The 57671-nt window shown below is 31.0% G+C and carries 65 protein-coding genes and 4 tRNA genes (1 of these 69 running past the window's edge); 26 read left to right on the top strand and 43 right to left on the bottom strand.

Annotated elements, in window-relative coordinates; all coding sequences use genetic code 11:
- Together radA and AABI72_RS03345 are read left to right on the top strand one after the other, a co-directional pair.
- A protein-coding gene (radA, locus tag AABI72_RS03350; RefSeq protein ID WP_338364400.1) for a DNA repair protein RadA crosses the window boundary here: on the top strand, window positions 1–886 show its 3' portion. 437 nt of this gene lie to the left of the window's left edge; 886 of the gene's 1323 nt are visible here — the last part of the coding sequence; the start codon falls outside the window, past its left edge; the stop codon is at window positions 884–886.
- Window positions 887–1472: 586 nt separating this feature from the next.
- Complete coding sequence (locus AABI72_RS03345; RefSeq protein WP_338364396.1) at window positions 1473–2342, top strand: hypothetical protein; 870 nt, start codon at window positions 1473–1475, stop codon at window positions 2340–2342.
- Between the two features lie 285 nt (window positions 2343–2627).
- Here the strand turns inward: AABI72_RS03345 and fabD are convergent, their stop codons facing one another.
- Window positions 2628–3575: an ACP S-malonyltransferase gene (fabD, locus tag AABI72_RS03340; protein ID WP_338364394.1), complete on the bottom strand. Its 948-nt coding sequence runs from the start codon at window positions 3573–3575 to the stop codon at window positions 2628–2630.
- 271 nt (window positions 3576–3846) lie between these two features.
- Between fabD and AABI72_RS03335 the strand changes: the two genes are divergently transcribed.
- Window positions 3847–4452, top strand: a complete 606-nt coding sequence (locus AABI72_RS03335) for a nucleotide exchange factor GrpE (protein ID WP_338364392.1) — start codon at window positions 3847–3849, stop codon at window positions 4450–4452.
- Here the strand turns inward: AABI72_RS03335 and trpS are convergent.
- Window positions 4449–5435: a tryptophan--tRNA ligase gene (gene trpS, locus AABI72_RS03330; protein WP_338364389.1), complete on the bottom strand. Its 987-nt coding sequence runs from the start codon at window positions 5433–5435 to the stop codon at window positions 4449–4451. The genes AABI72_RS03335 and trpS overlap by 4 nt on opposite strands.
- Window positions 5436–5804: 369 nt before the next feature.
- On the opposite strand from trpS, the gene AABI72_RS03325 reads away from it, so the two are divergent.
- Both AABI72_RS03325 and AABI72_RS03320 read left to right on the top strand, forming a co-directional pair.
- Window positions 5805–5881: transfer RNA gene (locus tag AABI72_RS03325), tRNA-His, on the top strand.
- Between the two features lie 6 nt (window positions 5882–5887).
- A tRNA-Arg gene (locus AABI72_RS03320) sits at window positions 5888–5961 on the top strand.
- A 173-nt stretch (window positions 5962–6134) separates the two neighbouring features.
- Here the strand turns inward: AABI72_RS03320 and ubiG are convergent.
- On the bottom strand, window positions 6135–6842 hold the full coding sequence (ubiG, locus tag AABI72_RS03315; RefSeq protein WP_338364387.1) for a bifunctional 2-polyprenyl-6-hydroxyphenol methylase/3-demethylubiquinol 3-O-methyltransferase UbiG: 708 nt from the start codon (window positions 6840–6842) through the stop codon (window positions 6135–6137).
- 71 nt (window positions 6843–6913) lie between these two features.
- On the opposite strand from ubiG, the gene AABI72_RS03310 reads away from it, so the two are divergent.
- Both AABI72_RS03310 and proS read left to right on the top strand, forming a co-directional pair.
- Window positions 6914–8896, top strand: a complete 1983-nt coding sequence (locus AABI72_RS03310; RefSeq protein ID WP_338364385.1) for a HAMP domain-containing sensor histidine kinase — start codon at window positions 6914–6916, stop codon at window positions 8894–8896.
- Window positions 8897–8960: 64 nt separating this feature from the next.
- A complete protein-coding gene (proS, locus tag AABI72_RS03305; RefSeq protein ID WP_338364383.1) occupies window positions 8961–10232 on the top strand; it encodes a proline--tRNA ligase in 1272 nt (423 codons plus the stop codon).
- Window positions 10233–10274: 42 nt separating this feature from the next.
- Here proS and AABI72_RS03300 read toward each other — a convergent pair whose 3' ends face one another.
- Together AABI72_RS03300 and AABI72_RS03295 are read right to left on the bottom strand one after the other, a co-directional pair.
- On the bottom strand, window positions 10275–10880 hold the full coding sequence (locus tag AABI72_RS03300) for a superoxide dismutase (RefSeq protein ID WP_338364381.1): 606 nt from the start codon (window positions 10878–10880) through the stop codon (window positions 10275–10277).
- A gap of 68 nt (window positions 10881–10948) precedes the next feature.
- A complete protein-coding gene (locus AABI72_RS03295) occupies window positions 10949–11686 on the bottom strand; it encodes a hypothetical protein (protein ID WP_338364379.1) in 738 nt (245 codons plus the stop codon).
- Between the two features lie 83 nt (window positions 11687–11769).
- On the opposite strand from AABI72_RS03295, the gene AABI72_RS03290 reads away from it, so the two are divergent.
- Complete coding sequence (locus AABI72_RS03290) at window positions 11770–12561, top strand: MBL fold metallo-hydrolase (protein ID WP_338364377.1); 792 nt, start codon at window positions 11770–11772, stop codon at window positions 12559–12561.
- A 69-nt stretch (window positions 12562–12630) separates the two neighbouring features.
- On the opposite strand, the gene AABI72_RS03285 is transcribed toward AABI72_RS03290, so the two are convergent.
- Window positions 12631–13437 (bottom strand): NAD kinase, encoded by an 807-nt coding sequence (locus AABI72_RS03285; protein WP_338364375.1) that lies wholly within the window; start codon window positions 13435–13437, stop codon window positions 12631–12633.
- 50 nt (window positions 13438–13487) lie between these two features.
- On the opposite strand from AABI72_RS03285, the gene AABI72_RS03280 reads away from it, so the two are divergent.
- Complete coding sequence (locus AABI72_RS03280; RefSeq protein ID WP_338364372.1) at window positions 13488–13697, top strand: hypothetical protein; 210 nt, start codon at window positions 13488–13490, stop codon at window positions 13695–13697.
- Window positions 13698–13750: 53 nt separating this feature from the next.
- The gene (gene lepB / locus AABI72_RS03275) at window positions 13751–14485 is read left to right on the top strand and encodes a signal peptidase I (protein ID WP_338364370.1); all 735 of its coding nucleotides are present in this window, start codon (window positions 13751–13753) and stop codon (window positions 14483–14485) included.
- Window positions 14486–14487: 2 nt separating this feature from the next.
- On the opposite strand, the gene rplS is transcribed toward lepB, so the two are convergent.
- From rplS to rpsP, 4 genes are read right to left on the bottom strand one after another with little or no spacing between them, the layout of a single operon-like run.
- Window positions 14488–14865, bottom strand: a complete 378-nt coding sequence (gene rplS / locus AABI72_RS03270) for a 50S ribosomal protein L19 (RefSeq protein WP_338364368.1) — start codon at window positions 14863–14865, stop codon at window positions 14488–14490.
- Window positions 14858–15577, bottom strand: a complete 720-nt coding sequence (gene trmD / locus AABI72_RS03265) for a tRNA (guanosine(37)-N1)-methyltransferase TrmD (RefSeq protein WP_338364366.1) — start codon at window positions 15575–15577, stop codon at window positions 14858–14860. The genes rplS and trmD overlap by 8 nt, the downstream gene beginning before the upstream one ends.
- Window positions 15577–16077 (bottom strand): ribosome maturation factor RimM, encoded by a 501-nt coding sequence (gene rimM / locus AABI72_RS03260; protein WP_338364364.1) that lies wholly within the window; start codon window positions 16075–16077, stop codon window positions 15577–15579. The genes trmD and rimM overlap by 1 nt, the downstream gene beginning before the upstream one ends.
- A 9-nt stretch (window positions 16078–16086) precedes the next feature.
- On the bottom strand, window positions 16087–16344 hold the full coding sequence (rpsP, locus tag AABI72_RS03255; protein ID WP_338364363.1) for a 30S ribosomal protein S16: 258 nt from the start codon (window positions 16342–16344) through the stop codon (window positions 16087–16089).
- Window positions 16345–16560: 216 nt separating this feature from the next.
- On the opposite strand from rpsP, the gene AABI72_RS03250 reads away from it, so the two are divergent.
- Window positions 16561–17427, top strand: coding sequence for a CvpA family protein (locus tag AABI72_RS03250; RefSeq protein WP_338364361.1), 867 nt, complete (start codon window positions 16561–16563; stop codon window positions 17425–17427).
- Window positions 17428–17489: 62 nt separating this feature from the next.
- On the opposite strand, the gene lepA is transcribed toward AABI72_RS03250, so the two are convergent.
- From lepA to AABI72_RS03235, 3 genes are read right to left on the bottom strand one after another with little or no spacing between them, the layout of a single operon-like run.
- Window positions 17490–19277: a translation elongation factor 4 gene (gene lepA / locus AABI72_RS03245; RefSeq protein WP_338364358.1), complete on the bottom strand. Its 1788-nt coding sequence runs from the start codon at window positions 19275–19277 to the stop codon at window positions 17490–17492.
- Entirely contained in the window at window positions 19278–23996 is a 4719-nt protein-coding gene (locus AABI72_RS03240; protein WP_338364356.1) for an NAD-glutamate dehydrogenase domain-containing protein, read from the bottom strand. It lies immediately after the preceding gene.
- A 21-nt stretch (window positions 23997–24017) separates the two neighbouring features.
- On the bottom strand, window positions 24018–25505 hold the full coding sequence (locus AABI72_RS03235; RefSeq protein WP_338364354.1) for a leucyl aminopeptidase: 1488 nt from the start codon (window positions 25503–25505) through the stop codon (window positions 24018–24020).
- Between the two features lie 190 nt (window positions 25506–25695).
- Here AABI72_RS03235 and AABI72_RS03230 point away from each other — a divergent pair, with 190 nt between their 5' ends.
- The 5 genes from AABI72_RS03230 (at window position 25696) to AABI72_RS03210 (ending at window position 31877) form a co-directional block, all read left to right on the top strand.
- On the top strand, window positions 25696–26532 hold the full coding sequence (locus tag AABI72_RS03230; RefSeq protein ID WP_338364352.1) for an inositol monophosphatase: 837 nt from the start codon (window positions 25696–25698) through the stop codon (window positions 26530–26532).
- 96 nt (window positions 26533–26628) lie between these two features.
- Entirely contained in the window at window positions 26629–28443 is a 1815-nt protein-coding gene (locus tag AABI72_RS03225) for an extracellular solute-binding protein (RefSeq protein WP_338364350.1), read from the top strand.
- Window positions 28444–28493: 50 nt separating this feature from the next.
- A tRNA-Glu gene (locus tag AABI72_RS03220) sits at window positions 28494–28565 on the top strand.
- A 186-nt stretch (window positions 28566–28751) separates the two neighbouring features.
- Window positions 28752–30338, top strand: coding sequence for a nitrilase-related carbon-nitrogen hydrolase (locus AABI72_RS03215; RefSeq protein WP_338364348.1), 1587 nt, complete (start codon window positions 28752–28754; stop codon window positions 30336–30338).
- 69 nt (window positions 30339–30407) lie between these two features.
- On the top strand, window positions 30408–31877 hold the full coding sequence (locus AABI72_RS03210) for a TrkH family potassium uptake protein (RefSeq protein WP_338364346.1): 1470 nt from the start codon (window positions 30408–30410) through the stop codon (window positions 31875–31877).
- Between the two features lie 21 nt (window positions 31878–31898).
- Here AABI72_RS03210 and AABI72_RS03205 read toward each other — a convergent pair whose 3' ends face one another.
- Together AABI72_RS03205 and AABI72_RS03200 are read right to left on the bottom strand one after the other, a co-directional pair.
- A complete protein-coding gene (locus tag AABI72_RS03205) occupies window positions 31899–32600 on the bottom strand; it encodes a hypothetical protein (protein WP_338364344.1) in 702 nt (233 codons plus the stop codon).
- Window positions 32601–32745: 145 nt separating this feature from the next.
- Window positions 32746–33333 (bottom strand): riboflavin synthase, encoded by a 588-nt coding sequence (locus AABI72_RS03200; protein WP_338364342.1) that lies wholly within the window; start codon window positions 33331–33333, stop codon window positions 32746–32748.
- Between the two features lie 355 nt (window positions 33334–33688).
- Here AABI72_RS03200 and AABI72_RS03195 point away from each other — a divergent pair.
- From AABI72_RS03195 to AABI72_RS03185, 3 genes are all read left to right on the top strand, one after another.
- Window positions 33689–33773: transfer RNA gene (locus tag AABI72_RS03195), tRNA-Leu, on the top strand.
- Window positions 33741–34451, top strand: coding sequence for a tRNA (adenosine(37)-N6)-threonylcarbamoyltransferase complex dimerization subunit type 1 TsaB (gene tsaB / locus AABI72_RS03190; RefSeq protein WP_338364340.1), 711 nt, complete (start codon window positions 33741–33743; stop codon window positions 34449–34451). Before AABI72_RS03195 ends, tsaB begins: the two co-directional genes overlap by 33 nt.
- Before the next feature lie 116 nt (window positions 34452–34567).
- Complete coding sequence (locus AABI72_RS03185) at window positions 34568–35269, top strand: hypothetical protein (RefSeq protein WP_338364338.1); 702 nt, start codon at window positions 34568–34570, stop codon at window positions 35267–35269.
- 43 nt (window positions 35270–35312) lie between these two features.
- Here the strand turns inward: AABI72_RS03185 and rsfS are convergent, their stop codons facing one another.
- Entirely contained in the window at window positions 35313–35678 is a 366-nt protein-coding gene (gene rsfS / locus AABI72_RS03180; protein WP_338364336.1) for a ribosome silencing factor, read from the bottom strand.
- 55 nt (window positions 35679–35733) lie between these two features.
- Window positions 35734–36504 (bottom strand): ABC transporter permease, encoded by a 771-nt coding sequence (locus AABI72_RS03175; protein WP_338364334.1) that lies wholly within the window; start codon window positions 36502–36504, stop codon window positions 35734–35736.
- A gap of 137 nt (window positions 36505–36641) precedes the next feature.
- On the opposite strand from AABI72_RS03175, the gene AABI72_RS03170 reads away from it, so the two are divergent.
- The 7 genes from AABI72_RS03170 (at window position 36642) to AABI72_RS03140 (ending at window position 44586) form a co-directional block, all read left to right on the top strand.
- Window positions 36642–37241 carry an ATP-binding cassette domain-containing protein gene (locus AABI72_RS03170; protein WP_338364332.1) on the top strand — a complete coding sequence of 200 codons (600 nt, stop codon included), beginning with the start codon at window positions 36642–36644 and terminating at the stop codon, window positions 37239–37241.
- 87 nt (window positions 37242–37328) lie between these two features.
- Complete coding sequence (locus AABI72_RS03165) at window positions 37329–38675, top strand: DapH/DapD/GlmU-related protein (RefSeq protein WP_338364330.1); 1347 nt, start codon at window positions 37329–37331, stop codon at window positions 38673–38675.
- Complete coding sequence (rpiB, locus tag AABI72_RS03160) at window positions 38672–39112, top strand: ribose 5-phosphate isomerase B (RefSeq protein ID WP_338364329.1); 441 nt, start codon at window positions 38672–38674, stop codon at window positions 39110–39112. The genes AABI72_RS03165 and rpiB overlap by 4 nt, the downstream gene beginning before the upstream one ends.
- Before the next feature lie 96 nt (window positions 39113–39208).
- Window positions 39209–40387, top strand: coding sequence for a DNA polymerase III subunit beta (gene dnaN / locus AABI72_RS03155; RefSeq protein WP_338364327.1), 1179 nt, complete (start codon window positions 39209–39211; stop codon window positions 40385–40387).
- Between the two features lie 4 nt (window positions 40388–40391).
- The gene (gene recF / locus AABI72_RS03150; RefSeq protein WP_338364324.1) at window positions 40392–41459 is read left to right on the top strand and encodes a DNA replication/repair protein RecF; all 1068 of its coding nucleotides are present in this window, start codon (window positions 40392–40394) and stop codon (window positions 41457–41459) included.
- 74 nt (window positions 41460–41533) lie between these two features.
- Entirely contained in the window at window positions 41534–43918 is a 2385-nt protein-coding gene (pheT, locus tag AABI72_RS03145; RefSeq protein WP_338364322.1) for a phenylalanine--tRNA ligase subunit beta, read from the top strand.
- On the top strand, window positions 43915–44586 hold the full coding sequence (locus AABI72_RS03140; RefSeq protein WP_338364320.1) for an ABC transporter ATP-binding protein: 672 nt from the start codon (window positions 43915–43917) through the stop codon (window positions 44584–44586). Before pheT ends, AABI72_RS03140 begins: the two co-directional genes overlap by 4 nt.
- On the opposite strand, the gene rplQ is transcribed toward AABI72_RS03140, so the two are convergent.
- The 26 genes from rplQ to rpsJ form a co-directional block, all read right to left on the bottom strand.
- Window positions 44579–44935 carry a 50S ribosomal protein L17 gene (gene rplQ / locus AABI72_RS03135; protein WP_338364318.1) on the bottom strand — a complete coding sequence of 119 codons (357 nt, stop codon included), beginning with the start codon at window positions 44933–44935 and terminating at the stop codon, window positions 44579–44581. The genes AABI72_RS03140 and rplQ overlap by 8 nt on opposite strands.
- 21 nt (window positions 44936–44956) lie before the next feature.
- Window positions 44957–46003 (bottom strand): DNA-directed RNA polymerase subunit alpha, encoded by a 1047-nt coding sequence (locus tag AABI72_RS03130; protein WP_338364316.1) that lies wholly within the window; start codon window positions 46001–46003, stop codon window positions 44957–44959.
- Window positions 46004–46026: 23 nt separating this feature from the next.
- Window positions 46027–46422: a 30S ribosomal protein S11 gene (rpsK, locus tag AABI72_RS03125; protein WP_410520603.1), complete on the bottom strand. Its 396-nt coding sequence runs from the start codon at window positions 46420–46422 to the stop codon at window positions 46027–46029.
- A 16-nt stretch (window positions 46423–46438) separates the two neighbouring features.
- Window positions 46439–46792, bottom strand: coding sequence for a 30S ribosomal protein S13 (rpsM, locus tag AABI72_RS03120; protein WP_338364314.1), 354 nt, complete (start codon window positions 46790–46792; stop codon window positions 46439–46441).
- A gap of 71 nt (window positions 46793–46863) precedes the next feature.
- Window positions 46864–47526, bottom strand: a complete 663-nt coding sequence (locus tag AABI72_RS03115; RefSeq protein WP_338364312.1) for an adenylate kinase family protein — start codon at window positions 47524–47526, stop codon at window positions 46864–46866.
- Window positions 47523–48764 carry a preprotein translocase subunit SecY gene (gene secY, locus AABI72_RS03110; RefSeq protein WP_338364310.1) on the bottom strand — a complete coding sequence of 414 codons (1242 nt, stop codon included), beginning with the start codon at window positions 48762–48764 and terminating at the stop codon, window positions 47523–47525. The genes AABI72_RS03115 and secY overlap by 4 nt, the downstream gene beginning before the upstream one ends.
- A gap of 6 nt (window positions 48765–48770) precedes the next feature.
- Entirely contained in the window at window positions 48771–49241 is a 471-nt protein-coding gene (rplO, locus tag AABI72_RS03105; protein WP_338364308.1) for a 50S ribosomal protein L15, read from the bottom strand.
- A gap of 11 nt (window positions 49242–49252) precedes the next feature.
- The gene (gene rpsE / locus AABI72_RS03100; RefSeq protein ID WP_338364306.1) at window positions 49253–49774 is read right to left on the bottom strand and encodes a 30S ribosomal protein S5; all 522 of its coding nucleotides are present in this window, start codon (window positions 49772–49774) and stop codon (window positions 49253–49255) included.
- A 20-nt stretch (window positions 49775–49794) separates the two neighbouring features.
- Complete coding sequence (locus tag AABI72_RS03095; RefSeq protein ID WP_338364304.1) at window positions 49795–50166, bottom strand: 50S ribosomal protein L18; 372 nt, start codon at window positions 50164–50166, stop codon at window positions 49795–49797.
- 17 nt (window positions 50167–50183) lie between these two features.
- Window positions 50184–50720 carry a 50S ribosomal protein L6 gene (rplF, locus tag AABI72_RS03090; RefSeq protein ID WP_338364302.1) on the bottom strand — a complete coding sequence of 179 codons (537 nt, stop codon included), beginning with the start codon at window positions 50718–50720 and terminating at the stop codon, window positions 50184–50186.
- A 9-nt stretch (window positions 50721–50729) separates the two neighbouring features.
- Entirely contained in the window at window positions 50730–51134 is a 405-nt protein-coding gene (rpsH, locus tag AABI72_RS03085; RefSeq protein WP_338364300.1) for a 30S ribosomal protein S8, read from the bottom strand.
- A 19-nt stretch (window positions 51135–51153) separates the two neighbouring features.
- Complete coding sequence (gene rpsN, locus AABI72_RS03080) at window positions 51154–51459, bottom strand: 30S ribosomal protein S14 (protein WP_338364298.1); 306 nt, start codon at window positions 51457–51459, stop codon at window positions 51154–51156.
- Between the two features lie 17 nt (window positions 51460–51476).
- The gene (rplE, locus tag AABI72_RS03075) at window positions 51477–52001 is read right to left on the bottom strand and encodes a 50S ribosomal protein L5 (RefSeq protein WP_338364296.1); all 525 of its coding nucleotides are present in this window, start codon (window positions 51999–52001) and stop codon (window positions 51477–51479) included.
- Window positions 52002–52012: 11 nt separating this feature from the next.
- The gene (gene rplX / locus AABI72_RS03070) at window positions 52013–52378 is read right to left on the bottom strand and encodes a 50S ribosomal protein L24 (protein WP_338364294.1); all 366 of its coding nucleotides are present in this window, start codon (window positions 52376–52378) and stop codon (window positions 52013–52015) included.
- Window positions 52378–52755 (bottom strand): 50S ribosomal protein L14, encoded by a 378-nt coding sequence (rplN, locus tag AABI72_RS03065; protein WP_338364292.1) that lies wholly within the window; start codon window positions 52753–52755, stop codon window positions 52378–52380. Before rplN ends, rplX begins: the two co-directional genes overlap by 1 nt.
- Window positions 52756–52774: 19 nt before the next feature.
- Window positions 52775–53002 carry a 30S ribosomal protein S17 gene (rpsQ, locus tag AABI72_RS03060; protein WP_338364290.1) on the bottom strand — a complete coding sequence of 76 codons (228 nt, stop codon included), beginning with the start codon at window positions 53000–53002 and terminating at the stop codon, window positions 52775–52777.
- Between the two features lie 8 nt (window positions 53003–53010).
- Entirely contained in the window at window positions 53011–53160 is a 150-nt protein-coding gene (locus tag AABI72_RS03055; protein ID WP_338364288.1) for a hypothetical protein, read from the bottom strand.
- Window positions 53160–53585 carry a 50S ribosomal protein L16 gene (gene rplP / locus AABI72_RS03050; protein ID WP_338364286.1) on the bottom strand — a complete coding sequence of 142 codons (426 nt, stop codon included), beginning with the start codon at window positions 53583–53585 and terminating at the stop codon, window positions 53160–53162. Before rplP ends, AABI72_RS03055 begins: the two co-directional genes overlap by 1 nt.
- A 24-nt stretch (window positions 53586–53609) precedes the next feature.
- Window positions 53610–54224: a 30S ribosomal protein S3 gene (gene rpsC / locus AABI72_RS03045; RefSeq protein WP_338364284.1), complete on the bottom strand. Its 615-nt coding sequence runs from the start codon at window positions 54222–54224 to the stop codon at window positions 53610–53612.
- On the bottom strand, window positions 54208–54585 hold the full coding sequence (rplV, locus tag AABI72_RS03040) for a 50S ribosomal protein L22 (RefSeq protein WP_338364282.1): 378 nt from the start codon (window positions 54583–54585) through the stop codon (window positions 54208–54210). Before rplV ends, rpsC begins: the two co-directional genes overlap by 17 nt.
- Window positions 54586–54587: 2 nt before the next feature.
- Window positions 54588–54869, bottom strand: a complete 282-nt coding sequence (rpsS, locus tag AABI72_RS03035) for a 30S ribosomal protein S19 (protein ID WP_338364279.1) — start codon at window positions 54867–54869, stop codon at window positions 54588–54590.
- A gap of 2 nt (window positions 54870–54871) precedes the next feature.
- Window positions 54872–55675: a 50S ribosomal protein L2 gene (gene rplB, locus AABI72_RS03030; RefSeq protein WP_338364276.1), complete on the bottom strand. Its 804-nt coding sequence runs from the start codon at window positions 55673–55675 to the stop codon at window positions 54872–54874.
- Window positions 55676–55684: 9 nt separating this feature from the next.
- Window positions 55685–55993 (bottom strand): 50S ribosomal protein L23, encoded by a 309-nt coding sequence (gene rplW / locus AABI72_RS03025; RefSeq protein WP_338364273.1) that lies wholly within the window; start codon window positions 55991–55993, stop codon window positions 55685–55687.
- The gene (gene rplD, locus AABI72_RS03020; RefSeq protein WP_338364271.1) at window positions 55990–56613 is read right to left on the bottom strand and encodes a 50S ribosomal protein L4; all 624 of its coding nucleotides are present in this window, start codon (window positions 56611–56613) and stop codon (window positions 55990–55992) included. Before rplD ends, rplW begins: the two co-directional genes overlap by 4 nt.
- Before the next feature lie 19 nt (window positions 56614–56632).
- Window positions 56633–57289, bottom strand: a complete 657-nt coding sequence (gene rplC, locus AABI72_RS03015) for a 50S ribosomal protein L3 (RefSeq protein ID WP_338364270.1) — start codon at window positions 57287–57289, stop codon at window positions 56633–56635.
- A gap of 7 nt (window positions 57290–57296) precedes the next feature.
- Window positions 57297–57605: a 30S ribosomal protein S10 gene (rpsJ, locus tag AABI72_RS03010; protein ID WP_338364514.1), complete on the bottom strand. Its 309-nt coding sequence runs from the start codon at window positions 57603–57605 to the stop codon at window positions 57297–57299.
- Window positions 57606–57671: the final 66 nt, after the last annotated feature.

Raw genomic sequence — 57671 nt, 5'->3', positions numbered from 1 at the left:
CTCTATAATCACCAAAGAAAAAAATCTTAAATTTATATTTATAGATTCAATACAAACCATATACAGCAATGAATCTAGCTCATCACCAGGATCTATAATGCAAGTCAGACATTGTGCACATAAAATAATAGAACTTGTCAAAAACTATGGTATTACACTAATAATTATTAGTCATGTTAATAAAGATGGGCAAATTGCTGGACCTAAGGTGCTGGAACACATGGTTGATACAGTTCTATATTTTGAAGGTGATACCTATAATCATTATAGAATACTTAGAACAATAAAAAATAGATTTGGCCCAGCCAATGAAATTGCAGTATTCACCATGAGTGATCAAGGCCTTAATTCAGTTAACAATCCATCTGCAATATTTATACCAGAACATTCAGCAAATACAACTGGTAGCGTTATATTTGCTGGCATAGAAGGAACTAGACCAATATTACTAGAAATACAAGCATTGCTAGCACCAACATATATGGTTACGCCACGTAGAGCAGTAGTTGGATGGGATATAAACCGTCTTGCAATGATAGTAGCTATACTAAGTGCTAGATGTGGAATATTGCTGTCTGATAAAGAAATATATCTTAATGTTGCAGGTGGTTTTAAGATTAGTGAAACTGCTGCTGATATGGCAATAGCAGCAGCATTACTCTCAGCTTTTTATAATAAAACAATGCCCTATAAAACAGTATTGTTTGGAGAAATAAGCTTATCTGGTGCATTCAGGAAAACTGCACATGGACAAAAAAGAATTCAAGAATCAAAACGTCTGGGATTTCATAATGCAATAACAGCTAGAGACAAAGATTTACACAGTGCTGAAATTATAGCAATCAATCATATAACAAAACTAAAAAGCTATATAGAGCAAATTTAATATCAATATACTATAAAAATAATACAGTGCTGGAATTATAGCAATCAATCATATAACAAAACTAAAAAGCTGTATAGAGCAAATTTAATATCAATATACTATAAAAATAATACAGTGCTGGAATTATAAATAAATACTAAATAAAGCATAAAGATAGAAACAACCCATGCTATTTTCTTTACAGTGCTGTTAATGCTATGTTTTAGTAAAACATGTAACCAATTTTGCTGTTTAATTTATTGCTAATCAGGATATTTCTAAGTTTAGCCCTGAGATTAAACGTGATAATTTTGTGAAAATTAGCAAAATTAATTAATAGTATTATTAGATCCAATATTCTCTCCAGTGAACATTGAAGCTGATAGCAACAACCTAAAAATTAAAATCATATTTTCAAATCAAATTACATTAAGCAATATATAAATAACCAGTTACCCTAAATATAGGAAAAACAATAGCCTAGAAACAACACAAGTCACAGTGCTTGAGAAGATAGCAAAAAAAATTAAATAATATAGAATTATTAACTATTATTTAATTAAATAAAAATAAATTATCTCAATCTATAATTAAAGTTACTAATATAATGAACAAAAGTAAACTGACAAAAATTGCCATGGTGCAAACTCTAGCAATCATAAGCTGTATCTGTCTAACAATTGCATTCATATTGCTAACTACACAATTAATACCACGCTCTCAATCTAGCAAAATAATTATTAAACTCTCAACTGTAGCAACAGCAATAGATAGATTCTACAATCAGTATCACAGTATGCCAGCTGATATTACAAATGCTACTAGTTATTGGACAATTAATGACTTTAATTCAAAATGTTCATATGTTACTTTTATTGATAAAAAAACAATACGTGAAACATTTTCAATTGGTGTGAATGGAAATGGTACTGGTTTTGTAGATATGGAAAATATAGCTCAAACTAATGATACTGATGCATTTTTCAAACCATCCAGCTATCTATGTCATTTACGTCTTGCTAGACTTATTCCAAATTCATTTAAAACCAAAACAATAGTACAAAATATAAAAGCTGCAAATTACAATGTCAGTAATGAATTTAATTCTGGTATGCTTGTTGTTGGACAAGCATATATAACGCTCTATGGCAGTAAATCAGGCAACAAAGAAATAAACAGTGGGAACAATCTATATATAATAAGTCCAGAAAAATCTGGAAAAACAACTCCTTCTTCTATTGGAAATGCCAAAATCAATACTAAAATATTTAAAGCCATAAATGAAAAAATAGATAATGGATTACCGGGAAGTGGTAAAATAAGAGCACTTAGCAATCCATACAGTAAAAATGGCTACAAGTATAAAGTATGTTGCAATAAGTTAAACGGCAGAAAATGTGCTCCAGACTCAAAATTTATAAACAAGAATTCAAAGAATTCATGTTATCTTTTTTATGCACTGCCAGAATATAAATAATATAATTACATTATGATAAACATATAAATCATTATATGCTAAGTTACAAACTTTTCATTTATAATGATAATCCTATGTGCTAGTATTATCAACATATAATCCACAAGAATAATATATGCTTGTGGAAAAAACTGTGTATAAAAATAGAGATTATACACAGTAGTCTATTTAACTAAATTATTATAATAATGAATGCCTTATTATAGTGAGTCCACATTGTAAAAAATAACAAACTATGCATACACACAACAGTAATAAAAACTGTGGATAAAATGTTGATAAATGTTAAAAATCCATATTCTCTTTAAAAAAATCAAGTATACTATCTATATCTTTAGGTGAAGAGATATTGTAAACATTTACATTTGGAACAATTTTTTTTACCATCTTTGTCAAAACAGATCCAGGGCCAATTTCTATAAAACTACCAGAGCTATTTTCTGCTGCATATAAAACAGATTCGCGCCAGCGAACTTTTGATGTAATTTGTGAAACTAGCAACCTTGCAATTTCACTTGAATTGCTAACAGGCTGAGCAGTAACATTTGATATAATGGGTAATACTGGATTATAGATAGCAATATGCTCCAGGCCAGCACTCAAAGCATTAGCAGCATCTGACATTAAATGAGAATGAAATGGCCCACCAACATTTAGTCTTATAACTTTCTTTATTCCAAAATCTTTATAATTATTAATTATAAAATCAATTGCAGACACATAACCACTAATAACCACCTGATCTTCCGTGTTATCATTTGCAAATTGACAAAATGCCACTTTATTTGCTTCAGCTAACAGCTGATTTAGAGAAGTAATGTCAAAACCCAATATTGCTACCATTGCACCATTGCAACAGGCATTAGACATTGCAACACCTCTAATTTTAAGAATTTTGGCAGCATCCCAAACAGATAAAGAACCTGCAGCGCATAATGCAGAATATTCACCAAGTGAATGTCCTAAAGCACATGTAGATATTCTAGAAAATGGCAATGCCATCTCTAAAAGAAGAGATTGCAATATCGCCATTGATGTAGCCATAATAGCTGGTTGGGCATGCTCAGTCATTGTTAATTCTTCAATTGGACCATTTTTAATTAATTTTGATAAACTATATCCCAATGCATCATCAACCTCTTCAAAAACAATACGAGCAACACTAAACATATTAACAAATTGCTGACCCATCCCTACAAATTGAACACCCTGACCTGGAAAAATAAAAATCATACCCTATAGCTCATAGCTTTATAATTTTGCAAAAAATATTAATCTTTTTATCTGCTGCTGTCTAGCAATTTTATTAGGACATAAGGTAAATCAGTATAATAAAAATAACTAAATAAACATACCAAATGCAAATGACCTAAATTTTTAATGCTAACAACATGCTAGTAATAAGATTATTAATTAACACTACATAGTGATTATACAATACTTATTGTGCAATTATATTTATTCTACTATAATTACAGCTTAATTTAAACAATATGATTCTAATATGATGACCATTGAAGATAATAAAAACAATAATCCTATAGCTGGTAAAGCTAAAGAAAGCAATAGCACTGAAAAAGACCAAGAGGAAAATGGACGGAAATCAATTGAAGATGATAAAGAAAAAATAACAAAACTTATGCAAACAATAGATGATTATAAAAACAGATGGTTAAGAGCTGCAGCAGAAAATGAGAATATACGCAAACGCTTCACTAAAGAATTAAAAGATTCTAGGGAGTATGCTGTATCTGAAATAGCAAAAGATGTAGCTGAGCTGAAGGAAAACTTCCATTTAGCAAAAACCAGCATCAGCCAAGAATTGCTTCAAGATAAACACATAGAGGCAATATATAGAGGGATAGAAATGATTGATAAGCTATTTAATGAAATGTTAAAGAAACATGGAGTTAAGCCAATCAATCCAATTGGTAAGGCTTTTGATCATAATTATCATCAGGCAATACATCATAAACCATCAACAGAACATGCTCCAGGAACAGTTATAGAAGTCATAAAATCAGGCTATATGATAAAAGACCGTCTACTTATTCCAGCACTTGTTTCAGTTGCCAAAGAACCAGAAGAAAAACCTACAGCTACAAATTAACGTATACCCATAATATACTTAATTTCCTTAATATTGGCTGCAGCTATTGACTTGGCTTTTTCTGCATTATTGTGTAAAATTTTACTCAAGTAACTATAATCAGCTAGTAATTCTTTAAGTTTAATTGATATTGGTGAAATAGCATCAACAATAATATCAGCCAAGTCAGATTTAAACTTAGCATATCCATATCCAGAATATCTATTAACAACATCATCTATAGAACAGTCAGAAAAGCATGTATATACATTAATTAAATTTGCAACTTCTGCTCTATTTCTCTGATCATAAATAATAGAACCTGTTGAGTCAGTTGTTGCTTTTGCAATTTTCTTTCTTATTATATCAGCATTATCGCTAAGATTTATTCTAGAATGCTCTGAAAAATCTGACTTGCTCATTTTATTGCTAGCATTTTTTAGACTCATTATTCTTGCTGCATTTGCATTAAACAAAACTTTTGGTTCAGGAAAAAATTGTGTATTATAACGATGATTAAAAGTTCCAGCTATCTCACGCGTCAGCTCAACATGCTGACTCTGATCATTGCCAACTGGCACCCAATCTGCTTTGTAGAGCAAAATGTCAGATGCCATTAATACAGGGTACGTATACAAACCAATAGAAGTTTTTTCTTTATTTTTTGCCAATTTTTCTTTAAATTGTATCATGCTATTTAACTTACCATGTTGCACAATGCAACTAAGTAACCAGCATAGCTCAGCATGCTCTGGAACATCAGATTGTCTAAAAACAATATTCTTAGACACATCTATATCACAAGCTAAGTAGCTAGCTAAAGTATTGTAAACATTTTTTGTCAATTCATCACTATTATATGGCATGGTTATTGCATGCAAATCAACAACACAAAAAATACAATGATATTTGCTTTGTAATTCTATCCAATTTTTAATAGCACCAAGATAATTACCTATATGCAAACTACCTGTTGGCTGAATGCCTGAAAAAACAATATCCATTTTAATTCCTTATAAAAATCAGAGGTAGATAAAACAATATGAACTTTACAATGTTCCATTATACACTAACTACATATCCCAGCAACTTAACACAGCAAACAATCAGAAAAAATATTAATAAAGAGTTGGCGACTAAGATGATCTTTCATGACTTGCTCTCATCATTAAATTCCTTGCATTATTTAAAATTTTTAGCAAAAACTTATATTTCATTTTATTTGTTGATAATTTCTTAAAAAAATCTTCTTGTGTGATAATTCCAAAAAAACAAATTATAACTTTCCTTTAATTGTAAAAAGAATTTAAACATAACTTGGTAATATACTTGTCTTTCATGCTGATTTTGCTATACTGCATATACTCCTTATGGTGGGTGTAGCTCAGTTGGTTAGAGCACCAGTTTGTGGTACTGGGGGTCGCCAGTTCAAATCTGGTCATCCACCCCAATTTTTGTGTCCGTAGCTCAATTGGATAGAGCATCTGCCTTCTAAGCAGCAGGTTGTAGGTTCGATTCCTACCGGATGCGCCCCTACAAACAAAGTTTACTAAAACTTCAAAGCATATTTTCACTATTTTTATTAACAATCAAGTTCAGCTCAATTTACAAGCTTATAAAGCACTACGTAATCCATTCAGATAAAAATATTCTTAGAAATATGCATCTATGGTTTTTATAAACATTTCTCATGTAAGAAGCCTCTAATTCTTCATAGCAGTCAATATATAATTAACGTCCATTTTGCTTGAAAGATTCCATCTGCAACTTAATGGATTAAACTGCAAACCAGTAGAGCTAACTATATTAGCTCCATGTGCATTCAACATATTGCGTAATTCTTGAGGTTTTAGAAACAAGTCCCAAGAATGCATACCAATTGGAACCATTTTAGCTATATATTCAGCAAACACAACAGTTAACAACATAGATTTTAAGCTTTTGCTAATAGTTGAAAAAAAAATTATACCATCTGTTTTTAACAAACTGCTGCAATCTTTTACAAAGCTCATCTGATCTTCAACATGCTCAATAGCTTCCATAACAGTCACAATATCAAACAAACCACTTCTATTACGCGCAAAATCTGCAACCTTATCAACTTGATAATTAATAAACAGGCCTTTTTTCTTAGCTCTATTTTTTGCAACATCAATACACATTGAACTAGCATCAATGCCAAATACAAATTTACTATATCTTGCTAAAGATTCTGCCAATAAACCACCACCACACCCAATATCTGCTATCATGGCATTCTTTATATAATTCTTTGAACAAAACTTATCTACACATGATCTTATATAGTTAAATCGCACATAATTCATTTTATGCAACATAGAAGCCTTACCATTAGGACTCCAATCATCTGCATTCCAAAGAAAATTATTATATTTGTTACCATGAAACATTTTGTATAACTAATTTTATATTGTTTCAACTTTGAAAATCATTATATATCATTAATTAACAATATTGTCATATGTCTAGTGAATCTAATAATAACAAATCAATGAATAAAAGCACCTTAACATTAAAAATAAATTTATGCTATATGTTGGCCATATTGCTAACAACTATCATCATAATAACTGGTATGTGCAAAGTAGCAATAAACATTATAGACAGCAACTTTAACAATACAGCAAAAAACATAGATTGTCTTTTTAAAAACACTCACGATGAAATATCATTTATGTTGAATAATGCAATTAACAAACTAAATACAAACTACAGTGATAAAACTCTATTGTCTAAAGCGTTAAGTGAAACAATATCACAACAACATATTAACATCTTTCACTCTATTTTTTGGACCAACTATAAAAATAAAATTAAAGCAATTGCCACATACAATCAATCCACAACAAACATGATCAACAAAAAAACTAATGATATTTTTATGTTTAATTTAAAAGCAGAAAAAAATGACTTCAAAATTGGTGGTATTGTTAACAATTTTCTTGTAGATGGAGCTAGAATTATACCAGTGCATACAGCAATCTCTAGCAATCAAAACAAATATCTTGGCTCACTTTTTCTTATACTTGATGCAAACAAAATGTGCACATTGCTGAGAAATACAATATCTACAAATTATCCATACTTCATACAAGAAAAGTCCCACAACTATCCATGCATTTTGCCATTAAACAAGTCTAGAATATCAATAAATAAAGAGTATAGAAAATGGTCAAAAAACATTAAGCAACTAAATTATATCAGTATACTAAAAACATTAATAATTGGCACTAAATATAACTATCAATACAATACTACCAGCTATCCAGCAAACCTTAATCTGGTTATAGATAGAACACTTATAGTTAATGTTCTGCATATGGAAATACAAATAGCAGGAATATTAATCTTAATGCTGGTGATGGCAAGCATAGTGCCACTTTTATTGCAACAAAAAATATTTCTGTATTTCATTGCTACATGTGTAGAATTTATACAAACATTTTGTGATAGCAATAAAAATACAACAGTACATAAAAGTATATTAAAAAACCTTATATACTCAATAACTTTACTAAAAAAACAAACAAACAAATTCAAAAAACGCTTAAATACTGCTCAAAAAGAATATGAAAGAGCCATTACACAAAGAGATTCAGCCTACTTAGCTGCTGAAATGGCTTTAGTTGCACAAGAAGAGATAAGTGCAAAAATACAAAAAATAGAACTTACTAATAAAATTACAAATGCAAAATATGAATATATAAATGAAAAGCTTGCAACTTATCAACAAAGAGCAGATAATATACTTAATTTACTGGCAGATGTAAATCATGAGCTACGAACTCCTCTTAATAGTGTCATAGGATTTACTGATTTCATATTAATAAGCACACCACTGCAACAAAAAACCATAGAATATCTAGAATATATAAAAAATTGTGGACACTATCTATTATACCTAGTCAATGATATAATTGATATTATTAGAATTGAAGAAGGTGCAATAACTCTTGAGGAATCAAATGTTGCAGTAAATGAAGTAATAATCTCATGCATATCCTATCTAAATAGTGATATCAATAAAAAAGGCATAATAATCAATAATTATAGCGTAAAAAAACTACCACTACTATATGTAGATAAATATAGAACTAGACAAATAATACTTAACATACTTGCTAATGCCATAAAATACATAGGTAATGGCAAAATAATAGATATATACTCTTATTACAAAGACAAAGAAGGGTTAAATTTAATTGTTAGAGATAATGGTAGTGGCATATCAAGCAATGAGTTAAATAAAATATTTAGCAAATATACTAGAGGAGAAAGTCAACAGAATATTGAAGGTTTTGGTCTAGGCATGTCATTAATAGACAAATTAGTCAAAATGCACAATGGTAAATTAAACATAGAAAGTAAACTAAGCATTGGCACTAAAATAACCGTAACTTTTCCAGAAACCAGAGTTATAAAAGATTCTAAAACTGTTGCTTAGCTAATAATTTTAATATATCGTAACTGAATTAGTATTTGCCCCATAATTATATAATGAGAATATAATGCAATTATCCAAGTTTTTTGCACCAATAAATAAAGATACACCTAAAGGATCTTTCATAGAATCACATAAATACTTAACAAAAGCTGGTTTTATTAGACAGTTAGTATCTGGTATATATAGTTGGTTGCCACTTGGTTATAGAGTATTAGATAAAATAAGCAGCATAGTAAGTGATGAAATGGATAAAATTGGTAGCATGAGAATACTCATGCCATGCATACAACCAGCATCTTTGTGGCAAGAATCCAGCAGATATGACTCATATGGCAAAGAAATGCTACGTATGACAGATAGAAATGATAAAGAAATGCTTTTTGGCCCAACTCATGAAGAAGTAGTAAGTGATATATTTCGTCATAATGTCTCAAGTTACAAATCACTGCCCTTGATGTTTTATCAAATACAATGGAAATTTCGAGATGAAATAAGGCCACGTTTTGGCATAATGCGCAGCAGAGAATTTTATATGAAAGATGCTTATAGCTTTGATCTCACCCAAGAAGATGCTATTAAAACTTATAAACTAGTCTTCACTACATATATGAAAATTCTCAAAAAAATTGGTTTAAAGCCAATAGCAGTTAGTGCTGACAATGGTAGTATTGGTGGTGGATTTAGTCATGAGTTTCACGTTGCTGCAGAAACAGGAGAAAGCATGCTATATTATGACAAAAGAATAGACTCATTGCCAAATTATAATTTTGACACACTTAGCAAATACTATGCTGCAGTAGATGAAAAACATAATGCAGAGAAAACAGTTAGCATTCAAAATTTCTTAGTGCAATGTAGAGGAATTGAAGTTGGTCATATATTCAATTTTGACACTAAATATTCTAAATCAATGAATTTTACAGTAACTAATAACACTGGAGAAAACATACATCCATATATGGGATCATATGGCATTGGCATCTCTCGCTTGGTTGGTGCTATTGTAGAATCCAGTCATGATAACACTGGAGTGATATGGCCTAAGGCTATATCACCATTTCAGTGTTCTTTGATTAACATATCACCTAACACAAATAAAGCAGATGAGATATATTCTCAACTTATTAATGCTGAAGTTGATGTTTTATATGATGATACCATGGACAGTGCAGGTATAAAATTTAACAAAGCTAAATTAATAGGCCTTCCATGCTGCATTATTGTTGGCAAAAACACTGAGCTAACAAATAGCATTGAAATTGAAGATAGATTATCAGGAAAGAAGACTATTGTTGATAAAGACAATTTGGTATCATTTCTACTAGAAAAACAATAAGTAAAAATTTAGCACAAATTTTGTATTGTTGTGCTAAATTTCTTAGTTCTCAAAGTTTAAATTCTTATTGGCAAAACTCCAGTTTAATAGATTGTCCAAAAATGCACTAATATAATCTAATCTACGATATTGGTAATCAAGATAATAAGAATGCTCCCAAACATCTGATGTTAACAATGGGTAAACATTATCTTGTGCTATAGGTGTTTCAGCATTAGAGGTTGATATGATGTCTAGTTTTTTATTGTTATCTGATACAAGCCAAACCCATCCACTTCCAAACTGCCTCATGGCAACTTCCTTAAACTTTTGATAAAACTGCTCATAGCTGCCAAAACTATCTACAATAGCAGCTTCAATTATTCCAGAAGGTCTGCCACCACCATTTGGCTTAATAGACTGCCAGTAAAAATTATGATTCCAAATTTGTGCAGCATTGTTAAATATTTTTTCCATTCCATTATTTTTACTGGATTTTATAACATATTCTAAATCTTTACCAAGCAAGTTAGTATGCTGAAGCAATTTGTTAAGATTTTTTATATAACCAGCATGATGTCCCTCATAGTGATTTTCCACAGTATTTTCTGAAATATGTGGCACTAAGGAGTTTTTTGAATAATCAAGTGGTGGTAGTACAAATACCATATTAAACCATTTATAAAAAACTATATAGATATAAATTACATACTTTTAAAAATTTTGCAAGATTGAAGTTACTCATACAAACCTCTAACTATATTATCAATTTCATCTAAATTGCTATTCTGTTCTAATGAGTGTGTATTTTTATTAACTGGCTTACGTTCCCTAAGCTTTATATTTTTATGCTCTGGATATTTTGCTAATTCCTCATCAGCAGAATCATTTGCGATATCATCCAAGTCGCGCTCAGTAAAAGTATTGGTATTATTATATGTACCATCCTTAAAAAGATCATTATTAAATGAACTACCACTTCTGATATCATCTTTAATAGAGTCATAGTTTAAAACTTTCTGCTGTATTTTTTTTTCTGTAACAGCATTAGGCTTAAATGATTGATTGTCAGTTGATATTGATGACTTTCCTAATGTCATAATTGGATGTGGCTTAACATGTTTTGTCATATACTTTTTATTTGCAGTAATAGCATCAATTAAACGCATACCATCTAATGGAACATTGCCATCCATAGAAGCATTGATGTTGCCATTAGATTTTCCTTGATTGTTTTTTAGTGTTGTAGAATTTTGATTTTTAATAGGTGGTATTATGCCTTTGTTCTTTTGCATGTAAGCATTATAAAAATCTTTTTGTAAAGAGAATTTTATACCACCAGGATTATACACTGGTCTTCTTTTTTGAGAAAAAATTTTCTTGTACAAAGCATCCTGATCTTCGCCATTAAAAGAACTACAGCCAGACACAGATGTAATCAGCACACAACAAAGAACAAATAATCTAAGCACCATTATACCAATATAATCAAATTTGACTTTTATGATAATATTTTATAATCTTTTGCGCAACTTGCTGATTTAATACAAATAATTTAATGTTTAAAATTAACATTCTTGGATGTGGCTCATCATCTGGTGTGCCAGTTTTAGGTTGCACTTGCAAAGTATGCCTGTCCATACTAACAAAAAATAAAAGAATGAGATCTTCTATACTCATCACTATAGATAATACTAATATTATTATCGATACTGGCCCTGATTTTAGACAACAAATACTAAACTCTAAGACACATAATATAGGTCATGCTCTTTATACACACACACATTCAGATCACTGTCTGGGTATTGATGATCTACGTGTTTGCACTATATATCAAAAAAAACCAATAGATATTTATGCTACAAAAAAAATTATTTATGATTTTCAGGAAAGATTTGCATTTCTATTTCATGCACCAAAACACATAAACAGACCATGGCAAAAACTTCAAAGCAACATCATTCAATATAACATACCTTTTATGATAAATGATGTCACCATCTATCCATTTGAACAACAACATGGAACTATTTCCACAACTGGATTTATATTAAAGCATAATAATATTAAAATAGCATATTCAACTGACATAAAACTCATCACAACAAAAACCATAGAACACTTAAAAAGTATGTATTTAGATCTTTGGATAGTTGGATATATTGGCTATCATGGCAGCATTGCTCATGCATCACCAAACCAAATTATGGAATGGATAAAAATTATATCACCAAAACAAACAGTGTTCACACATATGGGGGATAATGTTGACTACTATCAACTCAGCAAAAATCTGCATACAGGAATACAAGCTGGTTTTGATGGTATGCAAATAATACTGAGATAGTTAAAGCAATGCTAAATCTAGATAAAAATAATCAAATAAATAATCTAAGCAATACTAAAATAAAATATACTAATGTAAAAATTGCTCATTTATTATACGATTCTCAAGCTCATGACCATTGTCAAACAACACATTTAATAAACCAGGCTCACATAAAGAAAGTTCAACTAAGCGTATGCTAGGGAATGACTTATAATCAATGAACAGATTTGCTGGTCTTTTATTTGAGTCTAAAACCTCAAAAGTTACAGATACATCTTGTGGCAATAAGGCACCACGCCATCTTCTTGGTCTAAATGGACTAATTGGTGTTAATGCAAATAAATTAGATTTCAATGGTAAAATTGGCCCACCAGCAGAAAAATTATATGCAGCACTGCCACTAGGCGTAGAAAGCATTATGCCATCACCTATCAAACAATTTAAATGACATTTTCTATTAATTGACACTTTGATATGTACAGTTTGTATAGTTTCTCTTAACAATGCAGCTTCATTTATAGCACAAACATTAACACTCAAGCCATTATCCATATGTGCCTTAACTCTTATAAGCTTTAAATCTGTATTAACTGCATTATTAATCTTTTCTAATAAACAGTCTTTTGCTACATCAAAACTATTCATTAAAAAACCTAAAGTACCACAGTTTATACCATAGAAAACAACTTTATGCCCTATGTAGCCATGCATAGCTCGAATCATAAAACCATCACCACCTAACACAACTATTACATTATATTTTTCTGCCAATAAAGGTGCTGATAAACTTACCTCTTGGATATTATACTTCTTGCATAATGCATTCTTTATGCTAACAGCATAAGTGGAATCACTGTTTGTTACACATCCTAATTTCAATTTTTCTAATGACATTTGTGATGATTTATGCTATAGTACTATTAATAATATCATAGTGATGTATTATGTCAAAAGGGAAAGGAACTAGTAAAAATAATCCAAATGCTCGTAAAAAAAATACTCAAATTAAAACATATAATGGAAAAGAAATATTGCCCATAATGCTTTTAAAAATTGCTGGAAAGCGCCGTGTAGTTGCTCAGTATAAAAATGGTAGTCTAGTTACTGATGCAAATGGAAATACTGTGAATTATAAAGACATATCATATGAATAGAGTTACCTGTATTTATAAATATTTACATTGATATAAAACAAGGAACATAAAATATGACATTAGCACAGGCAACAATTAATGTTAGAAAAAAAATAAAATCATTTGTTAAATCCATAGTATCATTTTCTGCAGTAACCCTGCTTGCATTATCTTTTCGTAGCTTTATTGCTGAACCATTCCGCATACCATCAGGTTCTATGAAAAATGGCTTGTTAATAGGAGACTATATTTTTGTATCAAAAATTACCTATGGCTACAGTAGACACTCATTGCCATTTTCACTGCCATTAATCAAAAATAGAATTTTTTACAAGGAACCAAAACGTGGTGATGTTACTGTGTTCCGTCCACCATATCAAACCAAAATGCATTACATAAAAAGAATAATTGGCCTGCCGGGTGATAAAATAAAGATTACCAATTGCAATTTAATAGTTAATGATATGCAGATAGATAAAAATTATCTAGGTACGTGGTTAGATTTAGACATTGGCATAAATATGGATGTTTACACAGAAGAATTGGATGGTAAAAGATATGAGACAATATACAATAATAATACACCTAAAACACATTGGTCAAATAATACTAGAGAATTTATTGTACCAAAAAATTCATTCTTTGTGCTTGGCGATAATAGAAATCATTCCACAGACAGTAGATTCAGTGAAGTGGGATTTATACCAAAAAACAACCTTGTTGGTAAAGCAAAAATGATTATATTCTCATTTAACAGCAAAAATAAATTATTATTCAATAGTAAAAGATTCTTTAAACTAATACAATAACATTACTTTTTATTTATTGTAATTTTACGCTCAGGAATTCTAGCAGCCTTACCTTTTAATTTGCGCAAATAGTAAAGCTTTGCTCTTCTTACTATTCCATAGCGCTTAACCCTAGCACTTTTTAAATATGGTGAATAAAATTCAAAACTTCTCTCCACACCTTCATTAAAAGAAATCTTACGCAATGTGAAAGATGAATGTAAACCTCTATTTCTCTTAGCTATACAGACACCTTCAAAAGTTTGGTTACGTATATAGACACCATTGTCATACACCTCAAAATCTACGGAAACAGTATCACCTGATCTAAAATTATCAATATTATCATTTTTTAATTTTGCCATTTGTTCTTTGTTGAAAGTATCTAGTAAATTAGTCATTGCAATTATCCTTATTAAATCTATAAATTTGCCATAAATCAGATCGACGCTGTTTTGTTATCATCTCTGCAACACCAATCCTCCACTTATCTATATTGTCATGATGACCTGATAAAAGAATATCAGGAACCCTCATGTTCCTCCATATCAATGGTCGAGTGTATTGATTATATTCTAACAAAGCAGAAGCATTTCTGCAACACGTAAAACTCTCAAAATCAAGGCTATTATCATTTTTCAAAACACCAGGAAGCAAACGCACACAAGAGTCGATAATAACCATTGCTGCTAACTCACCACCTGATAATACATAATCACCAATACTAATATCTTCAACATTATAAAAATCTAAAACTCTTTGATCAATACCTTCATAATGCCCACAAATCAAAATGATATTCTTAGATCTCGCAATATCTTTTGCATAATCATAGCTCAACAGCCTACCACGTGGACTTGTGTTTAAAATACGCATTCCTGGTTTCAATATATAGTCTATAGCACTGGCCAATACTTCTGGTTTTATAAGCATGCCACTACCACCACCATATGGCCTATCATCAATTGATTGTCTTTTATCTGTTGTAAAAGACCTAATATCAATAACATCAATATCCCAAAATTTTTTATACAATGCACGGCCAACAACTGATTTGGATAAAGGACCAGGAAACATATCGGGAAATGCTGTTATAACCTTCACAGAAAACATTAAGAAAAAAGCTCCATGGGCCTAATTATTGCATAACCCTGCTGTATGTTAATCTCAGGGAATACTGATTTTATGACTGGCATCATCACAATATCATTATTGTCTTTACGCATAATTTCAACCACTTCACCAGCACCAAAATTCCCAATATTTACAATATTACCAAAAATCTCACCATTAGATAGTAAAAGCAACAACCCAATCATATCACGATAATAAAACTCATCATTGTTAAGCTTTGGAAAATTACTCTTTTTTGTAAAAAGTTTCAATCCACGCAACTTATCTGCTGCATTATAACTATTAACACCAAAAAAATTTGCTGTACACTTCCCAGAAGATAGTGAAATCTTGAAAGAGGCTTTATATTCAAAACCATCCTTATCAAATAAACTATATTTCTTTATATCTAGTATATTAGAAAGAAAGCATTTTAATTTAACATGACCACATACACCATGTGGTGCAACAACAGTGGCAATTAATATATCTTCATCCACAACAATCTTCTATGAAACCAGCTCTTTTAAATTATTTGTTAGGCGTAAAATAACTTTTGTTGGAATGGCGCCAGTACTAACCCAATACTTAAATCTACTAACATCTATATGAAATCTATTGGTGTGGTCTTTAGGTAATAATGGATTATAATAACCAATTTTTTCAATAAACTTTCCATCACGAGGAGCCTTAGCATTAGCTACTACTATACGATAAAATGGCCTATGTACTGCACCCATTCTAGTTAGCCTAATCTTAACTGGCATATATAAATTTCCATCTTAAAAAAATTTAATATATTAAGTAACATATAAATAAATTTTTGTCAATAAAATATTATTTTAAAAGTATAAAAACATAATCAAAAGTACTGTCTAAGTAGCTTAAAAGCAGTGTATATTGTTTCTTAGTATGAATAATTCTATTGACAAAAAATCAAATGATCACATAACCTTAGTCTAACAAAATACTTTGGCATAAAAATGTTTGATGGAGCTGTATACTTAATTTTTGGCATATTTACCTTAATTGCTTTCTTACGTGGCTTTATCAAAGAAACACTCAGCATTATAGGTCATATTGCTGCAATATATATTGCATATAAGTTTAATGATTACTTTAGTGAAATACTTTCCAATATAATACCACTAAAAAGTGCTGCATCTGTATCAGCATATATTGTTGTATATATAGCATTTATCATAATATTTTGGATATTAAATACTCTAATATCAATGGTTTTAATGCCAATAAGACTTGGGTTTTTAGATCGCTTTCTAGGTATAATACTTGGCATAAGTAAAAGCTATTTTATATGCTTTGCAATATATATAGCTATAGCATTAATTTACCCTATGCTAGAAAACATAGATGATAGTAATATGAATAGCAACAATAGCGTAAAGAACCATATTCCACCATGGGTTAAAAATTCTAAAACATATATTATGTTTAAGTTCACTCAAGATGCTTTGGATAATTCATTGAATGATCTTTGGATAGATGGATTTATAGAAACTTTACACAAAAAACTCAATAAAAAACACAATATTGAAAATAAAGACATTGATAAGACAATACAAAAAAACAATGCAGCAAAAAATGATGATAAAATTGATACTAACAATATGAGCAAAGACAATAAAAAGGAAAATAACAATAACACCATAAAGAAAAATGAAGAAAATAACAATACAATAGACAACACTGAATCAAAAATTGAAGAATTCTTTGAAGTTGATAAAGGTACAGCAGATAAATCAACAAAAGATGATGATGATTTATCAAAACATCATAAAAAAGAACAATTACCCTCTTCATCAGAAAATATTACTATTGATAATATGTAACTACCTTACCAACCTCTCATGTATCTTCTTTTTTTGTCTTTCAATTAACCATATAAATAACTCTATTTATTGTGATTAATTTTTAATGCTTCTATAAAAACTTTTTGTGGCACTTGCACATTACCAACCTCACGCATCTTCTTTTTTCCTTTTTTTTGTTTTTCAATTAACTTACGTTTTCGCGACACATCGCCACCATAACATTTAGAAGTAACATCTTTCCTCAATGCATTAATTGTCTCACGTGCAATAATTTTTCCACCTATTGCAGCTTGTATTGGTATTTTGAATAAATGCTTAGGAATTAACTCCTTTAATCTCTTACATATTTCACGACCACGATTTTCTGCAGAATCTCTATTGATAAGCAATGATAATGCATCCACTTTTTCTTCATTAATTAGTATGGATAATTTAACAATATCAGCCTCTTTATATTCACCCTTCTCCCAATTAAAGCTAGCATAGCCACTTGAAATAGATTTTAGCCGATCATAAAAATCAAACACAATCTCTGATAATGGCATAATGCAACTCATTATTGCTCTTTCACCTGAATAACTAGTGTTAAAATCTTCACATCTTCTCTCAATACAAATTTGCATAATTGAACCAACAAAACTTTGAGGAGCAATAATTGTAGCTACAATAGTTGGCTCTAACACTCTTTCAATAGTTGTTACATCAGGCATATCACCAGGATTATGTATATTCAATTCATTACCATTCTTAGTGCTTATTTTATACATAACACTAGGTGCAGTAGTAATTAAATCTAAATCAAATTCCCTTTCTAAACGCTCTATTGTAATCTCTAGATGCAATAAACCCAAAAATCCACAATGAAAACCATAACCCAAAGCATCAGAGCTTTCTACTTCAAATTCAAAACCTGCATCATTTAAATGCAATTTTTCCACAGCTTTCTTTAATTCTTTAAAATCATCGCTACTTACAGGAAACAATCCACAAAAAACCATTGATTGCAAAGATTTGAACCCAGGCAATGCATCTTCAGAGCCATTGCTTACTGTGATAGTGTCACCAACTCGACAACTTGTTGTAGATTTAATATTAGCAGTAATAAAACCTATCTCACCAGCACTTAATTGATCAATATATGTTTTTTTTGGAGAAAAAATACCAACCTGAGTAATAACATGCTTAACCTTATTACTCATGGTAATAACCTCCATTTTTGGACTTATAACACCATCTATAATACGAATCAGAACCACAACACCAAGATAATTATCGTACCAACTATCAACAATAAGTGCACGTAATGGTTTATCCATAGAACCAGATGGAGATGGTAATCTTGAAATTACAGCTCTAGCTAAATCTTCTATTCCTTCACCTGTTTTTGCAGAAACATCTATAGCATCTTCTGCACTAATACCTATAACATCTTCTATTTGAGATTTAACCTTACTAGGGTTAGCAGCTGGTAGATCTATCTTATTTAAAGCCACAATTATGCTATGATTATTATCCAGTGCATGATATATATTAGCTAATGTCTGAGCCTCAACTCCTTGACTGGCATCAACTAATAAAACAGAACCCTCACATGCTGCTAAACTACGATTAACCTCATAAGAAAAATCAACGTGACCAGGAGTATCAATTAAATTAAAAATATATCCATTACAATTCAATCGTACAGTTTGTGCTTTAATAGTAATTCCACGCTCTTTTTCAATATCCATAGAGTCAAGAAGTTGGCTTGTCATTTTATTAGGCAAATCTTCACTATACAATTCTATTAAACGGTCAGAAACAGTTGATTTACCATGATCAATATGAGCAATAATAGCAAAATTACGTATTTTCTTAATATCAGTCATCTATAAAACTTCAAAACGCTTTGCTGCTACATCTAACATATCCACAGTAACATCACCACTATTCTTTAAATTCTCTATAAAATTCAAATATCTATCAACCTGCATATTATCACACCGCAACCACTGTAATACAATATCTTCAGCAGATATATTAACATTATTATCCATCTTTAACAGCCTACAAGCAAGATCAATCTTTTTATCACGCATACTATAAAAAACAGTTTTAACTATAATTTTTTTCCAATGTGATTTAAGAATCATCTTGCTAAACATGCCTCTCATCCACTCTAATGATAACTTATCATCCAAAAGAAAATATAACACTCCAACTTTATTAACTGAAACATTGGTAAGTAAATGAATTTTGATTATATCCAATGCATAACCACGTTGCCACAATATTGCCATATCACTAGCTAAATCTCTATTTACTTTACCATTTATCAAGCTATTTTTTCTAGCTTCTATTCTGTGCAACAAGACACTCCCCATCATATTTGGCAACTCAGGTAATACTTTAGTAATCAAGCATTCAAACTCACTCATAATCTCACTTATACTAGCACTTCTATAGCGTCTCACCAACCAAGCAGTTGAATACTCAATAAAAAACTGCATCTCCCTAATTAAAGATATCTTGACTTTATTGCTTGTCATATTTGCACCAACTGAAAGTCTTTTGCAAATTGCATCAATATCATATATATCTTTAATTACTATGTAAGCAGCAGCAATTTGTTTATATTCTGCATTAGTAGATTCAGCAACATTAAACAAAAAAGATAAACCTGCACGATTTACCATATTATTAGTAACATATGTTGCAATGATCTCAGAACGTAGCGCATGAGACATTATCTCATCCTTAAACTGTGAGCTAATTTTTTTAGGAAAATACCCAATTAAATATTTATTAAGATATGGATCACTCATTAAGTTAGTTGCCATTAACTTATCATAAACAGCCATTTTAGTATGAGAAAGAAGTACGCATATCTGTGGTCTAGTTAATCCATTGCCTTCATTAGCCATAATCTCTGCATCCTTTTTAGATGGTAAAGATTCAAATGCAACATCCAAATAACCATCATCCTCGAGCATTTTAATCAAGAACATATCACTTTCAAATCTAACAGATGATTGCAATTCTTCAAAAGAAATTGCAACATTTTGTTCCAGATTATCCTTCAAAACTAAACTAGAAACATCTTTACTCATTGATTCAAGAATCTTGTTTCTCTGTTCTATGGAAATTTTTGATTTCTTGACAGCCTCCCCTAAAGCAATCTTAATATTAACTTCATGATCAGAACAGCTAACACCAGCAGAATTGTCTATATAGTCAGTATTAAGAATACCTTTTGATTGTGCATATTCTATTCTACCAAGCTGTGTCAAACCAAGATTTCCACCCTCGCCAATCACCTTAGCTCTAACATCTTTACCATTAACACGACAATTGTCATTAGCTTTATCACTTACATTCTCATTGGTTTCATTGATGGATTTAACATATGTACCAATGCCACCATTCCATAATAAGTCAACTGATGCTTTTAATATAAATCGCACCAACTCATTTGGAGAACAGCTTTTACGCTTAATACCTAACACTGATCTTGCTACAGATGAGAGCTCTATAGCTTTTACATGCCTACTGAATACACCACCACCTTTAGATATTATGCTACAATCGTAATCTGCCCAACTAGATCCCACCTTTTCAAAAAGTCTTTTTCTCTCAACAAAAGATTTTCCTGGATCTGGGTTAGGGTCAATAAAAATATGACGATGGTCAAATGCTGCAATAAGTTTTATTTTATTTGATAACAACATACCATTACCAAACACATCACCAGACATATCGCCTATACCAACAACACTAAAAACGTTCTTTTCTATATCTACTCCTTTTTGCATCAAATTATGCTGAACAGAAATCCATGCACCACGTGCTGTAATGCCTAACTTTTTATGATCATAACCAGCCGATCCACCTGAAGCAAAAGCATCTCCCATCCAAAAACCATATTTATCTGAAATCCCATTTGCATAATCTGAAAAAGTTGCAGTACCTTTGTCGGCAGCAACAACTAAATAAGGATCATCATCATCATATCTAATTACATTGTTAGGAGGTATTACTTTGCCATCTACAATGTTATCTGTAATATCTAGCAAACTAGATAAAAACTTCTTATAAGCACTAATACCTTTTTCAAAAGAATATCCATTTTTCAAAACAAAACCACCCTTTGCTCCAGTAGGGATAATAACAGTATTTTTAGTAATTTGAGCTCTCATTAAACCTAAAATTTCAGTTCTGTAGTCTTCTATTCTATCAGACCAGCGCAAACCACCTCTAGCAATAGAACCACCACGTAAATGAACACCTTCCATATCAACAGCAAAAACAAAAATCTCAGCAAATGGCTTTGGCTTTGGTGTAATGCTGATATTATTTGGTTTAACCTTAAATGAAATGTAATCTTTCTTACCATCATCTTGATAGTAATTAACTCTCAACATAGCTAGAATAACTTCACGAAAAACTTTTATCACAGTATATTCAGGTATGCTTTCAGTATATTTCATGTCTTCTTGCAAAAGTTTCTCTACTTTTCTAAACATTGAATCTCTAGATGTCAGTGTAATATCAAATCTCACCTTAAATAAATCGAGAATATGCTTTGTTACATGCAAATTCTTAATAAAAACCTGTAAAATATAATCTAAAGAATATAAAAAGTGCAGTTGCTTTAAATATGATGCAATAGCACGAAACAACATTGCTTCACGCCAATCAAATCCAGCCAATGCTATCAATTTATTAAATTGATCATTTGGTATTTTATCAGCCAAAATATTTAATAGGGCATCTTTATATCTATTTTTAATAAAATTATAGTCAGCCATTGTGCTGGACAGATCAAGAGAAAAGCAATGTATCCACATTTGTGGCATGGTAACAAAATTAATATAATAGCTATTATGACTTAATATGTTAGTGCCCATATTCTCTATTATTGAAAATGTAGATGAGATATCCAGCCTCTCTAAAGAATATATTTTTAACTCAAAACCTTGCTTAATACCTTCATTATTATATATACCAACACTACTTTGCATGCCTTTAGACAACATCTGATCTATTATACAAACATCTTTAAGAGCATGACTTGGATGAAATCTATCCTGATATCCTGAAGGAAAGATATTATGGTAACCTTTATCCAGAATACTTGAAGTACCATGAAAATTATTGTGTATTAACACATTCAAATTACTTGACCAGCTAGATATCTCTACCTTCATCACTTCTTCTAATGTATTGTGATTTACCTTATAAACTTCACCAGGAACAGTTTTCATTTCCAGCTGCAAATATGTTGAGTCAAAAGCAGAAACAACACGATGATTTAATGTCTTGGCATTAAATTCACGTTCTAAAATTCTTGTAGACAATAATACTGTTTTACTATGCCAATTCTTACGAGGCACTAAAACAACACAACTCACAAATCTTTGCAATTTATCAACAGAGTAAAGTACTCGAATTTTTGGATAACGTCTGTTATTTAATATACCCAAACAAACATCTGCCAAGTACATTGTGCTATGTTGCAAAAGATCAGCTAATGAAAATGAACGTGCTATAGCCTCTACTTCCTTTAGACTATAACCCAATAAAATAGTGATATTTTTTAGCTTTGTTACTATAGATTTTATCTTTTTCTTGGCTATAGGCACACCAGCTATGTCTTGACAATATGCATTAGGAGAAAAAACACCTAACAGTCTTTTTTCACCAACAACCATACCAGTATCATCTAATATCTTAATCCCAACACATGTCATATGCTCACGCCTGCCAACAACAGCAACTCTTTCTGACTTGCTAATCTCTAACACAAGTTGTTCTACCAACAAATTCTGTATTTGATGAGGCAATCTATTTAAACAACGCACTTCATCATTTTCCATCCTAGCAACACCCAGGACATCTGAAGAAATTCTGTGCACCTTAACATCCTTGCAATCAGATGCATTGGAAAAACTATATTCTATACAGGCCATGGGAATGAAATTATCTTGACTTAGCCAATGCAAAAAATTTGTGGTTTCAACAATTTGATTATTCCCAAAATAATTCTTATACCCTGCAATAATCTTTGTGGATTCAAGAAGTGCATCAAACATTTTCTGTTTATCTGTAATAATATAAGATATGCTATCAAAAATATTGTGTAAACGTTCACAAATTATATCATTGTCACTAACACAAAGTGCATCAAACAACTCAATACGTATAAAAATCTCTCCTTTATCACCATTAAATGCAACTATCTCTCCTTTATCATTACGCGAGATTCCAATGAAACAACTTATAAACTTAGCAATACTCAAACTGTTGTTAATAAGCTCAGCAGTTATTGAATCAGCAATAAATGGCGTGCTATCAGCAACAACTTCTATAACACTTAAGCTATAGTCACCATCTAAATTTCTTAAACGTAAATTATTTTGCTTCTTTTTATTAAAAGCAAATATATACATATCCTCAGCATCTTTAAGCAATGTCATAGCATTAGACTGCAATATAGAAACAGAGGCATTACCATAAAAATCATGGATAAAATCTTTCAACAAAGACTTGTTGCATTTTGTCTCAAACTTATCTAAGCATTTTATAATATGGGAAATTCTACTTTGCATTATATTACCTTAATTAAAGAATTATATTTCATAATTCTCATAAACAAAATTATTAAGCAAACCAACACCAAAGCCATCTGCACCATCAGGTGATATTTTCTTTTTAGATGAATTATTCCAAGCCACAGAAGCTATGTCAATATGAGCCCAATCCATATCTTTCACAAATCTTTGCAAAAACTTAGCAGCAGTTATGGTGCCAGCACCTAAAACAGAACTTGTGTTACGCACATCTGCTATTTTTGAATCTATGTGCTTATCATAAGATGCGGGCAAAGGCAAACGCCAAACTAACTCACCAGTACATTCTGCAGATTTTTCTATTCTACTTGCCAATCTGTCATTATTTGATAAAAGAGCAGCATACCCAACACCAAGAGCTATAACTGCAGCACCAGTAAGTGTAGCAATATCAATCATAATTTCTGGTGTAAATTTATTGGCAGTATACCACAAAACATCAGCCAAAACTAAACGCCCTTCTGCATCAGTATTTAAAACTTCTATTGTCTGACCTGATAAAGACTTCACAACATCACCTGGTCTTTGTGCACTGCCAGATGGCATATTTTCAACCAAACCAACAACACCAACAGCATTAACGTTTGCCTTACGAAAGGCTAACGACTTAAGCAAACCAACAACAACAGCAGAGCCACCCATATCAGTCTTCATTTCTTCCATAGAGCGTGATGGCTTAAGAGATAATCCTCCACTATCAAAAGTAACACCTTTCCCAACAAATGCTATTGGTTTATCTTTTTTATTCTTACTACCATTCCATTGCATTGTAACAACAAATGGTTCATTAGTACTACCTTGAGACACGCCAAGCAATGCACCCATTCCCATCTTAAGCATTGCCTTATGATCTAATACACTTACATTCACACCAAGTGGCTCAAGTTCATGTTTAATTACTTGTAAATATACACTTGGAGTTAAATTATTAGCAGGTTCAGAAATCAAATCTCGTGTTAAGAACACGCCTAAAGCAACAGAATCATAAAAAGAAAAAGTATTATTTGCAGCAACAACATCACTAACAATAAAGTTCACTTTTAAATTATTCAACTTGCAACCATCATTTTTACTAACACTTTTATATTTATCAAATCTGTAGCTTGCAAGTTTTAACCCATAAGCTACATTAGCAACAACTTCAAAATCAGACAAACCATTGACATCATTAATAGACACTACAACATCAATAATCTTAACACTATTGTTAAAATTCTTCACAGCACTCACTACAGATGCGCCAGCATTTTGACACCTTAAAGCATCTAATTTCTCACCTGCATTCAAAACAACAGCTTCTTTAATATCAGAAGCATTATCAGGAAAATAAATGTGATTACATTGCTCAGAATTTGCACTTAATGCTGCATTAACCATTCTGTAAACAAGATCATCATTTGGTTTAAAAACATCTTGTAATGTAGAGTTTGCAATATAAACTACATGCTGTGATTTTAATCCTTGGGCGTTGATAAAATTAATTTTCATAAGCAAAATACCATGTACCTTATTTTAGTAACAAATATTAGTGATTTATTGCAATCTACACAAGAAATTTTTCAAAAAGTCTTAAGTAAAATCAAATCAAGAAAAAAGATTTCATTGTTAATTTTTACCCAAAGTGTATACTAGTGACTATTAAAATAATGAGCCATAAGTACTAATGCTCAAACCAATAATGTTAAAAAAAAACTCAAAGTATTCATTTTTCTTAAAAATAATACAAAATGCAATCACAAAAACAGAATCAAGAATAATAAGAGATTTCATGGAACTTGGCGATTTACAAGTATCAATCAAGGGAACCAATGACTTTGTCACAAATGCAGACAAAAGATCTGAGGAAATCATATATAATGAAATATCAAAAAAAACAAGAGGAATGGATGTTTCTTTTTTAATGGAAGAAAGTGGTTTAATTGGCAATAAAAATGCAGAATTTTGTTTTATAATTGATCCAATTGATGGAACATTTAATTTTATGCATGGCATATCATATTTTTGCACATCAGTAGCAATGATGCACAATCAAAATGGAATCAGCCAAATAGTAGCAGGAATTATACATTCACCAATAACAAGAGAGACTTTTACTGCAGAAAAAAACATAGGTGCATTCTATATTGATCTAAATACTACTATTCATAAAATAACAACAAGTGCAAAAAAAAATCTCAGACACTCTATGATTGCAACTTCAGTCTCTAGTGACTCAATAAGGCACCACCAACTTATACAAAGGTTGATAAAAAATAATGCTCGCATAAGAAGCATGGGAAGCTCTGCATTAGATCTGGCATACCTAGCACTAGGAAGATATGAAGCAGTAATATCACCATGCTTGCATCAATGGGATTATGCTATGGGATTTCTTCTGGTGCTTGAAGCTGGTGGCATTGTTAATGAACATCAGAGAAGTGAAGCACCTAACACCAATGAAATTTTAGCTACCAATTCCAAAGAAATATATAATGCTATAAAAAACTTAGAGGATAAAGATAAAAATCTTAGTTGATCAGCATATTAAAGATATAAATCTTTATCCAACAGATTTATTTTCTATGAAACACATTGTATAATAACAAATAATTCCATATCTAAGCCAGTATAAATGTTAAAAATCATATGGCAAACACTCATAATCATTGCTATCACTAACAATATTGCAACAGCAAGTAACAGTAGTGAGACAGCTGAAGAACGTGAGGTATTTAACTATTTTAACAATGAGAACAGACACAATGACATGCAATATTTTAGCCATGTTAACCCTGATGCACCAAAAGGTGGTAAAGTCAAATATGGTATTGAAGGAACATTTGACACTCTAAACCACTATTTAAGTAATGGTATTAAAGCAGCTGGTTACTATTTAATAACAGCTACACCAATGTATAGATCACCAGAACATGTTGCAAAATATTATCCATATATTGCTGAAAAATATATTATTCCCAATGATTATTCATATATCATATTTAAAATTAGAAATAATGCTACTTGGTCTAATGGCAAACCAATATTAGCCAAAGACTTTGTTTTTTCATTAAATGCACTTAAAGAAAAGGGTAATACTTTTATGCGTATTAACTATGATGATATTACTCATGCTGAAATAATTGATAAACGAACAGTAAAAATGTATCTTAGGTATAAAAATCGCAAAGATTTGCTGCTAACCATATTCAGCATGCCTATCTATTATAGTGAGCAATATTCTAATTTAGATGATTCTAAAATCAGTTCTACGCCACCAATTACAAGTGGTCCATATAAAATTACACGATTTGAACTTGGACAACATATAACATATGAAAAAATTGCAGACCATTGGACCAGCAGCTTGGAAGTATTTAAAGGCAGGACAAATTTTCAAACAATACAAGTGGAATATTATCGCGATAATGCCTCACTTGTGCAAGCGCTAAAAGCAGGTGCAATTGATCTTAGATTAGAAACCATATCCAAAAATTGGATAAAAAACTACAATATACCTGAACTAGAACAAGGAAAATTGCATAAAAGAACATTCAACAACACACTTCCTACTGGTATGAGTGGCCTGGTATTTAATACGAGAAGATATCCATTTAACAATCGTGAAATTCGTAAAGCAATATCATATGCACTAGATTTTGCTTGGATTAATAAAAACCTAATGTATAACTCATATGTTAGAAATCTGAGCTACTATACAAACTCAATATATGACACCACTGGACAGATGCTGACCAGCAAAGAAATGAAAATTCTACAAGAATACAAAGAGAGCTTGCCACCAGAGATATTCACACAACCATTCATTCTACCTAACAGCAAGCTTTGTGATATTAAAAAAAATCTAAAAACAGCAATGGAAATTCTTAAAAAAAATGGCTGGCACATTGTTAACAACAAACTAGTTAACGGCAACAATAAACAGCTCACAATTGAAATGTTGCATACTAGCAAAAACTTCCATAGAGTCAGTGCAGCATTTGCACGTAATCTTGAAAAACTTGGAATTAAAATTATCATCACAACAGTAGAGCCTGTTAACTATAGAACAAAAATACATAACTTTAACTTTGATATGATTCTGGATTATTTTCCATTTAAAAATGTACTGCGTAATGAACAAATTAATTACTGGCACTCTAAACTGGCCAATTTAGCTGGTAGCAGAAATTATGCTGGAATCCAAAATCCAGTTGTAGACTCTTTGTTAAACAATTTGTCTAATACAACAGATAACAATGAACTAGTTGCTTTGGCACATGCCTTAGACAGAGTGTTGTTGTTTAACTATTATATAATACCTTGTTGGCGTCCAAAAAGCTTAAGATTCATATACTGGGATACTGTTGTACCACCTAAAGATAGCCCTCAGTATGAGCTAGATTTAGAGAGCTGGTGGGCAGCAGAGCAAAACATAAATAGTCATTAATCCAATTATTGACAATAATATGATATAATGATATTATTTGTAATAATTTTGGCCCCTTCGTCTAGCGGTTAGGACATCACCCTTTCACGGTGGCGGCACGAGTTCGATTCTCGTAGGGGTCACGTTAAATTTTACATTTTCTCTCTTTCAAGAAGATATAAATTATTAGCTTAGATTTAATGATTGATAATTTATCCATTTCAGAATAAAAATTCTATACAGGCATCATAAAAATGTACAAACAATAACAAAATTAATATTTTATTTTGATTTAAATGTTATCTTATTAAAAATAAAAATTTTTATTTATGAGAAAAACAAAAATTAGCATAGCACAGCTGCATTACACAACAGGTGCACTTAACGATAATTGTAAAAAAATCATAAATACCTATAAGCAAGCATGTGCCAATGAATCAAGCCTTGTGATATTTTCTGATCTTGCAATTACTGGATATCCACCAAACACAGCTATGTTAAAACCTAACTTTCAGAAACAATGTATGGAAATGTTGAACAAACTTGCCATGGAGACAAAAAATTATAAAACATTTATGTTAGTTGGTGGTATTTGGGTACAAAATGATTGCATTTACAATTCAATGTTTCTGCTTGGCAATGGACAAGTATTCACTTCTATTGGCAAACACACCATAGATTATGAGGGCATGTGTAGTGAGGCAAGTATATTTACAGCAACACTAATACCAAAAACAATCATAGTAGACAATATAAAAATTCAAGTAATAATTGGCAGTGACATTGCAATGCATCATTTAGCTGGACTGATGTCTAAAACAGGAGTGGAAATCATAATTGTTACTAGCACTAAGCCATATGTAAAAGAATCAAACATAGATCTATCTAATACACTAACAAAAATCAATAAAGAAACACTATTGCCCATTATATACTTAAATCAGGTTGGTGGTAATAAGAATATTACAGCTAAAGGTGGATCACTTATCATGTCGGCACAGGGTCAAATAATACACAGAATGCCTGAATGGCAGGAATGTGTTTCTCATACTGACTGGACAGAAGATATAAATGGATGGGTCTGTACAAATGGCTTGCAAAGCAAGCCTTATAATGAAATAGAAAATATATACCATGCAATGATTAGATCATTAGATGATTTTATTGTATATAATAAATTCAACAGCATAATAGTAAATCTCAATGATACAATAGGGACAATAATTTCAATAATTGCTGCAGCAAATCTACCATCTAAGGTGCAAATAACAGCTTATAGTTTTATTAAAACAAAATATACAGCATTAATGAAAAAATTAAAAATAAAACATAAAAAAATAAATATAACCAAAGCACTGAATGCAAATAAAAAAGCTTTAAAAGAACTAGATCCAGAGGTAACTGATGATAAAAACATCACTGCCAAAACTATAGCACTAATAATGGATAGCTTGGCAAGCACTAACAACTCATTGCTGCTTTCTACCACAGACAAAACAAGTATAGCACTTGGTGAAGAAATATATGAAAACGTGTTTGCACACTATAATATTGTTGGTGATTTATACAAAATTGAACTGATAAATATGCTAAAATGGCTCAATAAATCTAATAATTATATTGCAGATAGTAAAAAAACCAGAAAAGCTGGCAGTACAAAACTAGACCCATGTTCTAAATTTGACACAAGCATAAAAAATTTTGACAATGCCCTGCAGGAAATATTAGACAATGGGATGAGCTATACCGACCTTGTAAAAATTGGATATAGCCCAAAATTAGAACAATCTATTAAAAACATAATCAGCAAACAGCAACAAAACAAAAATAATATAATACAACCATTATGCATCTCAAGTAACTCATTCAATACATCTTGGCAAACACCACCTAACACTCCAAATCCAGATACATAAATCAAACTTAAAAAATTTAGCAAAAATTAACATTAAGCCAATACACTAGAGTAAAAACTAGATCAGTAAATGCGAATAAATGTCATAATACCTATTGTTGGCCCAGTGCTAATTATTTTAGCAATAATGCAACTAGTGCCAATACTTATCAATGCTGATAACTGGATGGTTTATGTGTTGTCTGCAAATATTTCAGCTATAATTGGCTTAGTGTGTGTGTTAACGGGGAAAAAAAATTTTGGTACAATGAGCACTATAGAGATATCAACCACAACTACTGTGCTTTGGATAATGATAATCCTGTTATCCAGCATTCCATTTATCATACATCCAACAACCAACATGAGCTTTGCAAATGCATTATTTGAAACAACATCAGGATTAACCACTACTGGCTCAACTATAATAGATGATATGAATAGAATACCAAAAGATATTTTATTATGGAGAATTACAACAAATTTTATAGGAGGCATAGGTGTTGTTATTGGAATCACATGTACAATCTTCAGAATTAAGCTAAACAATATGCAGCTTTTCTCTATAGAAACCAGTGATTCTGAAGTAGTGCTACCAAATCATATTAAAACATCTAGTGCAATGATTGTTGCATACATAGCTCTAATAATTTTATGCACAATATGCTATGCATTAGCAGGAATGCATGATATCTTCAATGCAATTTCATATGCAATTACAACTGTTTCAACCACTGGCTTCTCCAATAACAATCAATCAATTGGTCAATTTCACAGCATTAGCATAGAGTATATTGCTATTATTTTTATGATTCTAAGCTCAAGTCCATTAACGATATATCTCTCTATCTTCAATAAAAAAATAAAAAAATTTTATCACAGTGAACAAATTAAATACTACATTATCACAATTGTATCACTAACTGCTATCTTAGCACTTTGGGTATCATTAAAGCAAATATCATATCCTAGACAAAACACTAACAGCTGGGCAAAACTAACTGAAGAAATTTTTAGACATGCAATTTTTGGAATCACATCATTAATAAGCACTACTGGATTTACTGGCAGCAATCATGCACTATGGGCAGCATTCCCAACAACGTTAATTTTTTTTCTTACCTTTATTGGTGGTTGCGGCAGCTCAACTGCTGGTGGAATAAAATTCTTCCGCATAATGATTATGCTTAAAAGCACAAAAAATCACATCTTAAAAATGATTAAACCAGGAATAGTAAAAATAAATAAAATTGATGGAAAAATTATTGACACAGAGGCATCAGAATTAACACACAATTTTTTCTTTCTATTTATTGTAGTATTTGCAATTACAACCATAGCTCTAACAATTAATGGCGTAGATGGAATCAATGCTATGAGTGCGGCAATTGGTGCTCTTAGTAATGCAGGATCGGGTATTAATGCACATATACAAGGGTTAGGTAATTATTCAGAAATGAATAATATCTGTAAATATACTTTATCTATTACAATGCTAATTGGGCGCTTAGAAATATTTAATGTTATAGCAATCCTTGCTCCATACAATTGGCACAAATGAAAAAATCAAATAATATTTAGACTACTTTGTCTTCAAGTGCACTGGTATTAAAAAATCTAAACTGCTCTTCTCAGGCATATAATCCTCTGGCACAGATGGAAGTGGATCATATTTCTTAACAGAAGCAAGCAAAATATCATCAATCATTACATAACCTGTGCTCATAAAAATATCAGTAGCTAATAAAGCACCTGATCTACTAAGTTTTATTTTAATTACACCATAGCTATCATTACTGTAAAGCATATCATTCATATCACTTAAATGATTTGCCACCCAAATAGAAAGCTGCTTTGTGTAAGCATTAACATCCAAGCTATCATCAGAGCCATATTCACTAGTTTTTATGCCCTGCTCATTGTCATTGCTAATATTACTTAAAACAGATGCCAATCCTTTATTTCTCTCTAGTCTAATCGTACGTGCTGTAGCTATGTTATTCAAAACCATCTTGCTATTTGATATAAACAAATTTTGCAGTGGAGTCTGTAAAATATTGCCAAAAGCTTCCTTAACGTCAGCAGTATTATTTGATAATACTATTTTATCACTCAAAATATTAACCATATATGCACTATGCTTTGTGGCATTATTATACCCTATAGCATTACTAACTGGAAATATCTCACCATTTTTATCATGTTTTAAAGTAGAAAGGGAGAGCCAGAAAAATAGTATAATATGCAAAAAAAAAGACAGGCACCAAGTAAAAAAATTAAACATAACAAGCCTAAGAACATGCAAAATAAACAAAAATGAATTATTAGTTGATTGCATATTGCATGACATTAAACGTAATATGGTTATATAAATTAAATACAATGAACTTATAAAATAGTCAACACAAGAGGCATTAAAGCTAAGTAAACTATGATCTTATATAATCTATAACATAACGTGCCACAGCGTCAACTTCAATGTTCACAATACTGTTAGAATTATATAAAGAAAATATCGTTGATCTAAAAGTATGTGGGATTATAAAAAAAGAAATCACAGCATCTTTAATAGAATTAACAGTAAGTGAAACCCCATCAACAGTTACAGCCCCTTTGCAGACAATATATGGTTCTAAAATTTTATTAATTGCAACATCAAAAATATAACCATTACCAACTTTTTTGCGAGATATGACTCTACCAATACAATCCACATGTCCATAAACAAAATGTCCACCAATTCTATCGCCAAGACACAAAGAACGTTCTATGTTGACCATAGAATCATTTTGCCATGAGTCAATTCCTGTAGAAGTTAAAGTTTCCACAGACACATCAAAGCACAATACAGCAGCTTTTATAGCAACGACAGTTAAACATACTCCAGAGCATGCAATAGAATCACCAACCACAACATTGTCAGCATTATATTTAGTTTCTATACCCAAATAAGCACCATTATCACTCTTGTTAAAAAATGATACTTTACCAATAGATTCAACAATTCCAGAGAACATGTGCAAACCCAAAAAGATAGATAGGTAGTAATTTTAAATTATCAAATACACAATTTCTAGCTATTTCTACAAATTACAATAAAAAAAATTTAACAAAATTAATACAAAGTACTAATAAAAACCTTATATTTACAATAAATTACAAAACCAACAACCCTCAAAATATTAAGACACAAAAAGCAAAAATTATAAAAATACAATTTTTTAAAAAAATATATTAATATAAAAGTTAAAAAAACAATTCCTATTAATTGGATTAAAATTTACTAGAAAAACAAACAACCAACTGATAAGTAGTTTAATTATAAACAATAATTATTGATATAAAAACATCCAAAAGCTAAAATAGTAACAAGCTCGAATGGTGGAACTGGTAGACGCACCAGCTTCAGGTGCTGGTAATCATTATGATTGTGGAGGTTCAAGTCCTCTTTCGAGCAGTAACAATAAAAAAACAACCAATGATAACCTTAGGAATCAATACCTCAGATGGATGCTGTACAGTATTGCTATTAAAAAATAGCAAAATTCTCAGTTATTATTATGACATTGAACCAAACCCTGCAGAAAGATTATGCAATATAATTAATGAAGTAATGCAAAAAGCTGGGATATCGTACAATGACATAAGCCTCTTGGCACCAATAGCTGGACCAGGTGGATTAATGGGATTACGAATATCAATGGCTACAGCAATTGGCATGCATAATGTAATAAAAAAACCTATAATACCAATAAACATGTTAGAATTATTAGCATTTTCTGTAAAAACATATAATTTATATACAGAAAAATCTATTGACAAAATTATTAGCATAACTTGTGCAAAAAACAATAATTTTTTTTATCAAATCTTTCATGCTAAAACACTCAATGCAGAAAAACCAGGCATAGCCACTAAAAACGAATTGCTAGCAAATATGTACAAAACATCAAGAATAATTGTTGCCACCAATAAGCAAACCAAGCCACCTAGTGAAATAAATAAAGCACAAATATATGCAGAAAAACCATTGGACATTATGCAAAACATAAACAAAATAGTGCAAGATAAGCATAACAATCATCTTAAGCATTGCACTGATCTTATGTATATAAGACCATTATATATCAACTAAGTCAAAAATCCATCTAAGTATTTTGAAATAATAATATAGGCTAATCTAAAAATTGTATTAATGACATAAAAATGCTACAAATATAACTTAAGAACTCACAATAAGCAGGTTCAAACATGCTTAAAGAAATAAGGTGCATCAAAAAAAAAATCATTTTAACTATTGTTATAGGCATTGTGCCAATAATAAATAGTGCTGCTGTGGTGGAAAAAATTACAAATATATCCAAACCTCTCATATGTCAGATAACGCCAGAAATTATTGCAGATTCACATTATCCTAACTCAATACACACCTCAAATAACCTGCGCAGAGAGCAAGGTGGTGGATTTATAGCTAATGGTCTGCCAATAATTATAACTGGATTTGTTATGGATGAAGACTGTTTACCATTAACCAATGCAACAATAACAATATGGCATACCAACACATATGGATCCTATCAACTTGAAACAATTAAAGACAATGAAAACAACAACATAAGTAAGAACAAAATTGATTTAAATTTTATGGGCAATGGACAGTCATACACTGACAATACTGGAATGTATCATTTTTTAACAATTCTACCAGGATCTTATGAAAAGAATCCACCATATATCAACATATCAATACAGCATAATGATTTTCCTGATTTTGACACCATAATACTTTTTCCCATGCACCATAAAAATACAGAATTTATTCAAAAACACAACATACCAAGTGAATTGTCAAATTTTATTATAGCAAACCAAATTGCAGATAGTGCGGATAATGAAAAAGTGTTTTTGTTTAATGTAACACTACCCGGTAAAAACAACTATAAAAGATATTAACATAAAAAATATAGACTTTATGCTAATTACAAACAACCAGCAGCTAATTTAATAATTGGCAACCTTCTTCTTCAATCCACATGCTATCTAAATCATAGAATGCACGTACTTCCTCTATGAAAATATGCACTACTACACTGTTAAAGTCAATCATAACCCAATCATCTTTATCTATGCCAGATAAATTAACCATATAGATATCATTAACTTTTAGTTCCTTGATTAAAAATTCTGCTGATGTTTTAACATGCCTCTTGGACAATGCTGTCGCAATAACAACATGTTTATATAAAACATCCATACCATTGAGATCAATTATTGATATTTTTTCTAATTTTCTATTACTTAAGATAGAATATATTAACTGCAAAATATTATTATCATCTGCTGACTTAAGCATCAATTTCATAAAAAATATTATTATATTAATAATAGCATTTACACATTATCTAAATCAATAAAAACTATTCTTTAATCCCCCAACCTCTTTTGATTATAATGCATGAGGCTGTGAACAGAATAAACATTACTATAAATAATATACAAGCAGCAAAATTTACACTAGACTCTGCAATTCCAGTGAATGCATATCTTACACCAGTAACCATATGGAAAAATGGATTCAAAGTTACAATAGGCTGCCACATACTAGGCAGATCTCTTATAGAAAAAAATGTACCAGATAAAAAACTTAATGGGGTAATAATATAATTTGTATAAATAAGCATTTCATCAAAACTTCTAGCAAAAATCCCAACCAGTAAACCAAGCAGTGCAGATATAGCAGAAGTCAATATAATATAAACAATTAAAATCATTGGTGCATGCAATTGCAGTCTAACAAAACAACTAACAACCAATCCAACCATAAAAAATGATATAATTGCTCTTGTCATTGCAGCTAACACAAAGGCTAGAACAAAATGAATAGTGTGAAATGGTGGTGTGATGTAGTCTACTACACTACCCATCACTTTACTAAAAACTAATGATGATGAAGTATTAGCAAAACCATTCTGAATAGTCACCATAACCATCATACCAACACCAACAAAAACTTCAAAATCCACACCCATAATTCTATCTCTATGCTTTCCCAGTGCAACTCCAAATACAAGTAAAAATAAAAGTGAATTCAAAGAAGGTGTAACTAATGTTTGGTTATAAACACTGACAAAACGCTTAACTTCTTTAGCATACAATGCAAAAAAACTCACATAACTTTTTTTTCCCATTAATGCCTCAATTGAATATTTATACAATATTGTACAAACTGTTTTACAGAATCCAACTTTTTTGACAATTTTTTGTGTGCATTATTGCATCTAATGATTAAAATATTTAACTACTTAAATAAAGCTAACATCAAAACATGCTAACATTGGATAAATTCTCTTGCACAAAAGCAAACAGTAATCCTTTATCGCTTAGTATTTATGCTTGTTCAACAATACAAGTCAAAAGCCTGAGTAAAAATAATGCTAGTAAATTTTTGCATACTATTGCTGGCTTATCAAAGCCTGAGTTGGGAAAAATAATCTGGGAAAAAACAAAAAATGCATCAAAAAATACACTTTATATAAAAAACCTATCAGGGTTGTATAACACAATGACAGTAATGGAGCATTTATATTATTGGGCAAAAATATACAACACAAGTGAAGCAATATCATCAGCCATTAAATACTTTAGCTTAAAAGATATATTACACTACAAACCTAAAGAACTAGATAACTCTCAGCACAAACAAATTTTATTATCTAAAACACTAATCCATCCAATGGATATTTGGATACTTGATGCACCATTTGCAAATCTAAACAAAGAGAGCTGCACAGCCATTTCAATGCTTATTAACATCAAGTGCTCTAATGGTGGTTTGATTTTTATTGCTAACACAAATAGCCTGCAGCATAAATGGAATCTACAAATTAATCTGGATAATGGAGAGATTTTAACAAGCAATTTATAATTAACTAAAGCTTATACATTGATGTTTATGCAATTTTAGTTATAATGCTTAATATAAAAAATGTTTATTAATTAGTAGCAAAGCAGCATGAAATCAAATAGAAACAACATAGCTGTTATTATATCTAACAATCAGACAAACATACAGCCCAATATACATAGTGCTATGCTAGAAGTGGGACAATCACCAATATTATGTCATATAATACAAAATATATCAAAAACCAATATATATAAAATTATTATTGTTCATGATAATCAACTATCCAGCAATGATAAAGAGCTTATTTGCAATCATTCCATTCTTATGGAAAAAAAGATAAAATTTGTTAAAGTAGACTTTACATCTAGCTCAAGAAAAATTACATCTGATATATTTAATGCAGTTCCAGAAAATACAAGTAGCATTTTGCTAATAGGTGCAAGTGCACCATTTATTAGGGCTTATTCAATGCATGCTGCACTTAATGCTCTAGACACTAAACATGATTTTAATGTGTTAATGCCATCATTTGTTGCATTGGGCATAAAATATAGCAAGCTAGATCAAGAAATAAAAAATAATATAGCAAATGACAGTGATGGTTTTGCAAACAATAATGATGAATCTTTGATACTTCACAACACAGCAGTAATGGCAGCTCATGCAAAATTCTTAGAAAAAGTTATGAGTGACTCAATTAAGAGAGAAGATGAAATATCAGTTAACAATATTATTATAAATGCTATAAACAATGGTGCTACAGCAATATATGTGGAAACACTTGAAGAAGAAATTTTAACAATTACAAACAAACAAAAATTACTATTAGCAGAGCATGTTTTCCAAAAATGCATTAGGAATCAAATGATTGAGCAAGGTGTAAAAATGATTGCACCAGATACAGTCTTCTTTACCGCTAATACAAAAGTTGCTGCAAATGTCATCATACATCCATATGTAATTTTTGAAGGCAGGGTTGTAGTTAAAGAAGGATCTGAGATTAAATCATTCTCTCATATTGCTGGAGCATACCTAGAAGAAAATACCACAATTGGACCTTTTGCACGTATTAGACCAGACTCAATTATTAAACAAAATGCCAAGATTGGTAACTTTGTTGAAATAAAACAAAGTGCTATTATGCCTAAGGCTAAAATACCACATATGAGCTATATAGGCAATGCTGTAGTAGGCGCTGAAACAAACATTGGAGCAGGAAGCATAACCTGTAACTATAATGGTTTTCACAAAAACGATACTATTATAGGCAATAATTGCTTCATAGGTGCTAACACTAGCCTCATTGCCCCAGTACAAATTGGTGACAATGCTACAATTGCCGCTGGTAGCGTAATAACAAAAAATGTAGATGAAAATTCTCTAGCAATATCAAGATGCAAGCAACACACTAAAAAAGGCAAGAGATATCTAGGGAAGATTGGAAAAAAATGAATGTAAATGATAATAAAATACGCATATTTATAGCATCAGACCATGCAGGATATTTACTAAAACGTTTTATACTACAACAAATGAACAAATATGATATATGCAATAAAGGTTGCAACTCATTGTTCAATGTTGATTATCCAGACTATGCCCATATTGTAGCAAATGCAATTACAAATAATTTATGTGATATAGGTATATTAATATGTAGCACAGGGATAGGAATGAGCATAGTAGCTAACCGCTATCAGTCTATAAGAGCAGCATTGTGTCACAATCTAGAAAGTGTTTCACTGGCTAGAAAACACAACAATGCAAACGTTCTGTGCATAGGTGCAAAATTCATAGATTCAAAATTAGCAATCAACATGGTTGAGGCTTTTATAAAAACTGATTTTGATGCTGGCAGACATTTAATTAGAGTACAAAAATACAATTAAAATACATTTATTTGCTAGACAAGAATACATTTATTTGCTAGACAAGAAGAATTTTACACGTAGAATGTTATATATTTAACATACATTGGCATAAAAATGAGCAATGTAGATCAATTAACTCCTGCTGAGAATAATGTAGACAACATGCAAAATGACAACAATATGGCTATACGCATAAGGCGTAATGATTTATTAAAAGCATTAAGTAGATCCCAAGGTGTCTCAGAGAGAAAATCAATCAATCATCACTTCTCTAATATAATACTCAATGCTAAAAATAATAGACTTTTTCTTATATCAAAAAATGCAAGCATTCAGCTAAATGATAGCATACCAGCTGATGTAAAAAAATCAGGATTAACAACAGTAAACACAAATCTGTTGTATGAAATATGCAGAAAATTACCAGAATCTACAGAGCTATTAATAACTCTTTTCAGTAAAGCTTTAACCATAAAAACATCAACTTCTAATTTTGAGCTACCAATATTTACAGATACTGAAACTGATAATGAGAGTGAACTTGAAGCTAAACAAAACTTAGAAATTAGCATAAAAGCAAATAAACTACGTGATATGTTAAATAAAATACAATTTGCCATATCTGCTGATGAGGTTAGGCACTACCTGTGTGGTGTGTATATAGAAACAACTGACAGCAATATTACAACAACAGCAACTGATGGTCATAGACTGGCTTCTGTAGAAATGTCATTGAATTTGCAAAAAGAACAAAATGTATCAAGTGCTATAATTCCCAGAAAAACAGTGGGGGAAATTGTAAAAATGCTTAAAGATGAAACAATTGATATAAATGTAGAGCTATATACAAATAAAATAGTCTTTAGCTGGGGTGTTGTTAAGCTTACCTCAAGTCTAATAGAAGGAAAATTTCCCCCATACAAAAGTGTTATACCAGAAATTGATGAAAAAAATGTCCTAACAGTTAGAACAGACATATTAAAAGAATCAATTGACCGTATATCATCTGTCAGCTCAGAAAAAACTCGTGCAATTAAGATGTCTATAGAAAAAAATAAACTAACACTTTCTGCTGCTGCAACAGAAAATGGTAAGGCTAATGAGTCTCTGGGGGTAAAATATAATGGTGAAAGTATTAGCATTGGTTTTAATGCCAAATATCTCCTTGATACTTTATTTAACATAGAAGATGAAGAGGTTAATCTGCTTATCAAAGGAGCTGTTGACCCAGTGCGCATATTTGACAACAAACACCTTAATGCTACATATGTAATAATGCCTATGCGCATATAAGACAGTGAATTGTTTAATAAAAGAACTATCACTAAAAAACTTCCGCAACCATAAAAATATAAATATTAATCTTAATCCAGGTATTAATGCTGTTGTTGGAGCAAATGCATCAGGAAAAACATCTATTCTAGAAGCAATATCAATGCTATACCCAGGCAGAGGGATAAAAAATAGCACTGCAGCAAACATTACAATGCTCAACTCAAAAAATGATTATTGGTATACAGAAGGAAGATTCTTGCAAAGAACAGTAGATTGCACAATAGCCACAGAATACCATAACAAAAAAAAATTATTGTTAATCAATGGAGAAAAATCAAGCAGCAGTAAACTATTAAAAAACATACAAATTATATGGCTATCACCAGCAATATCGCACAAAATAATTATGTCAATGAGCTCTAGAAGACAATTTATTGATAGAATAACTTATTTGTTCTGCTCTAATCATGCAAAGCTAATTTCAAAATATGAAAAAGCAGTACAGGAACGCAATAAACTGCTTTTAAATAAAAACTATAACAAAAACTGGATGTGTGCTATTGAAAAAAATCTTGCTGAAACAGCCATAAATGTAATGTTCAACAGAACAAATGCAATTAATCTGCTAAACAAGACTGCTACAGATAAAACACATAATGCTACTCCAGTGCAAATAGAAATCATAAGTAACACAACACATGCCATAAATGATGAACCTAGTGAGGCGGTGAGCAAAATGCTAAAAAGTTTTGATATAAGCAGAAACAAAGATATGGAAACATGCCGCACAAATATTGGTCCACATCGTTGTGAGGTTAGAATAAACAACCCAATTAACAAAACACCTATTGATAATGCATCTTCAGGTGAGCAAAAATTAATGCTTACCAGCATCATGCTAATGCAGGTGCTAGCAAAAAAACTAGAACACAACACCACTCCAATAATACTATTAGATGACATTACAACACAACTTGACAGTAACAATATAAAAATATTATTAAATGCACTAAGTAAAATTAATTGTCAGTCTATTATAAGCGATACAATGCAGAATAAAAACTACACAACCATCATTTCATTAAAATAAAGTAGTTAAAAAAATATAAAAGTGACAAAAAAAATATTATACTATTTATGAAATGTAATTTTTAAAAAACTTTAATGAAATTTTCATTCAACATTCTAAAAAAATTTTTAAAAACAGAAGCATCTATAGAAGAAGTAACCAGCACGCTTAATGTTATTGGTATTGAAGTTGAGTCTGTGCATAATCTTGCAGATGAACTAAATAATTTTACAGTAGCATCAATTGTGTCATTAAGAAAGCATCCTAATGCGGACAGACTAATGTTGTGTGAACTCAATGATGGCTCATCTGAGATCAGAAAAGTTGTTTGTGGAGCCAGTAATCTGACAAATGGAATGAATGTTATTTTAGCCAAACCAGGAACAACTATACCAAACTCTGACCTAACCATAAAAGTCAGCAAAATACGCGGGGAACAAAGCAATGGTATGCTTTGCTCTGCAGAAGAATTAAACCTAAAAGGATTATTTAATGATAATGGAATTATTGAACTACCAAATAATCTAGCCCCTGGTGATAGATTGGTTAATGCTTGTGATTTAAATGATTCAACAATAGAAGTTGCAATAACTCCAAATAGAGGTGATTGTGCAAGCGTTTTTGGTATTGCCAGAGATTTAGCAACTACAAATATTGGCACTCTTATTCAACCAAAAATTAAACATGTAGAAATGTCATTAAATAGAAACATCAAAATTGATGAAAAATTATCACCTTTAATATGCTATGCAGAGATAAATAATATTAACAATTCAGCAACTCCATACTGGATGAAAAAAGAACTTTGGTTATCTGATATAAAATCTATTACAATGCCAGTTGATGTAACAAATTATATACGCCTAATATATGGACAACCAATGCATGTTTACAGCTCTAATGCAATCAATGGATCTATAAATATAGGAATGCTAGAAAAACCATTAGAATTTACAGCACTCAATGAACAAATCATTAAACTCACTAGCAGTGCTATGGTTATACAAGACAGTAGTAACATGGTGCTAGCATTAGCTGGCATAATTGGATCCAAAGACAGTCAATACACACAAGAATCTTCTAGCATAACCTTAGAAGCAGCATGGTTTGATCCTCAAATGATAGCTATTAATGGAGAAAAATTTAATATCCATACTGATGCACGCTACAATTTTGAACGATCTGTTGACATAGAGTTCACAAAAAATGCCATATCACATGCTGTAGAATTAATAATCACAACATGTGGAGGTAAGCTTAATCAGGCAATACAATTCAATCAAGCAAAAACCAAAAATCAGAAACCTATTTCTTATAGTCAAACAAAAATGATGAAATTTCTTGGACATGAAATAAATCACAACACAGTAAACAAAATTGCAAAAAGTCTTGGTTTTAAACTCAGTGACAGCACATTTATACCACCAAGCTGGCGGCAAGACATTACAACAGAATATGGCTTCTTTGGTGAGATTATACGAATCTATGGTTATAATAACATAAAACCAAAACCATCACTTGCATACTCTAATTCAACACCTACTAATGATGCCAGCAGATTCATTGATACTAATATTATAAGAAAAATACTTGCCACACGTGGAATGCATGAAGCAATAACATGGTCTTTTAACACAAGTGATGAAAATCTACAGTTTACTGACCATAACAATATTGAACTAGCAAATCCTATTAATATTGAAATGTCTGTAATGCGAACAACCTTATTACCTAATTTATTAAAAGCAATAAAATTTAACCAAAATCACAATGAGCATAATGCTTCACTTTTTGAAATTGGCAATATATACACAGAAGAAAAGATAGTTAAAGAAAAATTAATGCTTACAGCCATACGTAAAGGAACTGCTGTAGAAAAAAATATACATTCTAAAAGTCGCAAATATGATGCACTGGATATTAAAGCTGATTTTTTAGCTATCACCAACAATTTTTTAAATACTCCAATAACAATTTCTATAACCAAGAATAAAGGATTTTCATCCAGTTTTGCAGCAAAAATAAATGAAGTGAAAATTGGAATATTTGGGAAAATAAGCAGTAGTATTGCTAAGCAATATGAAATAAATGATGATATGTATGCCTTAATTTTGGACATTAATGCATTAATATTTACAGAAAAAAGAAAGTGTACGGCTAATATTAGCATATCAAAATTTCCATCAATAAAAAGAGACTTTAGCTTTGTACTCAATGAAAATATCAAACCATATACAGTTAAAAAATCCATATATGAATCAATTAAAAATCATAAACTCATCAACAGTAAAATTAAATTATTTGATATATATCAAAACACAGAACATAAAAAAAATAAAAAAATTTCTATAAGTTTCCAAGTTATCTTAGAGCCAAAATTCAGAACACTTGTAGATAGTGAAATAGATAAAATATCAAATTCAATAATAACAAATGTTATTAATAAACATGATGCCACTATTCGTGATGGCAAGCAATGAATATTGCAATAGAACTCAAAAATGTATCTAAATCTTTTGATGGCATTATTGTATTAAATGAAGTTAATCTTAAAGTTAAAACAGGTGAAATTGTCAGTATATGTGGTAACTCTGGTTCTGGCAAAACAACATTGTTACAAATAATAGGAACTTTAGACAACCCATCATCTGGACAAGTTTTTATTGATGGAATAAATCAAGCTGATGAATCAGAGAAACAAAAAAATGTTATTAGAGGTAAGAAAATTGGATTTATCTACCAATTTCATCACTTATTAAAAGAATTCTCAGTTTTAGAAAATGTAATGATGCCACTTCTTATAAACAAAACACCTAAAATATCTGCTAAAAAAAAAGCTTTAGAGGAGTTAATGATAGTTGGTTTAGAGAGTAAAATGAATAGTTATCCCAGCATGCTATCTGGCGGAGAACGGCAAAGAGCAGCAATTGCAAGAGCTATGGTTCATTGTCCAAAAATTATTATAGCTGATGAGCCAACTGGAAACCTAGACCCTAGTTTAGCAGCACACATCTTTAACATACTGTGTAAAAATGCAAAACAGAAAAATAGCAGTATAGTGCTTGCAACTCACAACCATATTTTAGCACAAAAAGCTGATAGAGTATTGCAAATACAATCTGGTAAGCTATCCAAAAAAACTAGCTAATTAAAGCTATCTGGGCTATTTCAGCATCATCACCTTTACGATAGCCAATACGAATTATGCGCAAATAACCACCTTGTCTATCTTTAAATTTTGGCATCACTTCATCCATTATCTTATGTGCACTATCTATGTTTTTCATTTTAGCAGTTAACATACGTAAAGCTATTAATCTATCTTTTCTTTTTGCTATTGTAATCAATGATTCAAAAAATGGTCTTAATAATTTAGCTTTAGGTACAGTTGTCTTTATCTTTCCATGTGTCACTAAACTAACAGCCATATTTGACATCATAGCTCTACGATGTGCACTAGTTCTGTTTAATTTAAATTTAATTTTTTTATGTCGCATAGTCAAATACCTTCAAAATAATCAATAAGATGAATCACTCATATTTTTAGACAAAACGCTTAAATTTTCTGGTGGCCATTCAGCAATCTTCATTCCAAGAGACAAACCCATGCCCATTAACACTTGTTTAATTTCATTTAAGGATTTTTTACCAAAATTTGGTGTTTTCAGCATTTCGGCCTCTGTTTTCTGAACAAGATCACCAACATATACCACATCTTCACATTTAAGACAATTCTGTGAACGTACAGACAGTTCCAGATCTTCTATTTTGCATAATAAATATTTATTGAATGGCAATTCATTGCTATTCTTTTCTTCTACAGCCATAGGTTCTATCTGGTCATCAATCAATATAGTAGTATCAATAAATACTTCCATCTGGTTACGTAGAATTGAAGCTGCAATACCCAATGCTTTTTTAGGATCTATTGTGCCATTTGTTTCAAGTGTTAAAGTTAACTTATCTTTATCATAAATTGCCGAACCACTAGGTTGGACATCATATGTTACAGATATAATTGGAGAAAAAGATGCATCAATCAACATACAGCCAAGACCTTCCAGTGTAAAGGTGTCATCAATTTTAGCTAATCTAGCTGGAAGATATCCTTTGCCTTTTTTAACTTCAATATGCAAAGAAAAATCAATTTCACGCTCTATTGAACAAATAGTAGAATCTTTATTCAATACTGTAATATCATCATCAATTTCCAAGTCTCCAGCTTTTAATATAACTGGCCCTACAACTTTAACAGATATTGATTTTGAAGTAAGACCAGCTGCTAACATTAATGTAATATTTTTTAAGTTTAAAATTATATTACAAACATCTTCTTTAACACCTGCAATTACTGAAAACTCATGAGATACACCATCAATAGTACAAGAAACAATAGCATCACCAGAAAGTGAAGATAATAAAACTCTTCTAAGAGAATTTCCTAAAGTTACACCAAAGCCTCTTTCTAGTGGGTTTACCACAAAATGTGCCAAATTCTTATTATTAGAATCAATTTCTATATCAAAAGTAGATGGCTTCACAATGGTTAAAGCATCAAGACTCACCACAACCTCAAATTTTTATAAAACTATACCCTACGTCTTTTTGGTGGACGGCAGCCATTAAATGGCATTAAAACTTCATATTTAACAGCCAATATATCAAAATAACCATGAACTGCACGAATTGCTGCTTCTCTGCCAGATCCAGGGCCACGAACAATAACTGTAACTGTTTTCATGCCCATATCATGCACCATTTGAGCAACTTTACCAACAGCAACTTGTGCAGCATATGCAGTAGACTTTCGTGCTCCTTTAAAACCACTCATGCCAGCTGAACACCAAGCTATAACATTTCCTTGTACATCAGTAATTGTTATAATACTATTGTTAAAAGTTGACAAAACATGTACTACACCAGCAGCAGCACAAGTTTTATTTTTCTTCTTTTTTTTATTAGCAATAGAATTAGCAGTAGCCACCTAATCAAACCTCATTTTATTTCTTGAATGACTTCAAAAGTTTTTTACTTGTTTTTGCATTAGTATGTGTTCTTTGACCTCTAACGGGAAGGCCTCTTTTATGCCTTTGACCACGATAACAACCAATTGCACAAAGAGAACGTATATTCATCATAACAGAAGTACGTAAATCACCTTCTATTGTGTGATTTTTAGTAGCTTCAATAATTCTAGACACTTCATCATCAAGCAAGTCTTTAACTCTTTTTTCTGCATCAATACCCGCCTGTTTACATATTTGTAATGCTTTATATGAGCCTATGCCATACACATAACACAATGATATTCTTACTTTTTTTGCAGATGGAATAGTTACACCAGCTATACGCATAAAATTCTTTTAATGATAATTATCAAAACATTATATAAGATAACATAATAAGACAAATTGTCAACATTTGTTTAATGAAAAAGATTGATGCTATACTTTAATGCAGCTGAAACATGAACAATATCATTGGTAGCATCTATATCAATAATTTTTATATTAGATGATCTGTAAAAATCCAATAGCTCATTATTATTAGTCTGAGCCTTAGCAACTCTTTTTTCAACAATATGTCTAGCATCATCAGGCCTTATAAATAAATTCATAGAACCACAAACATCGCATAGCCCATCTTGTTTTGGAGGGTTAGATTTCAAATTAAATACAGCACCACAATCTCTACAATTTAACCTGCCAAGCATTCTATCAAAAACTATCTCTGATGGAATGTTCATATAAAAAACAGCTGTAATCTCTGATTTATATTTATTATTCAACAAATCATTCAAAAACACAGCTTGAGAAACAGTTCTAGGGTAGCCATCATATAAAAACATATTGACTTGTTCTTTAGCTAAAAACTGTTCAGCTAAGCTATTAATATGCTCAGAATTTATTAATGAACCAGAGAGCATTGATTTTTGAATCAAAGAACCCAGCTCAGTAGAATTTCTGACTTCATTTCTCAATAAATTACCCATTGATAAGAGTCTAATTTCAGGGTATTGAGTAGCAATAAAGGTTGCCTGAGTTCCTTTGCCAGATGCTGGAAGGCCAATTAAAATAAAGTTTCTCAACCCCCCCTCCTTCTCAATCCAGTCTTTTTGGATATTTTACCATATTGCCCAGAAAAAAGGTATACTTGCATTTGTGCTATTGTATCTATTACAACACCAACAACTATTAAAAGACTTGTTCCACCAATTATAAATGATGGCATATTTGCTATTCTCATAATTTCAGTTGACATACATATTACAACAATATAAAAAGCACCAATAACTGTCAATTTTCCAACAACTGCACGTAAAAAAGCACTAGTATCAACACCTGGCCTATAGCCAAAAACTACACCACCGCTTTTTTTTATAGTTGCAGCAGCTTTATCCGGATCAAAAACAATAAAAGTATAAAAAAAACAGAAAAAAACTATTAACAATATATACAATAATTCATATAAAAACTTACCAGGTGCAAACAATCCAGTAATTATACTTATAGTAGTATTTTTAGAATGGTAAAAGCCAAGAATGGTTAAGGGGAACATTAAAACAGCATTAGCAAAAATTGGCGGAATAACACCAGCAGTATTAATACGCAATGGTATGTAAGATTTTGCACCAGAAAGTGTTTTCATGCCTGGTTTTTGTTTTAAATAATTTACTGGTATATTGCGCATTGAAGATTCTATAAAAACTATAAAGAAAATTAAACATACAACAATAGATAAAGAAAATAAAAATTGTTCCAATGTTATTGCAGAGGCAGAAAGTGCCTTAAAATTTTTCATGACAACTACAGGTACTTCAGCAACAATTCCTACAAAAATTATCAAAGATATACCATTTCCTATGCCATGCAGTGTAATCAATTCACCTAACCACATTAACAAGAGGGAGCCAGCAACTAAAGTTAATAAATTAATAATTAATGGCAATGAAAATATTTTAAATGCTATATTTGATGAAAAAACCAAAAATGATGCCTGCAAAAAGGCTAGGCACATTGTTAGCAAACGAATTTTAAATTTATTTTTAGATGTAGATTGACTAGAATCATCATTTTTAGAATTAGATAAAAATAGTTGGCTTACTATTGATGAAACAATGTATGGCATAATATTCAAGGAAAAAATAGAACCTTTAGATAAAGTTCCGCCAGAAAACAAATTAAACATGTTAAAAAAACTTAACATTTTCTCAGTTAATACAGAACCATATGGTAATGGAATATAAATCCCTATTCTGTATATTAAAATAGCAAAAATAGTAAATAGAATACGTCTTATTAAAAAAGACAACTGACTATCAAACATAAAAACCTAAAGTAACTCACCACCAGCATTCAACACAATATTTTTAGCACTAGCAGAGTATGCATCTAGTTTAAAACGTAAATTTCTAATCTTTAAACCACCATTAGCTAATAATTTTATCTTATTTTTTTTATTTGAAATAAGTCCTGCATTATACAATGCTTCCAAGTCAATAGTATTATTAGTGCTACTATTATTAGTATCAAGCGTTTTTTTCTTTATTGCAGCTTCTATAGATTTAAGAGTCACAATCACAAATTTATTCTTAGAAAATGAAACGAAACCACGCTTTGGCAATGTTGTATACAGTGGATTTTGCCCACCTTCAAAGCCATGAATAGACACACCAGTTCTAGCCTTCTGGCCTTTTGTCCCTCTGCCACAAGTTTTTCCTTTACCTGAAGACATACCTCTGCCAACCCTTTTCTTTTTTTTTCTATTGGCTAATGAAATTGAAACATTGTGTGGTAATAACATAAACACTCCTGCTAAATATTTTCTCTACGTGACAATAAAACACCAAACCTAATGCCACGACGTTCAGCTATAGCACGAGGAGTTGATATTGATTTTAATCCAAGCATAGTTGCAGTTATCATATTATATGGATCACTGGAACGCAAAGATTTTGCAACAATATCCTGAATGCCCAAACATTCAAAAATATGACGCATAGCACCACCAGCAATTATTCCTGTACCTAACTTTGCCGAACGCAATAAAACAGATGCTGAACAATATCTTGTTAATATGTCATGGTGTAATGTTTTACCAGAGCGTAATGGTACATGAAACATATTTTTTCTAGCTAATTTTATAGCTTTATTTTTTGCATCATTTAGCTCACGATCCTTGGCACTTGCAAAACCAACCTTGCCTTTTTTATCTCCCACAACAACTAATATAGAAAATGAAAATCTTGAGCCACCCTTAACAACTTTAGTTACTCTTCTTACAGAGGCTATGATATCTACAATATCTTGGTTATGTTTGTTAAAATTTTTACTCACTTAAACCATGCTCCTAATAATTAAAATCTTAAACCAAAAGACCTTGCTGAACTAGCAAATTCTTTAACTACACCACAATATTTGTGATGCCTACGATCAAAAACAACATCCATTGAAATCTTGTTATTTTTAACTCTTTGTAACAACATTTCTGCAAGAAGCTTTGCAGCCATTTTATTGCTCTTATTAATAGATCCTTTATATTTCTCTGCAAACAATTTTTCTTGCGTTGATGCAGCAGCTAATGTATGTGCAATAGAATCATTAATTAACTGAACATAAATATGCTTATTTGTTTTACAAATAGACAATCTGTTTCTATCATTTATTCTTTGACTCAGCTTAAATCTAACACGATTTTTACATCTTAATCTTCTTGTTTTCTTCAACATAAATAACCTAATTATAATTAACGCTTTCCCTCTTTGCGCAGTATAAACTCTTCATTAACTATGATACCTTTGCCTTTATATGGTTCTGGTGATTTTAATGATCTAATTCTTGCTGCCATCATAGAAACTATTTGTTTATCAACTCCTTGAATAATTATTATTGTAGGATTTTCCAATTTTACAGTCAGCCCTTGTAATATTTCAATACATATTGGATGACTAAAACCTAAATTTATAGTCAACAAATCACCATTTACAGATGCACGATATCCAACACCATTAATTCTTACCTTAGCAGTAAATCCATTACTAACACCATGAACAGCATTATTCAAAAGACTTCTATACAACCCCCAAAAATTCCTATATGTATTTCTTCCGGTATTGGATTGAGGTATGATTGATAACTTTTTATCATTAAAAATACATTTTAAAAATTTTGGCAAAGGCACTTCCAAAGCACCTAATGATCCTGAAAATTTTGCTACAGAATCATTAATTTCAACATTTACAGTATCTGGAACAACAATTTCTTTAATACCAACACGAGACATACAACTACCTTAAAAAACAGAACATAATACTTCACCACCAACATTTAGCTCTTTAGCTGCATGATTTGTAATAATGCCTTTAACAGTAGATAAAAGATACATACCAAAACCATTGTATATTGGTTTAATATCTTTTATTGAAGAATAAACTCTACGACCAGGCTTTGAAATTCTTTTTATCTCAACAATAGCAGCATCATTGCCATTATATTTCAAAAAAACCTTTATAACTGGAAATTTATCAGCAGGATTAATCTTCATTGTAATAAAATCATCTATAAAACCTTCTTTTTTCAAAACTGCTAATGCATTACTATTCATTTTAGAATGCAGCACATAAGCATAGCTTTTACCAGCCATGTATCCATTGCGCAATCTTGTTATAAAATCACCAAAACTATCTGACAGAGACATAATAAACCTATTAATCTAACTAATAACCATGTTTTACAACACCAGGTAACATGCCCTCTAGAGCCATTTTTCTAAAAACTATTCTGGACATAGCAAACTTTCTTATATAACCTCTTGGACGACCTGTAACTATACATCTATTTCTAACCCTGGTTCTGCTAGAATCACGAGGTAGCTTAACAAGCTTGGCATGAAGCTCAAAACGCTCATTTAAAGAAAGATTTTTATTTTTCAATGCCTTTTTCAAAAGCAAACGATTTTTCTTGTGTTTCATTACACAAGCTCCTCGTTTGTTGTTCTTCTGTATCATACTTATTTTCGCCATTTAATAAACTCCTTATACTAATTAACAAAAGGAAAACCAATCTTTGAAAGTAATTCCAAAGATTCTTCATTGGTAGTTGCTGTTGTTTCTATTGTCAAATCCATACCATAAATTTTTCCAGAATCATAATCAACCTCTGGAAAAATAATATGCTCTTTAATTCCAAAGGAAAAATTACCATTTCCATCAAAACTTGTTTTGCGCAATCCTTTAAAATCTCTGCTTCTTGGTAAAGCAATATATAATAATCTTTCCAAAAAACAATACATCAAGGTACGACGTAATGTAACCTTTACTCCTACTGGCATACCTTCTCTTAATTTAAAGTTAGAAACAGACTTACGAGCTCTAACAATTATTGGTTTTTGTGCAGTAATTAAAGCAATATCTTTTACTACACTATCTATAATTCCTTTTTCTGCAATTCCTAGGCCAACATTTATAGATATTTTAGATATCTTTGGCACTTTCATAATATTAGTATAGGAAAATTTCTTAATTAAATGATCTCTTATTTCATTGCAATATAGCTCTTTCAACACAACTTAAACCTTTAATTATCTATTATAACTTTGTTAAATGCTTTAGCAAATCTTTGCTTTGTACCATCAATAATTCTATAGCCAATCTTTGTGCACATTGATGCATCTTTACTATAAAAAGCAACATTAGATATATCTATATAAGATTCTTTATGCTCTATTCTGCCAGGTGAATTTTGTGTGGGCTTAATGTGTTTAGTAGAGATAGCACAACCTTCTATAAGCAATTTAATTGAATTTATTTTTTTAGAAATCTTAACTTTCAAAACTTTACCTATTTTCCCTTTATCCTTACCAACACAAACCATCACAGTATCACCTTTAATGATTTTGTGCTTTCTGTTGCTATAAACAACATGATTATTGTGCATTACCATTAAATTACCTCTTTAGCCATAGAAAAAATTTTACCATAACGTCTTACAATCCTATCAACAGGTCCAAATAATCTAGTTGCCATAGGTTCAAATTGCTTGTTAACAAGAACTGCAGCATTAGCATCAAATGAAACTGTACTACCATCTGTGCGTACTAATTTTTTAGCAGCTCTAACAATTACCGCCCTATGTACCATTCCTTTCTTAATTTTTACTATACCAGATGCTCTTTTTGATATTATTGAAGTAACAGATACAACTATAACATCACCAACTTTTGCACACCTTTTACCTGTACCACCTGGGATACCTATACATCTTAATAGTGCAGCACCAGAATTATCAGTACATTGAAGCACAGAACGAATATTTATCATAATATCACCATATTATTATCTATACTACATGCCAAAATAATGTTTTAGATATAGGAGGCACTTCCTGTACTAAAACCATATCACCAACCCTAACATCTTGATTGGAAGCAAATCTAGCTCTCACAAAAGACTTATGAGTTATATGTTTTTTTACTTTTGAATTAAAACAACCAGACATAAAACATATTTTAGCAATGGAAGAATGTTTTATGCTAATTACTCTACCTTTAATAATTCTTCTTACCATTAAGTAACCTAACTATTATTTAATTTTGTTAAAATACGAGCTATTTTTTTCTTAATAAGATTAGTTTTTCCTTTAGAAGATTGCAAGCGAATTTTTAATAAATTTTCCTTATAGTTCAAAATTTCTTTCTTAAGCTTAGAAATAGTATTTTTTTCCATCAATGTCTAATACCTCCATAATTGTTTATAACAATTTTACATTTTATAGGTAATTTAGTTGCAGCTTTCTCTAAAGCAATTCTAGCTTGACTTCTTGGTATACCTTCAAGTTCAAAGAGAACTCTACCTGGTTTAATACGAAATATCCAAAATTCTACAGAACCTTTACCTTTACCCATACGCACATCAGTAGGTTTTTTTGTCACAGGAACATTAGGGAAAATCCTAATCCAAAGCTTACCACGTCTTTTCAAAAATCTATTAATAGTTTTCCTAGCAGATTCAATTTGCCTACCATTCATTCTGCAACATTCAGAGGCTTTTAAAGCAACTGAACCAAATGCCACTGTGTTGCCAACCATAGAATTACCTTGAAGCCTTCCTTTAAAAGCTTTTCGAAATTTATATTTGGATGGCTCAAACATTTCTAATACTCCTCAAATAATTAATTAACTATATACCCAAACTTTTGTCCCAATTATACCATACACAGTATGAGCTTCTACTAATGCATAATCAATGTTTGCTCTCAAGGTATGCAAGGGCATTCTACCTTCTTTATACCATTCAGTACGAGCTATTTCAGCACCACCAAGTCTACCAGAACAACTAATCTTAATACCCTTAACACCAAAACGTAAACTGGATGTAACTGCACGCTTCATTGCCTTTCTAAAAGAAACACGCTTCTCTAGCTGTTGTGTTATATTAGCAGCTATTAATCTTGCACATAATTCTGGTTTTTTTATTTCTACAACATTAATATCAACATCTTTAATATTAGTAATTTTACGGACATATTGAGAAGCTTTTTCTATATCAGCACCATTTTTGCCAATAATAACACCTGCTCTAACAGCATGTATATTTACAACTATATTAGATTGACGTTTTATGACAACTCTATTAACCAATGCATGTTTAAATGTTTTATTTATAAAACTTCTTATTTTAATATCTTCATGTAAATTAATAATATATTTATCTTTATCAACATGCCAAATTGAATCCCAATCTCTGTTCAAGATCAATCTAAATCCTTTTGGATTAACCTTTTGACCCATCTCTCCCTCTTAATTTTGCTTTTAGTTTTATTGTTAAATTAGAACGTATTTTTAAAATTTTTCCAGCACGACCACGGGCACGTGGAAAAAAACGTTTTAGTACATGCGATTTGCCAATCAAAACAGAGTCAATATATAATGTATCAAAATCAGCATTGAAATTATGCTCAGCATTAGCAACAGCAGCTTGCAAGACATTCAACATCTCTAGAGCAGCATGTTTTCTAGATAATTTCAGTTGGTTTATAGCTAAATCAACTTTTTGATTTCTAATCAATGATGCAACTAAATTCAATTTATATGGAGTTGCATAAACAACTCTTTGTTTTGCAATATAAGATGCATTGGATACTTGAGTCATATCTATCTACCCTTCTTCTTATCTACAGCATGTCCATAGTAAGTTCTAGTTGGAGAAAATTCACCAAATTTACACCCTACCATATCTTCAGACACAGAAACTGGTATATATTTTTTACCATTGTGTACACCAAATACATATCCTACAAACGCTGGAATTATTGTTGAACGCCGAGAATCAGTTTTGATCATCTTTGTACCTTTATTGTTAGCAATATGTGATTTAATTATTTTAATCAAAGAATGATCAACGTATGGACCCTTCCAAACAGAACGTCTAGCCATAATTACCCCTTTTTCTTCTTCTTTTTAATGACTGTTTTAGCACCTTTTGTTAATTTACCCCAAGGTGTTACAGGAGGACCACCAGTGCCAGTTTTACCTTCTCCACCACCATGAGGATGATCAACTGGATTCATTGCTACACCACGCACTTTAGGACGTTTACCCATTATTCTAGATCTTCCTGCTTTCCCAAGAGAAATATTATATTTATCTGAGTTAGAAACAGTACCTATTGTTGCAAAACAAGATGCATTTAAATACATAGATACACCTGAGTGTAGTCTAACTAAAGCTTTACCAGCATCTTTAGCAACTAATGTTGCATAACCACCAGCTGCTCTCACTAATTGAGCACCAGCTTTTGGTTTAATTTCAATAGCAAATATGCTGAAACCTAAAGGAATATCTTTAAGTTGCATTGTATTTCCATTTTTGGCTTCAGCATCTTTGCCTATTGATATAATGTCACCTGATTTCATTTTTGATGAAGCTAAAATATAATTCAACTCACCAGTATCAAGTTTAACCAATGCTATAAAAGCACTTCTGTTTGGATCATATTCTATTCTTAAAACTTCAGCATTTCCAGTATATCTAGAAAGTTTGAAATTAATTTTACGATATTTTCTTTTACTACCCCCACCAATTGAACGCACTGTAATCACACCACGATTATTACGCCCACCTTTTTTTGCAAAACCAGTTGTTAAGCTCTTGCATGGTGATCCAGAATATAAAGAAGATTTATCAACTAGTGCTAAATGCCGCGTTCCTGGTGTTATAGGATTGTAAGTTTTTATTGGCATAAATAAACTCTATAAATTAAACTCAAAATTTTTAGCATTAGGTATTGTTAAAATAGCTTTCTTTATATCTATTTTTTTACCTCTAAAGCCCTTAAAGTTAACACTTTTTCCTTTAATATTTAAAATATTTAAATCTAATACTTTTATGTTAAATATTTTTTCAAATGCATATCTTATCTGTTTCTTAGAAAATTTTCGTGCAACATTGATGGTTAGTTTATTTTCTGATTCTTTTAATCTTGTGGACTTCTCTGTAAGCACAATAGATTGTATCACATCATAATACCAACCAACATCTTCATTATTTATAAAGCTCATAAAAGTCTACTCTCTATTTCTTTTGCAGCTTGCATGCCTATAGCAATAATTTGATGCTTCATAATGTCATATGGATTTATTCCCACAGCAGGCAAAACATCTACATGTTTTAAATTACGTGATGATCTTTTCAAGTCATCATTTATTAAACTATCCACTATTAGGATAGACTTAGAACATATTTTACACAAAATACTTTGTAAGTCACGTGTTTTTGATGAAATTTCTGCAATATCATCAAAAATAATCAATTGTTGAGCTTGTGCTTTATATGATAAAGCTGATTTTAATGCAAATTTTCTTACTTTTTTATTAATACTATACCCATGATCCCTGACAATTGGGCCAAATATTACAGCACCACCACGAAACTGTGGGGAACGCAAACTACCTTGTCGTGCTCTTCCAGTGCCTTTTTGTCTATGGGGTTTTGCAGTTGTACCACTAACTTGACTAATAGTACGCGAACTATGTGTACCAGCCCTACGCTTGGCTAACTGCCAATCAATAACCATTTTTAAAATATCTGGACGATATGGTGCATCAAAAACACCAGGCTCCAAATCATAATCACCTTTTTTAGCCCCATTGGCCAATGAAAACACAGCAATTTTTACCATATTAAACTCCTAGACTAAACTATACTGCAGCTTCAGAAAATATACTTTGTTTCTTTATTGCATCTTGCACAATAACATAAGAATTTTTTGCTCCTGGAACTGCACCTTTAATTACAAGTAATCCATTTTTTAAATCAACATTCAATAAATGTAGACTTTGCACAGTCACTCTACTATTACCCATATGACCAGCCATCTTTTTACCTTTTGCTACACGTCCTGGATCTTGACACTGTCCTGTTGATCCATGAGATCTGTGTGAAATAGAAACACCATGTGATGCAGAAAGACCAGAAAAATTATGCCTTTTCATTACACCTGCAAATCCTTTACCTATAGATACACCAGAAACATCAACAAATTGACCAACAGTAAAATGTTCAACGCTCAAATTATCACCAACTTTTGGTGGTTTAAAATTAGTCTTAAAACTAATTATCTTTTTACATAAAGGCATAGACAATTTTTGGTAAAAACCAATAACTGGTTTTGTTAAATGTTTTGCTTTTACTATACCAAAACCAATATTAACAATATTCCAACTATCACTTTCCTTAACTTCTAAGACTTTAGCACTTTCCAAATGCAGTAATGTCACACAATTCCTATTACCATTACCATTGTAAATGGCACTGCATCCTATTTTTTTACAATACAAACCAACTCTATACAACATAAATAACCTAACTCTTTACATGAACATCAACACCAGCAGGAAGCTCTAGTCTTGCTAAAACTTCTACAGTACGAGGGTTTGTGTTGTGCAATACTATTAACCGCTTATATATCATGATAGCAAAATGCTCACGAGATTTCTTGTCAACATGTGGAGATCTATTTACTGTCACTATTGATCGCTTAGATGGTAATGGTATTGGACCATTAATTGTAGCACCTGTCTTTAATATGCGCTCCACAATACTTCTAGTAAAGAAATCTAACATTCTGTAATCAAATGACCGCAATTTAATACTGATTGAACCCATACTCATTAATAATAACCTATTCAATAATTTCCATAACAACACCAGCACCAACTGTTATACCACTTTCTCTAA

This window comes from Candidatus Xenohaliotis californiensis, assembly GCF_963930935.1.
In the GTDB taxonomy this organism is placed as follows: Bacteria; Pseudomonadota; Alphaproteobacteria; order Rickettsiales; family CAWVOK01; genus Xenohaliotis; species Xenohaliotis californiensis.
Note: the sequence above shows the minus strand (reverse complement) of the source record. Positions and strands in the feature narration are given on the sequence as shown.

Excerpts from the sequence above, each read along its gene's own strand:
- rplW (WP_338364273.1), bottom strand. The coding sequence starts at position 55,993 with ATGAGCTTTATAAATAATGAAGATGTTGGTTGGTATTATGATGTGATA.
- AABI72_RS03310 (WP_338364385.1), top strand. The coding sequence starts at position 6,914 with ATGTCTAGTGAATCTAATAATAACAAATCAATGAATAAAAGCACCTTA.
- AABI72_RS03055 (WP_338364288.1), bottom strand. The coding sequence starts at position 53,160 with ATGGAAAAAAATACTATTTCTAAGCTTAAGAAAGAAATTTTGAACTAT.
- rplF (WP_338364302.1), bottom strand. The coding sequence starts at position 50,720 with ATGTCTCGTGTTGGTATTAAAGAAATTGTTGTTCCAGATACTGTAAAT.
- rplO (WP_338364308.1), bottom strand. The coding sequence starts at position 49,241 with ATGTTATTACCACACAATGTTTCAATTTCATTAGCCAATAGAAAAAAA.
- AABI72_RS03345 (WP_338364396.1), top strand. The coding sequence starts at position 1,473 with ATGAACAAAAGTAAACTGACAAAAATTGCCATGGTGCAAACTCTAGCA.
- AABI72_RS03095 (WP_338364304.1), bottom strand. The coding sequence starts at position 50,166 with ATGTTGAAGAAAACAAGAAGATTAAGATGTAAAAATCGTGTTAGATTT.
- proS (WP_338364383.1), top strand. The coding sequence starts at position 8,961 with ATGCAATTATCCAAGTTTTTTGCACCAATAAATAAAGATACACCTAAA.
- rplP (WP_338364286.1), bottom strand. The coding sequence starts at position 53,585 with ATGTTTGAGCCATCCAAATATAAATTTCGAAAAGCTTTTAAAGGAAGG.
- AABI72_RS03230 (WP_338364352.1), top strand. The coding sequence starts at position 25,696 with ATGTTAAAAAAAAACTCAAAGTATTCATTTTTCTTAAAAATAATACAA.
- rplB (WP_338364276.1), bottom strand. The coding sequence starts at position 55,675 with ATGCCAATAAAAACTTACAATCCTATAACACCAGGAACGCGGCATTTA.
- AABI72_RS03250 (WP_338364361.1), top strand. The coding sequence starts at position 16,561 with ATGTTTGATGGAGCTGTATACTTAATTTTTGGCATATTTACCTTAATT.
- rpsS (WP_338364279.1), bottom strand. The coding sequence starts at position 54,869 with ATGGCTAGACGTTCTGTTTGGAAGGGTCCATACGTTGATCATTCTTTG.
- rplX (WP_338364294.1), bottom strand. The coding sequence starts at position 52,378 with ATGGTAATGCACAATAATCATGTTGTTTATAGCAACAGAAAGCACAAA.
- rplN (WP_338364292.1), bottom strand. The coding sequence starts at position 52,755 with ATGATAAATATTCGTTCTGTGCTTCAATGTACTGATAATTCTGGTGCT.
- pheT (WP_338364322.1), top strand. The coding sequence starts at position 41,534 with ATGAAATTTTCATTCAACATTCTAAAAAAATTTTTAAAAACAGAAGCA.
- rplV (WP_338364282.1), bottom strand. The coding sequence starts at position 54,585 with ATGACTCAAGTATCCAATGCATCTTATATTGCAAAACAAAGAGTTGTT.
- lepA (WP_338364358.1), bottom strand. The coding sequence starts at position 19,277 with ATGACTGATATTAAGAAAATACGTAATTTTGCTATTATTGCTCATATT.
- rpsC (WP_338364284.1), bottom strand. The coding sequence starts at position 54,224 with ATGGGTCAAAAGGTTAATCCAAAAGGATTTAGATTGATCTTGAACAGA.
- AABI72_RS03335 (WP_338364392.1), top strand. The coding sequence starts at position 3,847 with ATGATGACCATTGAAGATAATAAAAACAATAATCCTATAGCTGGTAAA.
- trmD (WP_338364366.1), bottom strand. The coding sequence starts at position 15,577 with ATGTTTTCTGTGAAGGTTATAACAGCATTTCCCGATATGTTTCCTGGT.
- AABI72_RS03200 (WP_338364342.1), bottom strand. The coding sequence starts at position 33,333 with ATGTTCTCTGGAATTGTTGAATCTATTGGTAAAGTATCATTTTTTAAC.
- rpsQ (WP_338364290.1), bottom strand. The coding sequence starts at position 53,002 with ATGGTAAGAAGAATTATTAAAGGTAGAGTAATTAGCATAAAACATTCT.
- dnaN (WP_338364327.1), top strand. The coding sequence starts at position 39,209 with ATGAGCAATGTAGATCAATTAACTCCTGCTGAGAATAATGTAGACAAC.
- lepB (WP_338364370.1), top strand. The coding sequence starts at position 13,751 with ATGACATTAGCACAGGCAACAATTAATGTTAGAAAAAAAATAAAATCA.
- AABI72_RS03240 (WP_338364356.1), bottom strand. The coding sequence starts at position 23,996 with ATGCAAAGTAGAATTTCCCATATTATAAAATGCTTAGATAAGTTTGAG.
- AABI72_RS03285 (WP_338364375.1), bottom strand. The coding sequence starts at position 13,437 with ATGTCATTAGAAAAATTGAAATTAGGATGTGTAACAAACAGTGATTCC.
- rsfS (WP_338364336.1), bottom strand. The coding sequence starts at position 35,678 with ATGAAATTGATGCTTAAGTCAGCAGATGATAATAATATTTTGCAGTTA.
- rplD (WP_338364271.1), bottom strand. The coding sequence starts at position 56,613 with ATGGTAAAAATTGCTGTGTTTTCATTGGCCAATGGGGCTAAAAAAGGT.
- tsaB (WP_338364340.1), top strand. The coding sequence starts at position 33,741 with ATGATTGTGGAGGTTCAAGTCCTCTTTCGAGCAGTAACAATAAAAAAA.
- secY (WP_338364310.1), bottom strand. The coding sequence starts at position 48,764 with ATGTTTGATAGTCAGTTGTCTTTTTTAATAAGACGTATTCTATTTACT.
- rpsJ (WP_338364514.1), bottom strand. The coding sequence starts at position 57,605 with ATGAGTATGGGTTCAATCAGTATTAAATTGCGGTCATTTGATTACAGA.
- AABI72_RS03170 (WP_338364332.1), top strand. The coding sequence starts at position 36,642 with ATGCTAACATTGGATAAATTCTCTTGCACAAAAGCAAACAGTAATCCT.
- AABI72_RS03235 (WP_338364354.1), bottom strand. The coding sequence starts at position 25,505 with ATGAAAATTAATTTTATCAACGCCCAAGGATTAAAATCACAGCATGTA.
- AABI72_RS03205 (WP_338364344.1), bottom strand. The coding sequence starts at position 32,600 with ATGTTTAATTTTTTTACTTGGTGCCTGTCTTTTTTTTTGCATATTATA.
- rpiB (WP_338364329.1), top strand. The coding sequence starts at position 38,672 with ATGAATGTAAATGATAATAAAATACGCATATTTATAGCATCAGACCAT.
- fabD (WP_338364394.1), bottom strand. The coding sequence starts at position 3,575 with ATGATTTTTATTTTTCCAGGTCAGGGTGTTCAATTTGTAGGGATGGGT.
- AABI72_RS03290 (WP_338364377.1), top strand. The coding sequence starts at position 11,770 with ATGTTTAAAATTAACATTCTTGGATGTGGCTCATCATCTGGTGTGCCA.
- rpsM (WP_338364314.1), bottom strand. The coding sequence starts at position 46,792 with ATGCGTATAGCTGGTGTAACTATTCCATCTGCAAAAAAAGTAAGAATA.
- AABI72_RS03295 (WP_338364379.1), bottom strand. The coding sequence starts at position 11,686 with ATGGTGCTTAGATTATTTGTTCTTTGTTGTGTGCTGATTACATCTGTG.
- AABI72_RS03225 (WP_338364350.1), top strand. The coding sequence starts at position 26,629 with ATGTTAAAAATCATATGGCAAACACTCATAATCATTGCTATCACTAAC.
- rplS (WP_338364368.1), bottom strand. The coding sequence starts at position 14,865 with ATGACTAATTTACTAGATACTTTCAACAAAGAACAAATGGCAAAATTA.
- trpS (WP_338364389.1), bottom strand. The coding sequence starts at position 5,435 with ATGGATATTGTTTTTTCAGGCATTCAGCCAACAGGTAGTTTGCATATA.
- AABI72_RS03140 (WP_338364320.1), top strand. The coding sequence starts at position 43,915 with ATGAATATTGCAATAGAACTCAAAAATGTATCTAAATCTTTTGATGGC.
- AABI72_RS03215 (WP_338364348.1), top strand. The coding sequence starts at position 28,752 with ATGAGAAAAACAAAAATTAGCATAGCACAGCTGCATTACACAACAGGT.
- rplC (WP_338364270.1), bottom strand. The coding sequence starts at position 57,289 with ATGTTGTATAGAGTTGGTTTGTATTGTAAAAAAATAGGATGCAGTGCC.
- rpsP (WP_338364363.1), bottom strand. The coding sequence starts at position 16,344 with ATGCCAGTTAAGATTAGGCTAACTAGAATGGGTGCAGTACATAGGCCA.
- rplQ (WP_338364318.1), bottom strand. The coding sequence starts at position 44,935 with ATGCGACATAAAAAAATTAAATTTAAATTAAACAGAACTAGTGCACAT.
- ubiG (WP_338364387.1), bottom strand. The coding sequence starts at position 6,842 with ATGTTTCATGGTAACAAATATAATAATTTTCTTTGGAATGCAGATGAT.
- rpsH (WP_338364300.1), bottom strand. The coding sequence starts at position 51,134 with ATGTCTCTGTCAGATAGTTTTGGTGATTTTATAACAAGATTGCGCAAT.
- AABI72_RS03185 (WP_338364338.1), top strand. The coding sequence starts at position 34,568 with ATGCTTAAAGAAATAAGGTGCATCAAAAAAAAAATCATTTTAACTATT.
- AABI72_RS03210 (WP_338364346.1), top strand. The coding sequence starts at position 30,408 with ATGCGAATAAATGTCATAATACCTATTGTTGGCCCAGTGCTAATTATT.
- AABI72_RS03175 (WP_338364334.1), bottom strand. The coding sequence starts at position 36,504 with ATGGGAAAAAAAAGTTATGTGAGTTTTTTTGCATTGTATGCTAAAGAA.
- AABI72_RS03165 (WP_338364330.1), top strand. The coding sequence starts at position 37,329 with ATGAAATCAAATAGAAACAACATAGCTGTTATTATATCTAACAATCAG.
- rpsN (WP_338364298.1), bottom strand. The coding sequence starts at position 51,459 with ATGGCGAAAATAAGTATGATACAGAAGAACAACAAACGAGGAGCTTGT.
- AABI72_RS03300 (WP_338364381.1), bottom strand. The coding sequence starts at position 10,880 with ATGGTATTTGTACTACCACCACTTGATTATTCAAAAAACTCCTTAGTG.
- AABI72_RS03280 (WP_338364372.1), top strand. The coding sequence starts at position 13,488 with ATGTCAAAAGGGAAAGGAACTAGTAAAAATAATCCAAATGCTCGTAAA.